54 protein-coding genes, 1 rRNA gene and 1 other RNA gene are annotated in these 54,874 nt (G+C 58.5%); 12 read left to right on the top strand and 44 right to left on the bottom strand.

The features are described from left to right. Window positions 1-185 precede the first annotated feature (185 nt). Both QPL98_RS17005 and QPL98_RS17000 read right to left on the bottom strand, forming a co-directional pair. Window positions 186-596 carry a peptidoglycan-binding domain-containing protein gene (locus QPL98_RS17005; RefSeq protein WP_022991974.1) on the bottom strand — a complete coding sequence of 137 codons (411 nt, stop codon included), beginning with the start codon at window positions 594-596 and terminating at the stop codon, window positions 186-188. A gap of 107 nt (window positions 597-703) precedes the next feature. Further along, complete coding sequence (locus QPL98_RS17000; RefSeq protein WP_303293662.1) at window positions 704-1,795, bottom strand: AI-2E family transporter; 1,092 nt, start codon at window positions 1,793-1,795, stop codon at window positions 704-706. A gap of 130 nt (window positions 1,796-1,925) precedes the next feature. Between QPL98_RS17000 and QPL98_RS16995 the strand changes: the two genes are divergently transcribed. The 3 genes from QPL98_RS16995 (at window position 1,926) to QPL98_RS16985 (ending at window position 3,645) form a co-directional block, all read left to right on the top strand. Then, the gene (locus QPL98_RS16995; protein ID WP_014420653.1) at window positions 1,926-2,276 is read left to right on the top strand and encodes a hypothetical protein; all 351 of its coding nucleotides are present in this window, start codon (window positions 1,926-1,928) and stop codon (window positions 2,274-2,276) included. Between the two features lie 98 nt (window positions 2,277-2,374). Further along, window positions 2,375-2,623: a hypothetical protein gene (locus QPL98_RS16990; protein WP_011785886.1), complete on the top strand. Its 249-nt coding sequence runs from the start codon at window positions 2,375-2,377 to the stop codon at window positions 2,621-2,623. Window positions 2,624-2,745: 122 nt separating this feature from the next. Next, window positions 2,746-3,645: a haloalkane dehalogenase gene (locus QPL98_RS16985; RefSeq protein WP_014420652.1), complete on the top strand. Its 900-nt coding sequence runs from the start codon at window positions 2,746-2,748 to the stop codon at window positions 3,643-3,645. An 18-nt stretch (window positions 3,646-3,663) separates the two neighbouring features. On the opposite strand, the gene QPL98_RS16980 is transcribed toward QPL98_RS16985, so the two are convergent. Further along, window positions 3,664-4,452 carry an acyl-CoA thioesterase II gene (locus QPL98_RS16980; protein WP_303293661.1) on the bottom strand — a complete coding sequence of 263 codons (789 nt, stop codon included), beginning with the start codon at window positions 4,450-4,452 and terminating at the stop codon, window positions 3,664-3,666. Window positions 4,453-4,650: 198 nt separating this feature from the next. On the opposite strand from QPL98_RS16980, the gene QPL98_RS16975 reads away from it, so the two are divergent. Further along, complete coding sequence (locus QPL98_RS16975) at window positions 4,651-6,177, top strand: DEAD/DEAH box helicase (protein ID WP_303293660.1); 1,527 nt, start codon at window positions 4,651-4,653, stop codon at window positions 6,175-6,177. Between the two features lie 19 nt (window positions 6,178-6,196). On the opposite strand, the gene QPL98_RS16970 is transcribed toward QPL98_RS16975, so the two are convergent. From QPL98_RS16970 to QPL98_RS16955, 4 genes are read right to left on the bottom strand one after another with little or no spacing between them, the layout of a single operon-like run. Beyond that, on the bottom strand, window positions 6,197-6,712 hold the full coding sequence (locus QPL98_RS16970) for a dihydrofolate reductase (protein ID WP_014420650.1): 516 nt from the start codon (window positions 6,710-6,712) through the stop codon (window positions 6,197-6,199). Between the two features lie 14 nt (window positions 6,713-6,726). Further along, window positions 6,727-7,566, bottom strand: a complete 840-nt coding sequence (locus QPL98_RS16965) for a thymidylate synthase (RefSeq protein ID WP_303293659.1) — start codon at window positions 7,564-7,566, stop codon at window positions 6,727-6,729. Beyond that, window positions 7,563-8,351: a prolipoprotein diacylglyceryl transferase gene (gene lgt, locus QPL98_RS16960; RefSeq protein WP_011785892.1), complete on the bottom strand. Its 789-nt coding sequence runs from the start codon at window positions 8,349-8,351 to the stop codon at window positions 7,563-7,565. The genes QPL98_RS16965 and lgt overlap by 4 nt, the downstream gene beginning before the upstream one ends. Window positions 8,352-8,361: 10 nt before the next feature. Continuing rightward, entirely contained in the window at window positions 8,362-9,159 is a 798-nt protein-coding gene (locus QPL98_RS16955) for a sulfite exporter TauE/SafE family protein (protein WP_011785893.1), read from the bottom strand. Window positions 9,160-9,251: 92 nt separating this feature from the next. Here QPL98_RS16955 and QPL98_RS16950 point away from each other — a divergent pair, with 92 nt between their 5' ends. The 4 genes from QPL98_RS16950 (at window position 9,252) to dxs (ending at window position 13,291) form a co-directional block, all read left to right on the top strand. Further along, window positions 9,252-10,025, top strand: a complete 774-nt coding sequence (locus QPL98_RS16950; RefSeq protein ID WP_014420647.1) for an NRDE family protein — start codon at window positions 9,252-9,254, stop codon at window positions 10,023-10,025. 58 nt (window positions 10,026-10,083) lie between these two features. Beyond that, window positions 10,084-10,341 carry an exodeoxyribonuclease VII small subunit gene (locus QPL98_RS16945; protein ID WP_011785895.1) on the top strand — a complete coding sequence of 86 codons (258 nt, stop codon included), beginning with the start codon at window positions 10,084-10,086 and terminating at the stop codon, window positions 10,339-10,341. Beyond that, on the top strand, window positions 10,341-11,237 hold the full coding sequence (gene ispA, locus QPL98_RS16940; protein WP_303293658.1) for a (2E,6E)-farnesyl diphosphate synthase: 897 nt from the start codon (window positions 10,341-10,343) through the stop codon (window positions 11,235-11,237). Before QPL98_RS16945 ends, ispA begins: the two co-directional genes overlap by 1 nt. 122 nt (window positions 11,238-11,359) lie before the next feature. Then, complete coding sequence (dxs, locus tag QPL98_RS16935) at window positions 11,360-13,291, top strand: 1-deoxy-D-xylulose-5-phosphate synthase (RefSeq protein WP_199452106.1); 1,932 nt, start codon at window positions 11,360-11,362, stop codon at window positions 13,289-13,291. Window positions 13,292-13,334: 43 nt separating this feature from the next. On the opposite strand, the gene ribA is transcribed toward dxs, so the two are convergent. From ribA to QPL98_RS16905, 6 genes are all read right to left on the bottom strand, one after another. Then, window positions 13,335-13,946, bottom strand: coding sequence for a GTP cyclohydrolase II (gene ribA / locus QPL98_RS16930; protein WP_014420644.1), 612 nt, complete (start codon window positions 13,944-13,946; stop codon window positions 13,335-13,337). A 132-nt stretch (window positions 13,947-14,078) separates the two neighbouring features. Then, window positions 14,079-14,561, bottom strand: coding sequence for a cyclic pyranopterin monophosphate synthase MoaC (gene moaC / locus QPL98_RS16925; protein WP_199452105.1), 483 nt, complete (start codon window positions 14,559-14,561; stop codon window positions 14,079-14,081). A gap of 87 nt (window positions 14,562-14,648) precedes the next feature. After that, a complete protein-coding gene (locus QPL98_RS16920) occupies window positions 14,649-15,638 on the bottom strand; it encodes a Nudix family hydrolase (RefSeq protein WP_199452104.1) in 990 nt (329 codons plus the stop codon). Further along, window positions 15,619-16,836, bottom strand: a complete 1,218-nt coding sequence (gene argJ, locus QPL98_RS16915) for a bifunctional glutamate N-acetyltransferase/amino-acid acetyltransferase ArgJ (protein WP_199452103.1) — start codon at window positions 16,834-16,836, stop codon at window positions 15,619-15,621. The genes QPL98_RS16920 and argJ overlap by 20 nt, the downstream gene beginning before the upstream one ends. Before the next feature lie 101 nt (window positions 16,837-16,937). Further along, window positions 16,938-19,676 (bottom strand): preprotein translocase subunit SecA, encoded by a 2,739-nt coding sequence (gene secA / locus QPL98_RS16910; RefSeq protein ID WP_199452102.1) that lies wholly within the window; start codon window positions 19,674-19,676, stop codon window positions 16,938-16,940. Window positions 19,677-19,765: 89 nt separating this feature from the next. Beyond that, window positions 19,766-20,722, bottom strand: coding sequence for a M23 family metallopeptidase (locus QPL98_RS16905; protein ID WP_153740860.1), 957 nt, complete (start codon window positions 20,720-20,722; stop codon window positions 19,766-19,768). A gap of 213 nt (window positions 20,723-20,935) precedes the next feature. Here QPL98_RS16905 and QPL98_RS16900 point away from each other — a divergent pair, with 213 nt between their 5' ends. Continuing rightward, a complete protein-coding gene (locus QPL98_RS16900; protein ID WP_153740859.1) occupies window positions 20,936-21,385 on the top strand; it encodes a DUF721 domain-containing protein in 450 nt (149 codons plus the stop codon). 11 nt (window positions 21,386-21,396) lie between these two features. On the opposite strand, the gene lpxC is transcribed toward QPL98_RS16900, so the two are convergent. The 18 genes from lpxC to rsmI form a co-directional block, all read right to left on the bottom strand. Next, window positions 21,397-22,311, bottom strand: coding sequence for a UDP-3-O-acyl-N-acetylglucosamine deacetylase (gene lpxC, locus QPL98_RS16895; RefSeq protein WP_011785905.1), 915 nt, complete (start codon window positions 22,309-22,311; stop codon window positions 21,397-21,399). Between the two features lie 210 nt (window positions 22,312-22,521). Next, window positions 22,522-23,679 (bottom strand): cell division protein FtsZ, encoded by a 1,158-nt coding sequence (ftsZ, locus tag QPL98_RS16890; RefSeq protein WP_011785906.1) that lies wholly within the window; start codon window positions 23,677-23,679, stop codon window positions 22,522-22,524. Between the two features lie 100 nt (window positions 23,680-23,779). Continuing rightward, complete coding sequence (gene ftsA, locus QPL98_RS16885) at window positions 23,780-25,015, bottom strand: cell division protein FtsA (RefSeq protein ID WP_011785907.1); 1,236 nt, start codon at window positions 25,013-25,015, stop codon at window positions 23,780-23,782. A 36-nt stretch (window positions 25,016-25,051) separates the two neighbouring features. Next, a complete protein-coding gene (locus tag QPL98_RS16880; protein ID WP_011785908.1) occupies window positions 25,052-25,891 on the bottom strand; it encodes a cell division protein FtsQ/DivIB in 840 nt (279 codons plus the stop codon). Next, on the bottom strand, window positions 25,884-26,861 hold the full coding sequence (locus QPL98_RS16875; RefSeq protein ID WP_014420638.1) for a D-alanine--D-alanine ligase: 978 nt from the start codon (window positions 26,859-26,861) through the stop codon (window positions 25,884-25,886). Before QPL98_RS16875 ends, QPL98_RS16880 begins: the two co-directional genes overlap by 8 nt. Beyond that, window positions 26,854-28,299, bottom strand: coding sequence for a UDP-N-acetylmuramate--L-alanine ligase (gene murC / locus QPL98_RS16870; protein WP_023008915.1), 1,446 nt, complete (start codon window positions 28,297-28,299; stop codon window positions 26,854-26,856). Before murC ends, QPL98_RS16875 begins: the two co-directional genes overlap by 8 nt. Continuing rightward, window positions 28,292-29,383, bottom strand: a complete 1,092-nt coding sequence (gene murG / locus QPL98_RS16865; protein ID WP_023008916.1) for an undecaprenyldiphospho-muramoylpentapeptide beta-N-acetylglucosaminyltransferase — start codon at window positions 29,381-29,383, stop codon at window positions 28,292-28,294. The genes murC and murG overlap by 8 nt, the downstream gene beginning before the upstream one ends. Then, entirely contained in the window at window positions 29,376-30,575 is a 1,200-nt protein-coding gene (gene ftsW / locus QPL98_RS16860) for a putative lipid II flippase FtsW (RefSeq protein ID WP_023008917.1), read from the bottom strand. The genes murG and ftsW overlap by 8 nt, the downstream gene beginning before the upstream one ends. Further along, on the bottom strand, window positions 30,575-31,915 hold the full coding sequence (gene murD, locus QPL98_RS16855) for a UDP-N-acetylmuramoyl-L-alanine--D-glutamate ligase (protein WP_303293657.1): 1,341 nt from the start codon (window positions 31,913-31,915) through the stop codon (window positions 30,575-30,577). Before murD ends, ftsW begins: the two co-directional genes overlap by 1 nt. A gap of 15 nt (window positions 31,916-31,930) precedes the next feature. Continuing rightward, window positions 31,931-33,016, bottom strand: coding sequence for a phospho-N-acetylmuramoyl-pentapeptide-transferase (gene mraY, locus QPL98_RS16850; protein WP_014420633.1), 1,086 nt, complete (start codon window positions 33,014-33,016; stop codon window positions 31,931-31,933). After that, window positions 33,001-34,398, bottom strand: a complete 1,398-nt coding sequence (murF, locus tag QPL98_RS16845; protein ID WP_303293656.1) for a UDP-N-acetylmuramoyl-tripeptide--D-alanyl-D-alanine ligase — start codon at window positions 34,396-34,398, stop codon at window positions 33,001-33,003. Before murF ends, mraY begins: the two co-directional genes overlap by 16 nt. After that, window positions 34,395-35,879 carry a UDP-N-acetylmuramoyl-L-alanyl-D-glutamate--2,6-diaminopimelate ligase gene (locus tag QPL98_RS16840; protein ID WP_153740853.1) on the bottom strand — a complete coding sequence of 495 codons (1,485 nt, stop codon included), beginning with the start codon at window positions 35,877-35,879 and terminating at the stop codon, window positions 34,395-34,397. The genes murF and QPL98_RS16840 overlap by 4 nt, the downstream gene beginning before the upstream one ends. Before the next feature lie 3 nt (window positions 35,880-35,882). After that, window positions 35,883-37,625, bottom strand: coding sequence for a penicillin-binding protein 2 (locus tag QPL98_RS16835; RefSeq protein WP_199452096.1), 1,743 nt, complete (start codon window positions 37,623-37,625; stop codon window positions 35,883-35,885). A 30-nt stretch (window positions 37,626-37,655) separates the two neighbouring features. Next, a complete protein-coding gene (gene ftsL, locus QPL98_RS16830; protein WP_014420629.1) occupies window positions 37,656-38,060 on the bottom strand; it encodes a cell division protein FtsL in 405 nt (134 codons plus the stop codon). 26 nt (window positions 38,061-38,086) lie between these two features. Further along, on the bottom strand, window positions 38,087-39,046 hold the full coding sequence (rsmH, locus tag QPL98_RS16825; protein WP_183580826.1) for a 16S rRNA (cytosine(1402)-N(4))-methyltransferase RsmH: 960 nt from the start codon (window positions 39,044-39,046) through the stop codon (window positions 38,087-38,089). Next, window positions 39,043-39,495 carry a division/cell wall cluster transcriptional repressor MraZ gene (mraZ, locus tag QPL98_RS16820; RefSeq protein ID WP_022991988.1) on the bottom strand — a complete coding sequence of 151 codons (453 nt, stop codon included), beginning with the start codon at window positions 39,493-39,495 and terminating at the stop codon, window positions 39,043-39,045. The genes rsmH and mraZ overlap by 4 nt, the downstream gene beginning before the upstream one ends. A 310-nt stretch (window positions 39,496-39,805) precedes the next feature. Next, an RNA gene (gene rnpB, locus QPL98_RS16815) (RNase P RNA component class A) lies at window positions 39,806-40,156 on the bottom strand. Between the two features lie 38 nt (window positions 40,157-40,194). Beyond that, a complete protein-coding gene (rsmI, locus tag QPL98_RS16810) occupies window positions 40,195-41,058 on the bottom strand; it encodes a 16S rRNA (cytidine(1402)-2'-O)-methyltransferase (RefSeq protein ID WP_199452095.1) in 864 nt (287 codons plus the stop codon). Window positions 41,059-41,202: 144 nt separating this feature from the next. Between rsmI and QPL98_RS16805 the strand changes: the two genes are divergently transcribed. The 3 genes from QPL98_RS16805 to QPL98_RS16795 are packed head-to-tail and all read left to right on the top strand — an operon-like array spanning window position 41,203 to window position 44,034. Then, complete coding sequence (locus tag QPL98_RS16805; protein ID WP_199452094.1) at window positions 41,203-43,056, top strand: penicillin-binding protein activator; 1,854 nt, start codon at window positions 41,203-41,205, stop codon at window positions 43,054-43,056. Between the two features lie 6 nt (window positions 43,057-43,062). Beyond that, window positions 43,063-43,434: a YraN family protein gene (locus QPL98_RS16800; protein ID WP_153740848.1), complete on the top strand. Its 372-nt coding sequence runs from the start codon at window positions 43,063-43,065 to the stop codon at window positions 43,432-43,434. A 9-nt stretch (window positions 43,435-43,443) separates the two neighbouring features. Next, window positions 43,444-44,034: an SIS domain-containing protein gene (locus QPL98_RS16795; RefSeq protein WP_011785924.1), complete on the top strand. Its 591-nt coding sequence runs from the start codon at window positions 43,444-43,446 to the stop codon at window positions 44,032-44,034. Window positions 44,035-44,063: 29 nt separating this feature from the next. Here QPL98_RS16795 and QPL98_RS16790 read toward each other — a convergent pair whose 3' ends face one another. From QPL98_RS16790 to rrf, 13 genes are all read right to left on the bottom strand, one after another. Beyond that, entirely contained in the window at window positions 44,064-44,489 is a 426-nt protein-coding gene (locus QPL98_RS16790) for a ClpXP protease specificity-enhancing factor (RefSeq protein ID WP_014420624.1), read from the bottom strand. 36 nt (window positions 44,490-44,525) lie between these two features. After that, window positions 44,526-45,155: a glutathione S-transferase N-terminal domain-containing protein gene (locus QPL98_RS16785; RefSeq protein WP_153740847.1), complete on the bottom strand. Its 630-nt coding sequence runs from the start codon at window positions 45,153-45,155 to the stop codon at window positions 44,526-44,528. Window positions 45,156-45,259: 104 nt separating this feature from the next. Continuing rightward, window positions 45,260-46,015 (bottom strand): cytochrome c1, encoded by a 756-nt coding sequence (locus tag QPL98_RS16780; protein WP_153740846.1) that lies wholly within the window; start codon window positions 46,013-46,015, stop codon window positions 45,260-45,262. Beyond that, window positions 46,015-47,247 (bottom strand): cytochrome bc complex cytochrome b subunit, encoded by a 1,233-nt coding sequence (locus QPL98_RS16775; RefSeq protein ID WP_014420622.1) that lies wholly within the window; start codon window positions 47,245-47,247, stop codon window positions 46,015-46,017. The genes QPL98_RS16780 and QPL98_RS16775 overlap by 1 nt, the downstream gene beginning before the upstream one ends. After that, a complete protein-coding gene (gene petA / locus QPL98_RS16770) occupies window positions 47,247-47,840 on the bottom strand; it encodes a ubiquinol-cytochrome c reductase iron-sulfur subunit (protein ID WP_014420621.1) in 594 nt (197 codons plus the stop codon). The genes QPL98_RS16775 and petA overlap by 1 nt, the downstream gene beginning before the upstream one ends. Window positions 47,841-48,078: 238 nt before the next feature. Continuing rightward, window positions 48,079-48,471 carry a 30S ribosomal protein S9 gene (gene rpsI / locus QPL98_RS16765; protein WP_011785930.1) on the bottom strand — a complete coding sequence of 131 codons (393 nt, stop codon included), beginning with the start codon at window positions 48,469-48,471 and terminating at the stop codon, window positions 48,079-48,081. A gap of 12 nt (window positions 48,472-48,483) precedes the next feature. Further along, the gene (gene rplM, locus QPL98_RS16760; protein WP_011785931.1) at window positions 48,484-48,912 is read right to left on the bottom strand and encodes a 50S ribosomal protein L13; all 429 of its coding nucleotides are present in this window, start codon (window positions 48,910-48,912) and stop codon (window positions 48,484-48,486) included. 202 nt (window positions 48,913-49,114) lie between these two features. Then, a complete protein-coding gene (locus tag QPL98_RS16755) occupies window positions 49,115-49,906 on the bottom strand; it encodes a TatD family hydrolase (protein WP_153740845.1) in 792 nt (263 codons plus the stop codon). Window positions 49,907-49,929: 23 nt separating this feature from the next. Continuing rightward, window positions 49,930-51,510, bottom strand: a complete 1,581-nt coding sequence (gene prfC, locus QPL98_RS16750) for a peptide chain release factor 3 (protein WP_022991995.1) — start codon at window positions 51,508-51,510, stop codon at window positions 49,930-49,932. A 61-nt stretch (window positions 51,511-51,571) separates the two neighbouring features. Further along, a complete protein-coding gene (rimI, locus tag QPL98_RS16745) occupies window positions 51,572-52,054 on the bottom strand; it encodes a ribosomal protein S18-alanine N-acetyltransferase (RefSeq protein ID WP_303293655.1) in 483 nt (160 codons plus the stop codon). Beyond that, window positions 52,051-52,869: a hypothetical protein gene (locus QPL98_RS16740; protein ID WP_278350333.1), complete on the bottom strand. Its 819-nt coding sequence runs from the start codon at window positions 52,867-52,869 to the stop codon at window positions 52,051-52,053. The genes rimI and QPL98_RS16740 overlap by 4 nt, the downstream gene beginning before the upstream one ends. Window positions 52,870-52,899: 30 nt before the next feature. Then, complete coding sequence (locus tag QPL98_RS16735; RefSeq protein ID WP_303293654.1) at window positions 52,900-54,450, bottom strand: 2-isopropylmalate synthase; 1,551 nt, start codon at window positions 54,448-54,450, stop codon at window positions 52,900-52,902. 303 nt (window positions 54,451-54,753) lie between these two features. Further along, window positions 54,754-54,868: ribosomal RNA gene (gene rrf / locus QPL98_RS16730) — 5S ribosomal RNA — on the bottom strand. Window positions 54,869-54,874: the final 6 nt, after the last annotated feature.

The raw sequence follows: 54,874 nt of genomic DNA, 5'->3' as shown, positions 1-54,874 counted from the left end.
GGCCTACCACCGCCAATTTAAAGGCCAGGGAATAATCTCGCTGACTCCTCCGCCTCTTCGTGTTCATAACACCCTCCACAATTTCCAGTGAGAAGGTGTAAACCTTATTCAGGACGGGTCATGGACCACAAAAAAGCCCGCAAAGTGTTTGCCTTGCGGGCTTTTTTTTATCCGGGGACTGGCGTTTACCAGAGCGACCAGCCACCATCTTCGTCTTCTTCGATGGTGTCTTCGGCAGAAGACTCGGTCTCAGCCGGAGCCGGTTCTGCGGGTGCCGCCTGCGCAGTTGCCGCCGGTGCAGACTGGCCTGCATCAGCGGCCGCCTGCTGCACGGTGATCAGCCCCAGAGCCCGCTCGGTTTCCTCATTCAGAATACCGGTTGCCTCAAGGCCGTTGTCTTTCTGGAAACGGGTCAGTTCGGCCCGGGTCTTGTCATCCATGCTCGGGCTGACATTGGTGATGTCGTAACCGGCACCGTAAAGCGCGTGCTTGAGCGCGACCACTTCGTTGGCCTGGGCAACGGGTGCCAGGCCCAGCAGGGCGACCGTTCCGACCGCCAGCGCCGTCCTGCCGATGTGACGGGTGACTGTTTTCATGGTTCTCACCTGATCTACTCCTGGATATCTCTGTGACATCTGCTGTTCTGTTTTTATAGTGTGGCGCCTTCCTCTACGTATCAGCGCTCCATAGACCATAACATAATTTAATCTTCGCGGGCCGGACCATTCTCGGGATTTGACGGATCGGCATAGTGATACTGGCCAAATTCACGGATAAAAATGCCCCAGAACGCCATGAAAAGCGCCGCCACCAGCGGACCCATGACAAAACCATTGATGCCGAACATAACAATGCCGCCCAGGGTGGACAAAAGCACGAGATAGTCCGGCATTTTGGTGTCCCGCCCTACCAGCACCGGCCGGAGCAGGTTATCCGCCAGACCAATCACCACCACCCCATAGGCGGTCAGAATGATGGCTGGCACGATATCCCCCACGGCAGCCAGATAGATGGCCGCCGGCACCCAGACAATCGCAGCCCCGACGGCTGGCAGCAATGAGACGATGGCCATGACCACCCCCCACAGCAAGGCTCCGGTAATGCCCAGTATCCAGAAGATTACGCCACCGAGCGCACCCTGAATGATGGCGATCAGCAGGTTACCCTTGACCGTGGCACGGGTGACTTCCGCGAATTTGGCAAACAACAGGCGCTCGCGCTCATCGCCCAGCGGCAAGGCGCGAATCATCAATTCTATCAGTTTCTGGCCATCACGGATCAGGAAAAAGGCCAGGTAAACCATCAGAGCCAGCCCCAGAAAGAACTGAAAGGTGTTCTGCCCGATGCCCAGGGCCTGCTTGGCCAGAAACTGGCTCCCCCCAAGAAAGGCATTAACGGCGCGGTCCCTCAGATCCGCAAAGTTGATGTCAAACTGGGCCAGAAAGGCCTGGATGGCAGGAAACGACTGGTTAACCTGATCAATGTATTCCCCCGGCCGGATCTCTCCGGCCTGGATCTTCTGGTAGATCCCCATACCTTCCGCGATCAGCGCCGCGCCCAGTACCAGCACCGGAATCACCACGATCACCATACACACGAACAGTGTAATCAGGGCGTTTAGTGTCGGCCGGTCGCCAAGTCTGCGTACCAGCAACTGCTGCACCGGATGGAAAATAAGAGCAATGGCCACCGCCCAGAAGATCGGGCCAAAGAACGGCTTCATCAACAGAATGAACGCAAGCGACACACCGAGCAGCATCGCCAGAAAAGTCCGTGTTTCAAGTTTTGCGTACATAGTTAAACAATTCCTGTCCAGAACATGCCCATCGGGGCCGATAGGGAAAGCAGACTACCACGATAGCGTGGCCAATGTAGCGGGGTTCGCGTTATAGTGGTTGGTTATCGATCAGCCAACAATACAGGTTATGTGGTTGGAAGCAGACAACTTTACCGTGGAGAGCGCGCTGGAGGCCGCACTGGAACTGCAGAAAGTGCTGGCAGCCCGAACCCATCGTCGCAAGGTGATGGGCCAGGAGGTACTCGTGCCCGGCCAGTTGGGCGAGGCTCTGCACCTGCCCAGAACCATCAGCCGCCTGAGTGGCAAGCAGCAACGATTGCGGGATCGCGGCCTGGAGGATTTCCAGGAGCTCTGGCCCACGCTGTCTGAATACACTCGCCAACGGGTTCTGGACGGACTTGGCTGGTACGACCCCAAGCAACTCGACTGGGAGGACAAGCGCTCCAACCGCCGGCCGTTGGTCGATCCTGACGCCTGATACGTATAACTGCGGAAGCCGAAGTGCGGGGCCAAGGCCCGGACTGACTTTGAAATGTCACACTTCGCCCTTACTGTGATCTGATCAGGAGGATAACTATGACAGACAATAACCATTACACTGCCATCCTGGCCCAGGGGAGCGCCGTGCCCACCCTGTTATGCGGGCATTGCCATTCCATTCTCTCCCGCGCCAGAATTTTCCGTAACCAGGGCGACGCCCATCAAGCCATTGAGTGCAACACCATCGGCCTGTGCTCCGCGGACGATTGCGGCGCGGTGAACTGCTGCGACGAGGCTCTGGCCCAGGTGGAAAACCCCGAACGCCTGTTTGACATCGCATCCTGATTCAAACTGGCAACGCTCTGTTACGCAACTCAAACACACAAAATTCCCATCTGATTTATCCTGACCTTCGACGATTGTCGTACCGATAATCACGCAACCACTCAGTCAGGACAGTCGATGGCATGCGTATTCTGAGAACCGACGAAGCCCGCTTCGCAGGCCTCCCGGATTACCCTTTTTCAGCACACTATCTGGATGTTGAGCCAGGTCTTCGGATGCACTATGTGGACGAAGGGCCAGCCCACGCAGACCCAGTGGTGATGCTTCACGGGGAGCCATCCTGGTCCTATCTCTACCGGCACATGATTCCGCTTGTCGCCGAAGCGGGCCACCGGGTTCTGGCGCCCGATCTGATTGGTTTTGGCAAGTCAGACAAACCCGCCGATGTCAGCGACTACAGTTATGACAGCCACATGCGCTGGCTGACCCACTGGCTTGAAACACTGGACCTGACCAACGTCACGCTGGTGTGTCAGAACTGGGGCTCACTGCTGGGATTAAGGCTGGCGGCAGAGCATCACCGCCGGTTCAGCCGGATCATTGTCGGCAACGGCATGCTGCCAACGGGGGACACCCGGGTACCGGCCGTCTTCAGACTCTGGAAGGCGTTTGCCAGCCATAGCCCCTGGTTTCCGATAGGCCGGATTGTCCAGCTTGGTACCGAACGGTCACTCAGCCCGGCCGAAATAGCCGCCTACGAGGCGCCCTTCCCGACACCGGATTACAAAGCCGGTGCCCGGGCGTTCCCGGCACTGGTGCCAACCTCACCCAACGACCCGGCCAGCGCCGCCAACCGGGAGGCCTGGCGCGTGCTGGAAAAATGGCGCAAACCCTTTATCACCTGCTTCAGCAGCGGCGACCCGATTACCCGGGGTGGCGACCGTTATATGCAGCGGCGAATCCCCGGAGCCTTCGGCCAGCCCCATATCACCCTCAACGGCGGACATTTCCTGCAGGAAGATTCCCCCCGACAGTTTGCCCGGGTCATTCTGGACGCGCTCAAAGCCGAGATGGCGGCCTGATAACCAGCCTCGCCCGACTCAACCGAAGACTGTAACCGTCTGCCGGCTCAGGGCTACCAGTTCACCGGCCGGGGTCCAGATACCAGCATGAGTGTGACCATATCCGGCGCCAGCCTGGTCGATGGTTGCCCGGTACAGCAGCCAGTCATCCGGCTTCATGGCAGGCCGGGGATGGACAATCTCCAGCGCCCAGCTCAGGGAACTGGCTGGGGCCGGCCCCTTGAGATGCGGCAACAGCGCCGGTGGCCAGGCATCAACCAGAGCAACAATGTGGGCGTCGGTCATAGTCTCTGGGGCTTCCCGGAACTTCATCCAGCCCCCCATTTCGCGCCCGCCCTTACCGGAGAATGGCATATGGCCAAACGCCCAGCGCATTTCGATATGCCGGGTAAACTCCGGCGTCACTTTCGGGATATACGGAAGTGACTGACATTGCTCTGCCGCAACCGCTTCCGGTGCCGACGTCGGTGCCACCCGGACAGCAGACTCACGGTCGCCCCCGAAACTGGCAAGACAGACAAGGCGTGGCTCGCCATTCTGAACGATCCGTCCCTGGACCTGGGATACTGCCTTTCCTTCACGCAGAACTTCGGCCTCAACACGGGCCGGCACATCCGCCTCTACGGGGCCGACAAAAGACACCTGAAGGGCCCGCATGGCGCGATCATCCGCCACCTTTGATGCCATCACCTCAAACACCAGGGCCGCTACCAGGCCGCCGAACGTTGCACGTCCCTGGCCCCAGTCTGACGGTATCACCACTTCGCCGTTATTCCGGACATCACCGAGAAGGTCATCGAACGTCATTTGTTTTAGATCCTGTTCATTAGCCTGCAAACCGGTAAGACTGCACCACTTACCGAAGCCTGACAATAGGCCGGCCCCGGCAACTACCTATCGATTGCCTGGCAATAGTCGTATAAAAACCACCCCAAACAGACTATAATGCGCCAAAATCATGCATTGCCTGTGCAGTGCGATACCCTCCGAATACCGAGTACATTCATGTCAGAATTGTCTTTTGCCGAACTGGGGCTGGATCCAGCAGTACTGGAAGCCGTCTCCGCCGTTGGCTATGAAACCCCGTCGCCCATCCAGGCGCAATCCATCCCTGCTCTGCTGGCCGGCAACCATCTGTTGGGCGTTGCCCAGACAGGTACCGGCAAGACCGCAGCCTTTGCCCTGCCATTGCTGAGCCGGATTGATGCGAACGTGGCCGAGCCACAGATTCTGGTACTGGCCCCTACCCGGGAGCTGGCGATTCAGGTCGCGGAAGCGTTTACCACCTACGCCAGCAAGTTCCGCAATTTTCATGTTCTGCCAATTTACGGTGGCCAGGATTTCTCACCACAGATTCGCGGCCTGAAGCGTGGCGCCCAGGTTATTGTGGGCACACCTGGCCGCATGCTCGACCATCTGCGCAAGGGCACCCTGAAGCTGGACGGCCTGAAGGCACTGGTACTGGACGAAGCCGACGAAATGCTGCGCATGGGCTTCATTGATGACGTGGAAGCCATCCTGGCGAAGACGCCGGACACCTGCCAGCGCGCGCTCTTCTCGGCCACCATGCCGCCACAGATCAAGAAGGTTGCGCAGACTTACCTGAAAAACGCTACCGAAGTAAGAATCGAGAGCGAAACCCGCACGGTGGAACGCATAGCTCAGTTTGTGCTGCCGCTCTACGCCGAGCGCAAGCTGGATGCGCTGACCCGCATTCTGGAAGTTGAGCCATTTGACGCCTCGATCATTTTCGTGCGCACCAAGGCCGAAACCACCATGCTGGCAGAGAAGCTGTCCGCACGCGGCCACGCTGTGGCGCCCCTGAGCGGCGACCTGAACCAGCGTCAGCGCGAACAGACCGTTGAAGATCTCAAGCGTGGCAAAAAAGATATCATCATTGCCACCGATGTCGCCGCCCGTGGTCTGGACGTGCCCCGGATTACTCACGTTATCAACTACGATGTGCCCTACGACACCGAGGCCTACATCCACCGGGTTGGCCGTACCGGCCGTGCCGGTCGCACCGGCAAGGCTATCCTGCTGGTGACTCCGCGTGAGCGCAGCTGGCTGCGCACTCTGGAGCGGGCCACCAACTCCCCGATGGAACCGTACCAGCTGCCGTCACCTGCCGCCCTGCAGAAAATGCGGGTAGAACAGTTTGAGGCGCAGCTGCTGGGCTTCACCGACGATCCTCGCGCCGCCAAGGCCATCGCCCTGTTGGACGAGATCGCCGAACGTAACGACATGGACATGGCCGCCATCGCTGGCGCCATGGCCTGCCTGCTGGAAGCCTCCCAGCCGGATTCTCTGCCACTGGAACAGCCGGAAGCACTGCCCGAGATTTCCGCCGCGCCTCGCCGGGATCGCAAAGGCCCGCCTCCGGGCAAAGGCGGCTTCCGCAAAGGCGGCCCTGGCAAGAAGTTCAGCAAGGATGGCAAACCCGGCTTCCGCAAGAGCGGGCCGAAAGGTGGCAAGCCCGCCGGCAAGGGCGGCAAACCTGCAGGAAAAGGCCCCAAGCGCGCGCCGCGCTGAGGCCTGATTGGCTAGCCGGTCATTCTGACCGGCTACGCTGGTATACGACAAAGCTGTAGTCGTAAGGATTGTTGTCAGACGCAGAAAAATCTTCGCGCCCGATCTCTTCCCACTCGTCCCAGTTCACTTCCGGAAAGAAGGCATCTCCGTCCACCTCTGCGTGCACCTGAGTGATGTATATCCGGTCAACCATTGGCAGCGCTTCAGCATAGATCTGGCCTCCGCCAATAATCATCACCTCATCACCACCTTCAAGCTCCGCCTGGGCCTCCGCTTTCACCAACGCTTCGTTCAGCGACGCTGCGGCAACGGTTCCGGCTGGCGCCTGCCATTCCGGATTTCTGGAAATCACCACGTTCATCCGCCCGGGTAAGGGCCGGCCGATGGAGTCCCAGGTCTTTCTGCCCATGATAATGGGCTTGCCCATGGTGGCCTGCTTGAAGTAGCGCAGATCACCGGGCAGATACCAGGGCAGCTTGTTATTCCGGCCGATCACCCGGTTTCGGGCCATAGCTACGATGAGGGCCTTGCGCATAACGGGTTCCTTGGTCAAATCGCTATAGGGGCTTTGATCACGGGGTACGGGTCGTAACCTTCGAACTCGAAATCTTCCAGCTCGTAGTCGAAGATGGATTCCGGTTTACGCTTGATGACCAGCTTCGGCAACGCGCGGGGCTCACGCCTGAGCTGTTCGAATACGATGTCGTCCGTCAGGTGATTCCGGTACAAGTGGCAATCACCAAACGTGTGCACGAACTCGCCCACCCCCAGATCACACTGCTGCGCAATCATATGGGTCAACAAGGCATAGGACGCAATATTGAAGGGCACACCCAGGAAAAGATCGGCGCTGCGCTGATAGAGCTGGCAAGACAACTTGCCGTCGGCGACATAGAACTGAAACAGACAGTGGCAAGGCGCCAGGGCCATGCGCCCCTCCCGCACGTTATCCTGCGGGCTGATGGACTCGTCCGGCAGCTCAGCCGGATTCCAGGCGGAGACAATCAGGCGTCGGGAGTTGGGCTTGGTGCGAATCTGCTCGATCACCTCGCTGATCTGGTCAATCACGCGGCCGTCGTGGCATTGCCAGCTGCGCCACTGCTTGCCGTAGATCGGCCCCAGATCGCCGTTTTCCAGCGCCCACTCATTCCAGATGCTGACTTTGCGTTCCGCCAGCCAGGTGTTGTCGGTGGAGCCCTTGAGGAACCACAGCAGCTCATAAATGATGCTGCACAGGTGGACCTTCTTGGTCGTCACCAGCGGGAAACCGTCCTGCAGATTGAAACGCATCTGGCGGCCGAACACCGAGCGGGTGCCCACGCCGGTGCGATCACCTTTGTCGAATCCGTTATCGACAACATCCTGCATCAGATCGAGATAGGCTTTCATTGGACGTTTCTCCGATAAGCAAGGAACATCAGGGCGGCGCCGGCGGCAATCATCGGTGCAGAGAGCACCTGCCCCATCGTCAGCCAGTCAAAGGCCAGGTAACCCAACTGTGGATCTGGCTGGCGAACGAACTCCACCAGGAAACGGAAGATGCCATAGCACACCAGAAACAGGCCGGACACTGCCATTTTCGGGCGGGGCCTTGAGGAGAACCACCAGAGAATCACGAACAGGAGTACGCCTTCCAGCGCGAACTGATATAACTGCGACGGGTGCCTGGCAAGGCTGTCTGGCGCCTGCGGAAAGACCATGCCCCAGGCTACGTCTGTCGGTTTTCCCCAGAGTTCGCCGTTTATGAAATTTCCGATTCGCCCGGCACCCAGCCCAACCGGGACCAAGGGCGCGACAAAATCGGCAATTTTCCAGAACCCGGCTCCGGTTTTTCGGCCATACCACCACATGGCCAGCATTACCCCCAGCAACCCGCCATGGAAAGACATACCGCCTTCCCAGACCCGGAGCAACCAGAGCGGGTCCGCTATAAAGGCATCGAAGTTGTAAAACACTACATAGCCAAAGCGGCCACCGAGGATCACACCCAGGGCCATATAGAACAGCAGATCACCCACCTGCTCTTCCTGCAGTGGCGACCAGGGCTTGCGGGACCGAAGACGGCCCAGCCACCAGCCGGCGGCAAACCCGACCAGATAGGTCAGGCCATACCAGTGAATTTTCAACGGCCCAAGGGCGATCGCCACCGGGTCAAACTGTGGATGTTGCAGCATGAATGCTCTCTCAGCTCAGAAGAAACCGTAAACCAACCAGAACCAGCATAATGGCAAAGATGCGCTTGAGCAGACGCCCATCCAGACGATGGGCCAGCCCGGCGCCGATTCGTGCAAAGAACACACTGGTGGCAACCACACCCACCAACGCCGGCAGGTAGATAAAACCAAGACTCAGCTCGGGCAGATCGGGATCCTGCCAGCCGGTCCAGACATTGGCCAGGGCGCCCGCAATTGCAATCGGGAAGCCGCAAGCAGCCGAAGTCGCCACCGCCTGCTGCATTTTGACGTTGCACCAGCTCAAATAGGGTACGGTCAGAGTGCCACCACCAATACCGAAGATGGCCGATGCCCAGCCAATGATACCGCCGGCTGCCCCGAGCCCTGTGGTGCCCGGAACATCCCGCCCCGGCTTCGGATTGACCTCAAGAATCATCTTCAGTGCCACCAGAATGACGAACACCCCGATAATGGTTTCCAGCACCGGGCCACTCAGCATCGCAGCTGTCCAGGCACCAAGCACAGCACCAACCACAATACCAAAAGTCATGGGGCGAAACAGATCCCAGCGTACTGCGCCATGCTGGTGGTGGGTACGTATGGAACTGATGGAGGTAAAGACAATGGTAGCCAGAGACGTCCCCACAGCAAGATGGGCTGCAATCTCCGGGCTGATCCCCTGCAGCCCGAAACTGAAGATCAGTACCGGCACAATCACCAGACCGCCACCAATGCCAAACAGACCGGCCATGGTGCCCGCCAGTGCGCCCAATAAAAGATACAGTACGATGATGCCTATCATGCTCATGGTTACAGACCACCCCGGCTCAGATCAGGCTGGTATGATACGCAGGAATGCCAGCAACTTCAGCCCACGCATCCAAGGAATTCCGTTCACCCATGTGCCTAATTGCTTTTGCCATCGGCCAGAACCCCCGCTTTCCCCTGGTGGTTGCTGCCAACCGGGATGAATTCTTCCGCCGTCCCACGGCCGCCATGGACTGGTGGCAGGCCGACAGCGGTCAGCATCTGCTGGCCGGGAGAGACCTGGCTTCTGGCGGCACCTGGCTGGCCATCAGCGCGAACGGTCAGGTTGCCGCTGTCACCAATGTGCGGGAGGGTAGCCCGGAAACCGGTCGCTCCAGCCGCGGCGAGCTGCCCGTTCGTGCCCTGGCTGAACCCGCCAGCGTATTGGGCGCTGCTCTGAACAGCGAACCCGATCGGTACGCCGGATTTAACCTGGTGTCTCTGACAGAACGCGGCGGCTGGTATTACAGCAACCGCGACGCGCACCCGGGGCGCCAACTCTTCCGAGGCAGCTTTGGTCTTAGCAATCATCTTTTACAGACACCCTGGCCGAAACTGCTGCGCCTGAGAAAGGCCTTTGCCACCGTGGTTGAAGCTGCGAGCCACCGTACCGAGGACTTGCACAACCAACTCCTGCCTTTGCTTCAGGACACCAGCCCGGCGCCCGACGCCATGCTTCCCGATACTGGCGTAGGCATTGAGACCGAACGATTTCTATCGTCACCGTTCATTGTCGGCAGTGACTACGGCACACGGGCCACTACCATCGTCACACTGGACGCACAGGGCGAAGTCAGGGTGACAGAACAATCCTGGGGACCCAATGCCCAGGCCCTGGAAAAACGGCAGTTCAGCTGGCAGCGATAGCAAACCGACTCTGTTATAATCCGCGCAATTTCCGAAACACCCGACCGGAGGTCGCCCCATGGCCGGCGAGAACACCAGCAGCGCTTCCATAGCCGACTTTGAGAAATCCCTGAACGAACTGGAACAACTGGTTCGTGACCTGGAACAGGGCGAACTGTCCCTGGAACAATCACTGGCGGCTTTCGAGCGCGGCGTCAAGCTGACACGGGAGTGCCAGAGTGCCCTGAAATCCGCCGAACAGCGGGTCGAGCAGCTGGTGCAGAACAGTGACGGCACACTGGAAACCCGGCCTTTCTCAGCAGACGACGAGCAGTGATGGACCATCGCATCCGCCAGGCGGAGGCCTATCTGGACCAGTGCCGCCAACAGGTTGATCGGGAGCTGGACCGCTGCCTTGCCCGCCACGCCACCTCAGAACGGCTCCAGGAAACCATGCGTTACAGCGTTCTGGGCGGCGGCAAACGAGTGCGTCCGGCCCTGTGCATGGCTGCCGCCCGAGCCATGGGCAGCGACGAAAGCACGGCCCTGGCGCCAGCCTGCGCTCTGGAACTGATTCACGCCTATTCCCTGGTCCACGATGACTTGCCGGCCATGGACGATGACGATCTCCGCAGGGGCCGACCGACCGCTCACATTGCCTTTGACGAGGCTTCGGCCATTCTGGCCGGGGACGCGTTGCAAACACTGGCATTTGCGTTGCTGTCCGATGCGCCGGCGTTGTCAGATCGACAACGCGTGACCATGATCTCGGAGCTGGCCCGGGCCAGCGGTCATCAAGGCATGGTTGGCGGTCAGGCCATTGATCTGGAATCCGTTGGGCGACAGCTGAGCGTGGCGCAACTGGAAGCCATGCACCGGCACAAAACCGGCGCCCTGATCGAAGCCAGTGTTCGCCTGGGCGCACTAACCTCTGAAACCGTGACCGAGTGCCAGTTGAGCAACCTGACGGATTACGCCAGCGCACTGGGGCTCGCGTTTCAGGTGCAGGACGATCTTCTGGACATCGAGGGCGACACCGAGATTATCGGCAAGCGCCAGGGCTCCGATGTGGCCAAGGCGAAACCCACGTATCCGGCATTACTAGGTATCGACGGGGCACGCCAGCACCTGGCCCGGCTTCTTGATGAAGCCCTGGTCGCACTGGAGAGCTTCGGCCCGGAAGCCGACACCCTCAGGGCCATGGCTGACTACGTGGTGGCGCGCAGCCACTGAACCATTTACAAGGCCAAAGCATCACCATTTTGTAACAACTGGCCCGGGATGTATGAAACCGGGTCGCCTGTTCCCTTATAATGCCAGCCATAGAACTCACATTCCGATAAAGACCCGAGCTGATGCAGGACACATACATTTTCAGGGAAATCCCGTCGCAGCGGCCCAATACGCCGTTGCTCGACCGGATAGACGTGCCATCCCAGCTGCGTGAGCTGCCAGCGGAGGACTTGCCCCGGCTGGCCAGGGAATTGCGAGCGTTCTTGCTGTGGTCAGTTGGCCAGACCGGTGGTCATTTCGGCGCAGGTCTTGGTGTGCTTGAGCTGACGGTGGCCCTGCACTACGTGTTCAATACCCCCGAAGATCGGCTGGTATGGGACGTCGGCCACCAGGCCTACCCCCACAAGATCCTGACCGGTCGCAAGGAACAAATGGGCAGCATTCGCCGCAAAGGTGGCCTGGCCGGCTTCCCGAAGCGGGCAGAGAGCGAGTACGACACCTTTGGCGTAGGCCATTCCAGCACATCCATCAGCGCGGCATTGGGTATGGCGATCGCCGCCCGGATGCAGAACACCGGCCGCAAGAGCATTGCCGTTATCGGGGATGGCGCCATGACCGCGGGCATGGCTTTTGAAGCCCTGAACCATGCCGGCCACCTTCATGCCGACATGCTGGTGGTACTGAACGACAACGACATGTCGATTTCACGCAACGTCGGCGGGCTTTCCAACTATTTCGCCAAACTGCTCTCCAGCCGTACCTACAATCAGGTTCGCGACAGCAGCAAGAAGGTGCTTAAAGGCACACCTCACCTGATGGCCCTGGCAAAGAAAACCGAAGAACATTTCAAGGGCATGATTGCGCCCGGCACACTGTTTGAGGAGCTGGGATTCAACTATATTGGCCCCATCGACGGTCACGACCTGCCCCTGCTGGTGGAAACCCTGGAGAACATCCGGGAACTGGAAGGCCCGCAGTTCCTGCACGTGGTCACCACCAAAGGCAAAGGCTTTGCGCCTGCCGAAGCGGACCCGATTGGCTACCATGCCATCAACAAGATCGAACCGGTGCCCGCCAGCAAGCCGGAACCGGTGAAGCCGAAACCAGCCAGCCCGAAATACGCCAACATCTTCGGGCAGTGGCTTTGCGATGCCGCCGAGCAGGACAGCCGGGTAGCCGGCATTACCCCCGCCATGTGTGAAGGCTCGGATCTGCTGGCATTTTCAGAGCGCTTCCCGGACCGCTATTTTGATGTCGCCATTGCCGAGCAGCACGCGGTCACCCTGGCGGCTGGCCTGGCCTGCGATGGCGCCAAGCCGGTCGTGGCCATTTACTCAACCTTCCTGCAGCGGGCCTATGACCAGCTGGTGCATGATGTCGCCATCCAGAATCTGGATGTCCTGTTTGCCATTGATCGTGCGGGTCTGGTCGGCGAAGATGGCCCCACCCATGCCGGCGCCTTCGACATCAGCTATCTGCGCTGCATTCCCAACATGCTGGTGATGACTCCGTCGGACGAAAACGAGACCCGGCAGCTGCTTCACACCGGCCTTGAATACTGCGGCCCGGCCGCCGTTCGCTACCCCCGGGGTACCGGGCCCGGTGCCGAAATCCAGCAGCAACTCACCCCGCTGCCCATCGGCAAGGGCCGGCGCGTGCGCGACGGTAGCCGTATCGCCATCCTCAACTTCGGCACCCTGCTGGCGCCGGGGCTGGAGGCTGCGGAAGCCCTGGGCGCCACGGTCGCCGACATGCGCTTCGTCAAGCCTCTGGATGAGGCTCTGGTACTGGAACTGGCGGAAACCCACGACTTGCTGGTCACACTGGAAGAAAACGTTGTTGCCGGTGGCGCCGGCAGCGCGGTGACGGAATTCCTGAATGCCCGCCAGGTCTCCATGCCGGTGTTACAACTGGGGCTACCGGATGCGTTCGTTGAGCACGGTCAGCACAAGGAATTACTGCGGGACTGTGGGCTGGATGCAGACGGTATTCGTCGCAGCATTGCCCGTCGAATGGAGCAGCTCGGATACCCGACAGTGGTGGCTGCTAAATAACTCGGGAAGGAAGGCGGATCAGCACTGATCCGCCAGAGATCCATCAGACCGGGTCGTCGTCCTGGTGGGTTTCCAGCCAGTGCCCCAGCTTGCTCTGCTTGGTGTTCAGGTAGTGCTCGTTGTGCGGGTTGCGGCCCACATGCAAAGGCACGCGCTCGGCAATGTTGATGCCGTAAGATTCCAGCGCCTTCACCTTTCGCGGGTTGTTGGTCATCAAGCGCAGGCTTTTGATGCCCAGGTGTTCAAGCATGTCCTTGCACATGCTGTAATCCCGGAGATCTGCACCAAAGCCCAGGCGCTCATTGGCTTCCACGGTGTCGGCGCCCTGATCCTGCAGACGATAAGCCCTGATCTTGTTCAGCAACCCGATACCACGGCCTTCCTGACGCAGGTACATCAGAATACCCCGACCCTCCCGGGCGATACTGCGCAACGCTTCTTCCAGCTGGTAACCACAGTCACAACGCATGCTGTACAGGGCGTCGCCAGTTAAACATTCGGAGTGGGTTCGTGCCAGCAGTGGTTCTGCGCTATCAATGTCCCCCAACGTCAGCGCCACATGCTCCTTCCCGGTGTCCGGCTCCTCAAAGCCGTGCATATCAAACACACCAAAGGGGGTGGGCAAACGGCAGGTTTCAATGTAACGAACAGCCACTGTGTTTCCTCGTGGTTCGGACAAATTGGGTGGGCATTCTATCATGCGGCTGCTTGCCTGGCGTAGTGTCGACACGGTTCCCCTCCGGTTTATGCGGTACCCGAAAGGTTACGGTCGTTGCCGGGCTTCAGATCATTGGCCTTTGGCCTGCCAGTGGCCGGAGCGGCCGCCTTTCTTTTCCAGCAGACGCAGATTATCGATCACCATACCTTTGTCGACCGCCTTACACATATCGTAAATGGTCAGGGCGGCCACACTCGCGGCCGTCAGCGCTTCCATTTCAACACCGGTCTGACCGGCCAGTTTGCACCGGGTCTCGATCGCCACGGAGGCGCCATCATCGCCAGCCCTCAGTTCGACTTTCACGGAGGTCAGGTTAAGCGCATGGCACAGGGGAATCAGGTCGTGGGTTCGTTTCGCAGCCATGATGCCTGCTATCCTGGCCGTCGCCAGCACATCCCCCTTGGGGTGCTCACCTTCCAGGATCATTCTCAGGGTTTCCGGAGCCATCCGGACACAGGCCTCGGCTCTGGCCTCGCGTTCCGTCACCGCTTTGTCGGTGACATCCACCATTCGGGCTTCGCCCTTGTCATCCAGATGGGTCAGTTTTGTCACAGAAAACTCCGATTGATCTGTTGAAGAGGTTACTTTGGCATGGCCCGGGCCTGGTTGGAATCCGTAATCGCCCCGGGCCACAGATGGCTACCACCAGAAACCGATACCAGCCACGCCCTGGCCACCAAGCGCGCGGGCCCGGGACTGGTGCTCAGGTCCAAGACCTCCGATACCGTAAACCGGCACATTTGCCGTTGCGGCCAACGCCTGAAAAGCAGCCCACCCGATTCCGGGTTGCCCCGGATGGCTGGGCGTCTCCAGTACATTACCCAGGACCACGTAATCCGCCCCCAGGCGCTCTGCGTGGCGCAATTGCTCGGCACTATGACAAGATACACCCAGCCAGCAATCGTCGCTGACAGGGCGCTCTGAATGCCGCTGCGCCTCGCGCCAGGGCAGATGAACGCCTTGGGCTTCTGGCACTGCCCGACACAGGTCTGCCGCCCCATGCAGAATCAACCCGACGCCCCTTTCCCGGCACACGCCCCGAGCCGCTGCTGCCAGCTCCAGGTACGCTGCCCCGGGGAGTGTCGGAGCACGTAACACCACCAGTGAATCCGGCTGCCCCCGGTCGAGAGCGGCGCCGAGTCTGGCCAGGCCTGCCGGCGCATTCTCAATCGTTCCGGTAATCGCAAGCCGGTGGGGCAATCGCAGCGCCCTGATGATAGGCCGGTTGGCGGCGGGAAACTCTTCGTCCTTGAGCGCCTCCGGAGCCAGCCAGCTGACCGGCTGACCTTCTCTGCCCTCCGGCTCGCCCTGAGCCGAGTGGCTTGACCAGACATCAAGAAACACACACTTGTCGCCGTAGTCGTGACGTATGCCAATCAGTGGCTCCATGCTGTCCTCAGTCAGCACCAGCCCGGTCTCTTCGGCGATTTCCCGACACAGGGCCTGCTGGACAGTTTCTCCGGGCTCCACCTTGCCGCCCGGAAACTCCAGCAAGCCCCCCTGATGGGCGGTGTCCGGGCGCCGTGCAATCAGGACACGACCATCGCGAACGATCACGCCCACCGCCACATGAACGGTCTTGCGGGCAGCGGGGCGGCCGTCGGCAGTCTCAGGTACGGTATTCAGCATTGATAGTCACGTAATCATGGGAAAAATCACAGGTCCAGACCGTTTCCCGAACAGTGCCCCGCTTCAGGTCAATGGCAATGGTGATCTCTTCCTGATCCATCACCGCCTGGCCCCGAGCCTCGGAGTAATCGTCGGCGCGACCACCATTGCGCACTAGGCAGACATCGCCCAGGTAGATTTCCAGGGCGTTCAAATCCAGATTCTCCACGCCGGCACGGCCAACGGCTGCCAGGATACGCCCCCAGTTCGGGTCTGAGGCGAACAGGGCTGTTTTTACCAGCGGGGAGTGCGCCACGGTGTAGGCCACATCCAGCGCTTCTTGCTGGTTGGCTGCGCCACTGACATCGATGGTCACAAATTTGGTGGCGCCCTCTCCATCCCGGACAATGGCGTGGGCCAGTTCCAGGTACACCTCCTGCAGGGCCGCCCGCAATACCGGCAGCAGCGGGCTATCGGCGGTAATTTCAGGCCCGCCATACTGGCCGCTGGCCATCAGCATGCAGGCATCATTGGTGGAGGTGTCGCCATCAATGGTAATGCGGTTAAAAGACTTCTCGCCAAGCTCAGAAGCCAGCGTTTGCAAAACCTCCGGCGCCAGACGGGCATCGGTGGCGATAAAGCCGAGCATGGTGGCCATGTTGGGGCGAATCATACCCGCGCCCTTGCTGATTCCGGAAATGGTTACCCGGTGGCCATCCAGATCCAGCTGCCGCGAAGCGCCTTTAGGGCGGGTATCGGTGGTCATGATGCCGGATGCCGCCTCTGCCCAGCGGTCTTCCCGGGTGTCGGCCAGAGCCGCAGGCAGCGCACTGACGATCTTGGCAACCGGCAATGGCTCTCCAATCACCCCGGTAGAGAACGGCAATACCTGGCTGGCAGAAATGCCCGCCTCTTTCGCCAGCGCCTCACAGCAGGCCGCGGCGTCCGCCAGGCCCCGTTCGCCGGTACCGGCGTTGGCATTGCCGGTATTGATCAGCAGATAGCGCGGAACCTCCTGGGACAGGTGACGGCGGCTGAGCACCACTGGGGCCGCACAGAACTGGTTGCGGGTAAAAATACCCGCTACGCGGGTTTCCGGCGCCAGTTCAAACACCACGATGTCTTTTCTGCCGGGCTTCTTGATCCCCGCACTGGCAATGCCCAGCTTGATTCCCGCCACCGGGAAGAAATCGGGTAAGGTTCCGGGACCTACCGCCATGCCTGTCTCCTTGATTTTTCCTGATCTTCAAACGACAGAACCCGCAAGCGCCAGCGTACTGGCGAATTGCGGGTTCTGGTTTCCGGCTACTCGGTGGCTGGTCAGCTCACCTTTCCGCAGCACTGCTTGTACTTTTTGCCAGACCCGCAGGGGCAGGGCTCGTTTCGGCCGACCTTGCGCTCCTGGCGGACAAAGGTCTCCGGGGTGGTCTGCTGGCCCTGCTGGCCACCGTCACCCTCCCCTTCTGCCTGGGCGGCACTGGCCTGCTCGTGGCGGAGTTTGGCGCGAGCCATTTCCCGCTCCAGCTCTTCCTTGCGTCGACGTTCAATTTCCGCCATTTCTTCCTGACTCTGAACCCGCACGTGGCAGAGTACCCGGGTAACGTCACGCTTCATGGTATCGAGCATGGTTTCGAACAGGTTAAACGCCTCGCGCTTGTATTCCTGCTTCGGGTTCTTCTGGGCGTAGCCACGCAGATGGATACCCCGGCGCAGGTGATCCATGTTGGACAAGTGCTCCTTCCACAGGGTATCGAGCACCTGCAGGAACACCTGCTTCTCAAACTTGCGCATGGCCTCGGCACCGGCCACTTCTTCCTTGGCCTTGTACTCAGCCACGATGGCGTCGAGAATCTTCTGGCGAAGATTGTCTTCATACAGTTTGTTGTCGTCCTTCAGCCATTGCTGGATGGGCAGCTCAATCGCCATCTCGGACTGCAGCTGAGCCTCCAGCCCCTGCACATCCCACTGCTCGGGCATGCTTTGCGGCGGAATAAACTCACTGACCACCGAATCCACCACGTCTTCACGGATGGTATCGATCATCTCGGAAATGTCGTTGGACGCCATCACCTCGTTACGCTGCTCGTAGATGACCGTACGCTGATCGTTGGCCACATCGTCGTATTCAAGCAGCGTTTTACGCATATCGAAGTTACGGCCTTCGACCTTGCGCTGCGACTTTTCAATAGCATTGGTGACCATCCGGTGCTCGATGGCTTCACCTTTCTTCATGCCCATGGCCTGCATCAGATTCTTCACGCGCTCCGGCGCAAAGATCCGCATCAGGTTGTCTTCCAGCGACAGGAAGAATCGGGAGGAACCCGGATCGCCCTGGCGACCGGCACGACCGCGGAGCTGGTTATCAATCCGGCGGGATTCGTGGCGCTCGGTACCGATGATGTGCAGGCCGCCGGCGTCCAGTACCTGGTTGTGGCGCTCAGTCCACTCCGCCTTCATGCGAGCCACTTCCTCTTCCGAGGGATTATCCAGGGCTGCGACTTCATATTCCCAGTTACCACCGAGGACAATATCGGTACCCCGACCCGCCATGTTGGTGGCAATGGTAACCGCACCCGGCCGCCCGGCCTGGGCAATAATCAGGGCTTCGGATTCGTGCTGTTTGGCGTTCAGGATCTTATGGTCAATGCGCGCATTCTTCAACAGCATGGACAGAAGCTCGGAGGCCTCGATGGACGCGGTGCCCACCAGAATGGGCCGACCCTCTGCAGTCACATCCTTGATTTCATCAATGATGGCGTGGAATTTCTCTTCCTGGGTCAGGTACACCAGGTCGTTGTAATCAATCCGCTGGATCGGCTTGTTCGGCGGAATCACCACTACGTCCAGGCCGTAGATCTGGCGGAATTCGAAGGCTTCGGTATCGGCGGTACCGGTCATACCGGCCAGCTTGTCATAGAGACGGAAATAGTTCTGGAAGGTCGTCGAGGCCAGCGTCTGGCTTTCGGCCTGAATCTTGAGCCCTTCCTTTGCTTCAATCGCCTGATGCAGACCTTCGCTCCACCGGCGACCGGGCATGGTCCGGCCAGTGTGTTCGTCTACGATCACCACCTGACCGCCCTGGACAATGTAATCCACGTCTTTCTGGAACAGGTGATGGGCACGGAGCGCCGAGTGTACATGGTGCAGCAGGCTCAGGTTGGCAGCCGAATACAGGCTTTCGCCCTCTTTCAGCAGGCCCTGGCCAAGCAGCAGATCTTCGACCTTCTCATGGCCGGATTCCGTCAGTTCAACCTGGCGGGATTTTTCGTCAATGGTGAAGTCACCGGAGGATTCACCTTCCTCGCTGACCTCGCCCTTCTCAAGACTCGGCACCAGGGCATTGACGGCCTGATACAGTTTGGATGAATCCTCAGCGGCACCGGAAATAATGAGCGGTGTACGGGCCTCGTCGATCAGGATGGAATCCACTTCGTCGACAATGGCGAAGTTTAGACCGCGCTGAACCTTGTCCTCAATGCTGAAGGCCATGTTGTCGCGCAGGTAGTCGAAACCGAACTCGTTATTGGTGCCATAGGTGATATCGGCCTGATAGGCGGCACGTTTTTCTTCCTGTGGCTGACCAGACGCCACGACCCCCACCTGCATGCCCAGGAAGCGGTACAGTTTGCCCATCCACTCGGCATCACGCCGGGCCAGGTAATCGTTCACGGTCACTACGTGCACGCCTTTACCGGGAAGCGCATTCAGGTAGACCGCGGCGGTTGCCACCAGCGTTTTACCTTCACCGGTCTTCATTTCGGCAATTCGACCTTCGTGCAGGGTCATGCCCCCGATGAGCTGGACATCGTAGTGACGCATGCCCATCACCCGGCGGCTGGCCTCGCGCACCGTGGCAAAGACTTCCGGCAGCAGGCTGTCCAGCGCTTCGCCTTCATCAAGCCTGCGCCGGAACTCAGCAGTCTTGCCTTGCAACTCGGTGTCAGACAACGCGCCAAACTGTTCTTCAAGTTCATTGATGCGCGTGACAACTTTGCGCATCCTCTTGATTTCTCTGGCGTTCTTACTGCCGAACATCTTGGTTGCAAGCTTTGTGAACATAGACCACTGCTTCTTCAGTTAAACGGAGGAAGCCGGCATTCTAACCTTATTTGGCGACAGGACAAAAGGCGGGGTTCACGGGAATGGAATCAGCGGCTTGCGCGCTGGATGTATTTCACGGGATTTTCGGATTTACCATTACGGATAACTTCAAAATGCACATGGGGGCCGGTGGACCGGCCGGTGCTGCCCATCAGTGCAACAACCTGGCTTTTCTGCACCACATCCCCAACCTTAACCTTGATGGCCTTGGCGTGGGCATACCGGGTAACCAGGCCGTCGCCATGGTCGATTTCAACCAGATTTCCGTAGCCATAGCGCTCGTCGGCCCAGGTTACAACACCAGCCGCCACGGCAATAATGTCGCTGCCTTCCTTGCCTGCCAGATCAACACCGGCATGCCAGGTACGTTTTCCGGTAAAAGGATCCGAGCGGTATCCGTATTTGGACGAGAGCCAGCCCCAGGTGATCGGCCGCCCCTGCACATAGAGCTCATCTTCCAGCTTTTTGCGGGAAGCGACTTTATCGAGCAGGCGCAGTTGCTTTTCGCGATCGTTGATCTGCTGTTCCAACTGATTGATCATGTCCGTCAGCTCGGGAGCCGTGTAGGAATCCCCGGGTAGCACATCTTCTTCGGGGCCACCAACCGCTGCCGGCTTGTCAAAATTGAATTCATCGCTGGCGACCATGCCCGTTTCCACGAATCGCTGGCCGAGCGCATCCAGGCGCAGCAGACGACCCTGAATCTGGCCCAGCCGAAGGGTCAGTGCATCAATCTGCTGCTGCACGTTCTCACGAACCCGGGCGACTTCGTCCTTCTGATCTTGCAGCCTTTCTTTCCAGCCGGCCACAAGCTCAGACTCGGTGGGTTGCCGAGCTTCAAACTGACTGATCGCCACCTGATAGCCAGCCCATCCGGCTGCCGCCAGCGTGGCCAACACCAGAAAGACCAGGCCACACAACAGCGGCCCATTCAGCGGTATTGCCCTGGACTGACCGTGACGTTTGCCTACGAAAATTACGTTCATATCGTCTTTCGGTTTCATTGTTGAGCCGCAACCGTATCCCTGTAGTGCTGCGACCCGGAAATATTCCGAGCGGGTCTGCTATCCTTGGCAACAACTACGTACTGAATAATCGCAGCGCCCGGTAGACTCTCTCACTCGTGACAATGTAAAACGAGAGTAACAATGGCGCTACGCACAAAGCGTGCCGAAGTGTAACCAATCGTAAACAGGCTCGTCGAGAAAAAAGCGACCATGACGGAAAAAAATGATCAAAAAATGATCTTCGGCAAAGGATCGGCTGGCAACAATACGCTCAAAGAGCTGATGTCCAAAGCCGAACTGCACCTACAGGCCGAACAACTGGTACTCGCGGCCATTCCCGCAGAACTGTCCGAGGCTACCCGATTCGTCAGCTGTCGGGAGGGGGAACTGGTGCTGTCCACTAATAATGCGAGCAAAGCCACGCGACTGCGCTTCCGCCAGCACGAGATCATGTCGGCACTGAGGGAGAATGAACTGTTCCGCTACGTCTGGAAGGTCAGAATCAAGGTCAGCCCACCCAGATTCGCCAGCCGACGCAAACCGGTAAAAGAGCCGCTCAGCAAAGAAAATGCCCGGCTCCTCCAGGAGGAAGCCGGGCACACGAAGGATAAAGCTCTACGCGAGGTTCTCGAAAAACTCGCCAGCCACGTCCGGGATTAAGGCTTCCCGCCTTAACCCGCCGCCAGCACAGGTTTCATGTAAGAGATAGGTGCAGTGGCTTCATCATCGAAGGTCACTACTTCCCATGCATCTTCTTCTGCCCTGAGCTTGCGCAGCAGCTTGTTGTTCAGGTCGTGACCTGATTTGATACCACGGAACTCACCAATCAGGCTGTTGCCCAACAGATAGAGATCGCCGATGGCATCCAGTACCTTGTGCTTGACGAACTCGTCATCGTAGCGGAGACCGTCCTCATTGAGGATCTTGTAGTCGTCCACCACAATCGCATTATCCACGCTGCCACCCAGTGCCAGGTTCATCGCCCGCAGCTTTTCGATATCGCGCATGAACCCGAAGGTTCTGGCCCGGGACACTTCCTTCACAAAGGAGGTGCTGGAAAAGTCCACGGTCGCTGTCTGGGCACGGCCCTTGAAGACCGGGTGATCGAAATCAATCCCGAAGCTCACCTTGAAGCCTTCAAACGGCAGGAAGGTAGCTTTTTTGTCGCCCTCTTCCACAGTGACTTCGCGCTTGATGCGGATAAAACGCTTGGCCGCTTCCTGCTCGGAGATACCGGCAGACTGAAGCAGGAACACGAACGGCCCGGCAGAGCCATCCATGATCGGCACTTCTGCAGCGCTGAGTTCGACAAAACAGTTGTCGATGCCGAGACCAGCCATGGCGGAGAGCAGATGCTCTACCGTCGCCACACGGACACCGTCTTTTACCAGCGTCGTGGACAGCATGGTCTCACCCACATTCTCCGCACAGGCACGGATTTCGACCATCGGGTCGAGGTCCGTGCGGCGGAAGATGATCCCCGTGTCGACGGGTGCTGGCTTCAGGGTCAGGTATACCTTTTCCCCGGAATGCAGGCCAACACCGGTCGCGCGGATGGTGTTTTTGAGTGTCCGTTGTCTGATCATCGGTTCATTATTCCGTCACAAAAAGTCGATATTCTGAACAAAAAACTGCCCGGAGAATATCAGAATTCAAGACTGAGTACCATTTAACCAACATGACTTTACTTAACTTTTGCAATAGTCATGAGCTATGGCGCATCAGCTCAACTTAGGCGGAAGCTTATGCTTTCTGATTCACAGTAAAGCCAGCCCTGCCACGGTTGAAACAGATTATCAATCAGCCTGCCGGCGAAGGAATGCGGGAATATCGAGATAGTCCACGCCCTGTTCTTCGCTTTCTTTGCTCTGATCCAGCGCCACATTACCCTGGGCAACCGCACGACGACGCAACACGGCCGGGCGATCCAGCTGGTTGTAATCGGTCTTGCCATCGAGGGTACGGGTGTTGTCCACCACCTTGGTCGGCTTCTCGCGCTCGCCACCCAGGCCAGTCGCCACAACAGTAACCTTGAGCTCGTCGGTCATTTCCGGATCGATCACGGTACCGACCACCACAGTGGCTGAATCGGACGCGAATTCGCGCACAATGTCGCCCACTTCGGAGAACTCGCCCAGATTCAGGTCCATACCAGCGGTGATATTGACCAGAATACCCTTGGCACCCTGCAGGTTGATATCTTCGAGCAGCGGGCTGCGAACCGCGGCTTCTGCGGCTTCACGGGCACGATTCTCGCCGGTGGCGCGACCGGTACCCATCATCGCCATGCCCATCTCGGACATAACCGTTTTCACGTCGGCAAAGTCGACGTTGATCATACCGTTGCGGGTAATCAGGTCAGCAATGCCCTGAACCGCACCCAGCAACACATCATTGGCGGAGGCAAAGGCATCCAGCAGGCTGGTTTTCTTGCCCATGACTGCCAACAGCTTTTCATTGGGAATGGTAATCAGGGAGTCAACGCTCTCTTCCAGTTCCTTCAGACCGGCTTCAGCCACGCTCATGCGCTTGCCGCCTTCAAACTGGAATGGCTTGGTAACCACCGCAACCGTAAGGATACCCAGCTCACGGGCAACTTCAGCAACCACGGGGGCTGCTCCGGTGCCGGTACCGCCACCCATGCCGGCGGTGATGAACACCATATCGGAGCCGCTCAGAGCTTCGGCAATACGGTCGCGATCTTCCAGTGCAGACTGGCGACCGACTTCCGGATTGGCACCCGCACCCAGGCCCTTCGTGATGTTGCCACCCAGCTGAATAATCTGACGTGCGTCCAGGTCCTTCAGGGCCTGGGCATCTGTGTTGGCGCAGATAAATTCAACGCCTTCCACGTCGCTGTTGAGCATGTGACGAACGGCGTTGCCACCGCCACCGCCAACACCGACGACCTTGATAACTGCGTTCTGCTGAACATTATCAACGAGTTCAAACATTTCCCCTACTCCTTCGTGCTGTGTCCGGCCTTTCCAGGCCGGTTGCTTCAATCGTTGTGTTTTTTTCGAGAGACCTTCGTGTACTGCAACCGGAACACCGTCAGAAATGACCGGTGAACCAGGCTTTCATGCGCTCAACCAGCGAGGGAGCCTCCTCCCCCTTGAGCACCGGCGCCCGGCCAAGATCCATTTGCCGGAAGCCATGGATCAACAATCCGACGCCAGTGGCGTATATCGGGTTGTTGACCACTTCCGTCATACCGGAAACCGCCTGCGGACAGGCCAGTCTTACCGGCATGTGGAAGATTTCTTCAGCCAGCTCCACCACCCCTTCCATGGTGGACGAGCCGCCTGTAATCACGATGCCTGCCGGGATCAGATCCTCGAACCCGGACCGGCGTAACTCAGACTGCACCAGCGTGAACAGCTCCTCATAGCGGGGCTCAACGACCTCCGCCAGAGCCTGACGCGAAAGATCCCGCGGAGCCCGGTCTCCCACGCTGGGAACCTTGATGGTTTCTTCCGCACCCGCCAGTTGGGTCAGGGCGCAGGCGTACTTGATCTTGATTTCCTCGGCATTCTGGGTGGGCGTGCGCAACGCCATGGCAATGTCGTTGGTCACCTGGTCACCGGCGATCGGGATGACTGCGGTATGGCGAATTGCCCCGCCCGTGAACACGGCAATGTCGGTTGTACCACCACCGATATCCACCACACAGACGCCCAATTCTTTTTCATCCTCGGTCAGGATGGCGTGGCTGGAAGCCAGTTGTTCCAGAATGATGTCGTCCACTTCCAGCCCACAGCGCTTGACACACTTCTCGATGTTCTGGGCTGCATTCACGGCACAGGTCACCAGGTGCACCTTGGCCTCGAGCCGCACACCTGACATCCCCATCGGTTCCTTGATACCTTCCTGGTTATCGATGACGAACTCCTGAGGCAGGATGTGCAGGATTTTCTGGTCCGCCGGAATCGCCACCGCCTGGGCAGCGTCAATCACCCGGTCAATATCCGCCTGGGTGACTTCCCGGTCTCGGATCGCCACGATGCCGTGGGAATTCAGGCTCTTGATGTGGCTGCCAGCAATACCGGCGTACACCGAATGAATGCGACACCCCGCCATCAGTTCAGCCTCTTCGACTGCGCGCTGAATGGCCTGTACCGTGGTTTCAATGTTCACCACTACACCGCGCTTGAGCCCCCGGGACGGGTGTGAACCGATACCGACTACTTCGATGGTTCCATCCATCTTGCGCTTGCCGACTATCGCCACCACCTTGGAGGTTCCAATATCCAGGCCGACAATCATGTTTTCCGTTTCAACCGATGACATGTGTTTCACCAAACCCCAGGTTCGTAGTAATCGTTATCAGGATTTCGGAGCAGCCTGAGCCACGTCCGTCTTCCACTGCACCGCTACCCCGTTCGAGTAGCGGACATCTATCCGGCTGACCTCATCAACCCGCGAGGCCAGACGGTTCTCATAAACGGTGATAAAGCGTTCAAACCGTTGTTCTACCTGATCTCGCCCCAGCACCACTTCGATGCCATTGCTGAGAGTCAGGGTCCAGGCGCCACGTTGCTCCAGCGCCAGTCCGGCAAAACCCAGGCCATATCCCACCAACTGCTCGCTCATGGTCCGGGCCATACCGATCACGTCCCTGACCCGCTCATCCGGCCCAGCCAGACGAGGCAGCTTTCCGGCCACCTCCGGATTCGGCGGCGAGAACAGTTCGCCTGAACGGCTCACCAGTCGACCATCGGTCCAGTAGGCCAATGGCTTCTTTTCCCGAATATCGATTTCAAGACGGCCTGGCCAGACTCGCTTTATCGCTGCCGACGCCACCCAGGGGCGCCGTTCCAGTTCAGCCTTGATGTCAGCCAGATCGGTGGCGAAATAGCTTTTGCCAATCCAGGCGCCGGCCGCTCGCTCAATAGCCGTCTGGCTGTCGCCAACAAATTCGCCCCGCACATCCACCGCCAGGATCTGCTGATCCATGGCGGTCAGCATCCGGTCCGTTGCCCAGGGCACCATGGCGGCCAGAAGTACCACCGTTGCGCCCAGGCCGACCTGCAACCAGGGTACGGCCGACAGCACAGCTTTCAACACACCAAACCGGTCCCGCTCAGGCCCGACAGAGGTTGCCCCCCGGCGGCGTGGCGGTTCGGGCGGTACCGCCCGGCTCCGGATCAGCAACGTCTCAAGCATCGATGCCCTCCGCCAGCGTATCCCTGAGAATTCGCACCACCAGTTCTTCAAAACTGATGCCGGCCGCCTTTGCAGCCATCGGCACCAGGCTGTGGTCCGTCATACCGGGAACCGTGTTCACCTCAAGCAACCAGAACTCACCGGTCCGGTCCTGCATGATGTCGACCCGTCCCCAGGTGCGACAGCCCAGCACCCGGAAGGCATCCAGGGCCAGATGCTGCAATCTCAATTCGTCATCCGGCGCCAGACCACAGGGAATACGGTACCGGGTATCGTCCGCCAGGTACTTGGCGTCATAGTCGTAAAAGGCGTGATCGGTGCTCAGGCCAATCGCCGGTAACGCTTTGTCCTGTAGCAGGCTGACGGTAAACTCCGGCCCTTCGATCCACTGCTCTACCAGCACCAGATCATCCAGCCGGGCTGCCGCCTCATAGGCTTCAGCCAGCTCTGCCGCGCTGCTCACTTTACGGATACCGATACTCGAACCTTCGTGGGCCGGTTTCACACTCAGGGGCGCCCCCAGTGCCGTCACAATGTCCTCGGCCTCGCTCACGGAGGTCATGGCACGAAATGCCGGCGTAGGCAGCCCACAACCTTCGAACACATACTTGGTGCGCAATTTGTCCATGGCCAGTGCCGATGCCAGCACTTCACTGCCGGTATAGGGAATGCCTGCCTGCCCAAGGATCGCCTGAAGGGTCCCGTCTTCGCCACCACGGCCATGAAGGGCAATGAACACGCGATCGAAATCGGGTTCGTCCACGGTCCGCAGCAGACAGCCCCGAATGTCCCGGCCAACCGCATCAATACCCGCCGATTGCAGCGCTGCCAGCACGGCTTTGCCACTTTTCAGGGATACTTCCCGCTCGGCGGAATCGCCCCCCATGAACACAGCCACGCGCCCCAGTGCCCGAACCAGTTCGGGGGGGGCCTGATACGGCTGAATGTCGTTGTGGGTCAGATCACTCACTTGCCTTGACTCCTGCTGCTGCCAGCCTTGCTGCTACGCCACCGATATCGCCGGCCCCCTGGGTGATCAACAGATCACCATCCTGCAGGACATTGGCCAGCAGACTCTCGATTTCACGGTTATCTTCAACGAACACGGGTTCTACCTTGCCCCGCTGCCGGATGCTCCGGCACAAAGCCCGCCCGTCTGCTCCCGGAATAGCCGGCTCACCCGCGGAATACACATCCATCAGCAACAGTCCATCCACTTCGGACAATACCCGCACGAAATCCTCATATAGATCCCGTGTCCGGGTATACCGGTGTGGCTGATACAGCATCACGATCCGGCGCTGGGGCCAGGCTTCGCGGGCAGCCCGGATAACGGCCTCCACCTCGGTGGGGTGGTGGCCGTAGTCGTCCACCAGCGTCGCTGCTGCTTTCGGTGTCTGATACTCGCCATACACCTGGAACCGACGGCCAACACCGGCAAATCCAGCCAGCCCGCGGCAGATGGCCTGGTCGTCCACCCCTTCATCGGTCGCCACGGCAATCGTTGCCAGGGCGTTCAGAACGTTGTGACGACCCGGCATTTTCAGCTCCACCTGGAGATCCGGCCGACCACCAGGGCGACGCACCAGGAACCGGGTCTTCAGACCATCAGAGGTAATGTTCTCCGCCCGGTAATCAGCATCAGGATTGTCGATGCCATAAGTGATAATGGCCCGGGAAATGCGTGGAATGATCTCCTGAACGTAGTCGTCGTCCACGCACATAACCGCAACACCGTAAAACGGCAGGTTGTGCAGGAAGTCCACGAAGGTCTGCTTTAGCTTTTCGACATCCCCACCGTAGGTGTCCATGTGGTCAGCTTCAATGTTGGTGACCACAGAAATAACCGGTGTCAGATGCAGGAACGACGCATCGCTTTCGTCGGCTTCTGCCACCAGGTAACGGGAACCACCCAACTGGGCATTGGTTCCGGCGCTGTTGAGTTTGCCACCGATCACAAAGGTGGGGTCCAGTCCGGCCTCTCCCAACACGGAGGCAATCAGGCTGGTGGTTGTGGTTTTGCCGTGGGTACCGGCCACAGCGATACCATGGCGATAGCGCATGATCTCCGCCAGCATCTCGGCCCGGGGTACAATCGGTACCCGCCGTTCACGGGCAGAGACCACTTCCGGGTTGTCGCCGGCAACGGCCGAAGACACTACCACCACGTCGGCCAGATCGGTGTTTTCGGCGCGATGACCGATGTACACATCGACATCCATTGCCCGCAGGCGCGCAGTAACAGCACTGTCCCGGATATCAGAGCCAGATACGTCATAGCCCTGGTTCTTCAGGACTTCGGCGATACCGCTCATCCCGGCACCACCGATCCCGACAAAATGGATGCGGCGGATCCGGCGCATTTCCGGCACCTGATAGACCAGTGGCGGATTGGTTGCATCAGCCATTGGCGGCCTCCAGACAGTAATTCACGACTCTCTCCGTTGCATCAGGGCGGGCCAGCGAGCGGGCGGCCTTCGCCATGGTCAGAATTCGTTTTCGATCTGTTGCCAGATCTTTCAGGGTTTCCGCCAGCACCTCCGGGTTCAGCTTTGGCTGCGGAACCAGAATGGCCGCCCCGGCTTTCACCATGTGCTGGCCGTTCCGGGTCTGGTGGTCATCGACCGCGTGGGGGAATGGCACCAGCACCGCGCCAATTCCCGCCGCACAGAGCTCAGACACCGTCAGCGCTCCGGCACGGCAGATCACCAGATCAGCCCAGCCATAGGCCTCCGCCATATCGCGGATAAAGGGCTCAATGCTGGCACTGACTCCGGCTTCGTCGTAGGCCGCCCGGGCCGCCTCGAGATTCTTCTCACCGCATTGATGCCGAACATCCGGGCGATCAGCCTCCGGCATCAGCGCCAGGGCCCGGGGCAGCTGCTGATTGAACACCTGGGCTCCCAGGCTGCCACCAACAACCAACACCCGGAGCCTGCCACTTCGGCCCGCCAATCGTTGTTCGGGGGCGTCCATCGACGCCACTTCGCCCCGCACCGGATTGCCAGTACAGCGGGTAACCGTCTGGTCACCAAAACTGTCAGGAAACGCCTCAAGCACCGTTTCGGAAAAACGTGTGAGCCAACGGTTAGTCATTCCAGCGATGGCGTTCTGTTCATGAATCACCAGCGGCTTGCGCATCAGCCAGGCGGCAATACCACCCGGCCCGGTGACAAAACCGCCCATACCTACCACGCAGTCGGGGCGGATCCGGCGCAAATGGGTGTAGGCTTCGCCCAGGGCGCGCATCAACCGGAACGGTGCCAGCAGCAGCGCCAGCTTGCCTTTACCGCGCAGGCCGGAAATGTGAATGAGCGACAGCGGAATATCGGTGTCTCCAATCAGACGTTCTTCCATGCCGCCGCTGGCCCCGAGCCAGTGCACCTCGTGCCCCCGTTGCTGCAACGCGCGGGCTGTGGCCAACGCAGGAAACACATGGCCGCCGGTGCCGCCAGCCATCATCAGGAAGCGACGGCGAGGTGAATCAGTCATACACTGCTCCTCCTTTGCGTCCGCTGCTCTTTGTTTCCGATGCCACCCTGGCCCGATCCTGCCGCTCCAGCTCTACCCGGGCGATAACCGCGATACCAATGCAGGTAACCATCAGGCTGGAGCCGCCATAACTGACCAGCGGCAAGGTCAAGCCTTTGGTTGGCAGGAGCCCAGTACTCACCGCCATGTTGATGCCCGCCTGCAATCCGATCAGCAGCGTGATGCCGTAGCTGAAACAGGCGCCGAACGCCATGCCGGCTTTCTCCGCACGCCGGGCAATCACCAGGCCACTGACCACCAGCGCCGCAAACAGGCCGAGCACCACCAGCGCTCCAAGCAAACCGAACTCCTCGGCAATAATCGCGTAGATAAAGTCCGTATGGGCCTCTGGCAGGAAGAACAGTTTCTGTACCGAGTTCCCCAGGCCAACGCCCACCCACTCGCCTCGACCAAAGGCAATCAGCGACTGAGTGAGCTGATAACCACTGTCGAACTGGTCTTTCCAGGGGTCGAGATAGCTGACCACCCGCTTCAATCGATACGGTTGGGTGACCACCAGAATCGTACCCAGCGCCGCCAGTACGCCAATCAATGGCATGAACCGGCTAAGCCTCACGCCACTCAGAAAAATCATGCCGGCCGCCGCCGTCACCAGCACCACCGTTGCGCCGAAGTCGGGCTGGATAACCAGCAACACCGATGCCACGCCCAAAACTCCCAGGGGTTTCAGGAAGCCCGGCCAGGTATGGAGCAGTTCTTCCCGCCGACGGACCACATAACCGGCCAGGTAGGCTATGAGGCAGAGCTTGGCGACTTCAGACACCTGAACATTGAACAGCCCCATGGGAATCCACCGGGTAGAACCATTAACCGTGCGGCCGAGCGGCGTCAGTACCAGCACCAATACCAGAAGGCCAATGCCCAGCAGCAGCCATCCGCTGCGCTCCCACCAGGATACCGGCACGTTGACAGCAACAAGAGCCGTGGCACAGCCAAGACCGGCGAACAGGATCTGGCGAATAACGTAGTGGTAACTGTTGCCCAACGTGGCGGCCGCCATGTCCATCGACGCTGACGAAATCATCACCACACCAGTCACCAGCAAGGCCACGGAGGTAATAATCAGCACCGGCAGCGGCTGCAACTCACCCGCCATACCCTGATAATGAGGAACGCTGACGCCTGCCTGCATCACAGCCCCTCCACCAAAGCGCGGAACTGCTCGCCGCGATCGTTGTAATCCTGGAACATGTCAAAGCTGGCACAGGCTGGAGACAACAGCACCCGATCGCCCGGCTCAGCCGCCTGGCGGGCAAGGCTGACCGCCTCTTGCAGTGACGTTGCGCGATACTGCGGCACTGACACGCCTACCGCCTCGGATATCTTGCCGGCATCGCGTCCAATCAGCACCAAGGCACGACAGCATGCGGCCACCGGCTCTGCGAGCGGCTGAAAATCCGCGCCTTTGCCATCTCCGCCTGCAATCAGGATCACCTTGCCTGAATCCGGCACCAGGCTTTCAATGGCGGCTACCGTGGCACCAACATTGGTACCTTTGGAATCATTGATGTAATCCACGCCATTCAGGTTGCGGACGAATTCACAGCGATGGGGCAGCCCCCGGAAGCTGCGGGCCACCTCCAGCATCGGCTCCATGGCCAGGCCAGCCGCATGCCCCAGCGCCAGGGCGGCCATCACGTTGCTGATGTTATGCCTGCCCATCAACTGGAGTTCACTGGCCAGCAAAAGGTTATCCAGGCCCCAGGTAATCCAGGTGCCCTGGTCATCATCCCGGGTACTGAAGGTCTCCGGATTCACCCGGTTAAAGCCAAAACACAGAAACCTCAGGGTATCCCGAGCCATGGGCGTGCTCAGGGCATCGTCGAGGTTCACGATGGCATTTTTGCAGCCACGGTAGATCCGTTGTTTGGCCTGGAAATACGCCATCTTGTCCGGGTACCGGTCCATGTGATCATCGCTGACATTCAGGACAGTGGCCGCCAGAGCCCCGAGTTCTTCGGTGGTCTCCAGCTGAAAACTCGACAGCTCCAGCACATAGAGATCCGCACCCTGGTCCAGCAAATCCAGCGCGGGCGTACCGATATTACCGCCCACCTGCACATTGCGGCCCGCAGCTCGTGCCATTTCCCCTACCAGGGTTGTTACCGTGGTTTTGCCGTTAGAGCCGGTGATGGCAATAATCGGCGCGTCGGCCGCATCGGCGAATAAATCGATGTCGCCGCGAATCCGGGCGCCCCTGGCCGCCGCACCGGCAATCGCCGGCTCTGCAATACTGATTCCCGGGCTGACTATCAGCTCATTGAAACCGGCAAACAGCTCCTCATCAAACTCGCCCAGGTAAATCGGGACGTCTGGCCAACCGGCCTTCAGCTCATCCAGGCCTGGTGGCTGAAGGCGACTATCAGCCACAGCAATCTCACGCCCCTGCCCGGACAGGTAACGCACGCAGGAAAGCCCGGTCTTACCGAGCCCTACGATTAACGTGCGACGATCCGAAACAATGACACTCATAGCCGTAGCAATTTCCTATCGGATTTTCAGACTGGCCAGGCCAATCAGAACGAGAACAACAGTAATAACCCAGAACCGGACAATGACTCGTGGCTCGGGCCAGCCTTTCAATTCAAAATGATGGTGCAGCGGCGCCATCCGGAAGATCCGCCGACCCGTGAGCCGGAATGAGGCCACCTGCAGAATCACAGAAATGGTTTCCATCACGAACACGCCGCCCATGATGAACAACACAATTTCCTGCCGGACGATGACAGCCACTGTGCCCAGGGCGGCTCCCAGGGCAAGGGCACCGACATCGCCCATGAATACCTGCGCCGGGTAAGTGTTGAACCACAGGAACCCGAGCCCTGCACCCACCAGGGCTCCGCAGAAAATGATCAGCTCACCGGTTCCGGGCAGATGCGGAATCAGCAGGTAATTGGCGAACTGCGCATGGCCCGAGAGGTAAGCAAAGATGGCCAGAGCCCCCGCCACCATGACGGTTGGCATGATAGCCAGACCATCCAGGCCGTCTGTCAGATTTACCGCGTTGCTGCTACCAACAATCACGAAGTAGGTCAGCAGAATGAACAACACCGGCCCGAGGGTCAGCGAGACATTTTTCAGGAACGGCAGATAAAGCGAGGTTTCCTGGGGCAGTGAAGCAGTGACATAGAGCACGATCGCGGCCGTGGCCCCGATCACCGACTGCCAGAAGTATTTCCAGCGTGCCGGCAGGCCCCGGGGATTGCGCTCCACAACCTTACGGTAGTCATCCACCCAGCCAATGGCACCGAACAGCAGGGTAACCAGCAACACCACCCAGACATAACGATTGGTCAGATCCGCCCACAACAGAGTGGAAATGGCGATGGCCACGAGGATCAGGGCGCCGCCCATCGTCGGCGTACCGGCTTTGCTCAGGTGAGTCTGGGGGCCGTCATCACGTACGGCCTGGCCGATCTGATACTGACTCAGCTTGCGAATCATCACCGGACCGATCACCAGCGAGATCAGCAGCGCCGTAAGAATGCCCAGGATCGCCCGCAGTGTCAGGTACTGAAACACCGTCAGCGACGAAAAGTATTGCGATAGTATCTCTGTCAGCCAGAGCAGCATGGGTTCTTCACCTTTTTCTGAATTCCCTCCACCACGCGATCCATGGCGGAACTACGAGAACCTTTCACCAGGACCGTCATAGCACCACTCCGGCCCGCCACAATGGCGTCCACCGCCTGCTCATGACTCGGGAAAAACTCTGTCTCGTCACCAAATCCGGTGCCGTAGCCGTTACCTCCGGCTCCCACCACCATAACCTTCTCAATTCCACGGGCACGGGCATGTTCACCCACCTGCCGGTGCAGCTCGTTCGCCTCATCGCCCAGCTCTGCCATGGCGCCGAGCACCGCCAGCCGGGGCGCCGGGTACGACGCCAGAACGTCCAGCGCCGCTTTCATAGACGCCGGATTGGCGTTGTAACTGTCGTCAATCAGGGTCAGATCCGGGGCCGGCTTGAGCACCTGGAGACGCCCCTTCACGGCTTCTACCTGCATGAGCCCGGACTGAACCTGCTGATCTGTCGCTCCAAGTTCCCTGCAGGCCGCGAGAGCCAGCAGAGCATTGGTAATGTTGTGTTCACCGGGCAACCCCAGCACCAGATGACAGCGCCAGTTGTCTGGCCCCAACACCAGGAATTCAAACCCCTGATCAGTGGCCATGATCGCCTCCGCGCGGTAATCCGCGCCCGGGTGCCCCATCCGGGAAACCCCCAGCACCCGCCGTTGGCCCGCACGGGCATGCCATTGATCGAAGGCAGGATCGTCCCGGTTCAGCACGACGGCTCCATCTGCCGGCACGCCATCAATAATCTCGCCTTTGGCCAGAACAATATTCTGGTAACTGCCAAAACCCTCCAGGTGCGCCTGGCCTGCATTGGTCAGAATCGCAACCTGCGGTCGGGTAATTGACACCGTGTGGGCAATTTCGCCAAGACCACTGGCCCCCAGCTCAATGGCGCCGAACTGGTGATCCGGCGTCAGCCGAAACAGGGTCAGCGGAACACCAATGTGATTATTGAGATTGCCTTCAGTCACCAAGGTCGGCCCCATGCCGGCGAGAATGGCCCCGGTCATTTCACGAACCGTGGTTTTGCCACTGCTGCCGGTAATCGCCACCAGCCGGGCCGCGCTTTCGCTGCGATTGCCGCTGGCCAGATCGGCCAAGGCCTGAACCGTATCGCTAACGACCAGTTGCGGAATGGCAACGTCGGTGACCTCGGTATCCACTACCGCGGCGACGGCGCCCTGTGTCAGGGCCTGGCCAAGGAATTCATGACCATCAAACCGCTCACCGCGCAGAGCAACAAACAGCTGCCCATCTCCAACCAATCGGGTATCGGTGGAGACGCCATCAAACCAGAGTTCACCCGCATCAGTGCGCGCCCCTGCCAGGGTGGCCTGAAGCCACTCGCGAGCTTCCGCCAGCGAAAAGGCGCGCATCATGCCACACCTCCATTCAGGTTCAATAGATGGCGTACCTGCTCGGCGTCGCTGAACGGCAACTTCTGGCCCCGGATCTCCTGATAGGCTTCATGACCTTTACCTGCAATCAGCACCAGATCATCCTCATTGGCCATGCCCACTGCCTCGGCAATTGCCTGAGCGCGGTCGTGAATCACCTGCCAGCGACCAGCCTGAGTGAAACCAGCAGAAATGTCGCTGACAATCCGTTCAGGCTGCTCGGTACGAGGGTTGTCGTCGGTTACGATGACGTAATCCGCCCGCTTTTCCGCTTCTTTCGCCATTTCCGGCCGCTTGCCGGGGTCCCGGTCGCCACCGCAACCGAACACACAGATCAGCCTGCCCCGGATGTGGGGCCGCAATGCTTCAAGCGCATTGGCCAGGGCATCGGGGGTGTGAGCATAGTCCACCACCACATGTTTGCCGGTTGAGCCGGTGAATCGTTCAAGACGCCCAGGGGGCGGTGACAGCTCCCTGACAATGGACACCGCCCGCTCAACGGGTACGCCAAGCGTCAGTACGGTAGCCAGGGCCGCCAGAACATTGCTGGCGTTGAAACTCCCTAACAGGGGGACAGCAAGATCAAACTCACCCCATTGCCCATCGACCCTGGCGCGGAACCCTGAGGCCGTGGGCGTAAATTCCTTCAACCAGAGTTCCGTCTGGGCTTCATGCAGACTGTAACGAACACGGTCACACTGGCCCTCAAGCTGACCGTAAAGCTGCCGGCCAAACGGATCGTCAAAATTGATCACTGAGAAGTGCAGTTCTTCCCGCAGGAACAGCCTGGCCTTGGCCTCACCATAGGCCTCCATGGAACCGTGGTAATCCAGATGATCACGCGTGAGGTTGGTGAACACCGCACCGGTCATGGTCAGGTTATCAACCCGCCCCTGATCCAGAGCGTGCGACGACACTTCCATTACCGCAGCCCGACCACCCTCATTGCGTATGCGGTTCAATACCCGGTTCACCTGGACCACATCCGGCGTGGTATGCGTGGCCGACTCGATACTGCCCGGCATGCCATAACCCAGGGTACCCAGCAGCCCGCAGGGCGTGCCGGTTTCCCGTAACAACTGGGAGATGTATTGGGTCACCGACGTCTTGCCATTGGTGCCGGTAACCCCGATCACTCTCAGATGGCGCGACGGATGCTCGAAGAAGCGATCGGCAATTCGGCCCAGACGGGCGCGCAGACCAACCACGGGCACAATCAATGCGCCGTGGCGCTCATGGCACTGCCGCTCCTGCTCGGACTCAAGCAGAATGGCCGTGGCACCGGCGCTGATGGCCTGATCCATATAGTGCTCTGCGGGCGTTCGGGCCCCGGCCAGCGCAATAAAGGCGTCACCGGACTGCACTTTCCGGCTATCCGTCTTCAGGCCGTGGATAGTGACATCGAAGACCGATGGCACCTCAATAATGCCCTGAAGCAAGGTGCTGATGGATGTGATGCACATGGCTTACCCTCTCCCCCCGGAGGTCACTTGCGAAACGCGTGTTTCACTGACTTCCAGTTCAGGCTTCACATTCAGCAGTCGCAGCGCGTCACCCATCACCCGGGCGAATACCGGCGCGGCAACTTCTCCGCCGTAATATTCTCCGGCCTGCGGCGCATCCACGGCCACAACGGTTACAATTCTGGGGTCATCAATCGGTGCCATACCGGCAAAGATGGCCTTATATTGACTGTCTTCGTACCCGTTCGCCCCCACCAGGTGAACGGTCCCGGTTTTGCCCCCGGCCGCATACAGCCCGGGCCGGGCACGCTTGCCAGTACCACGGGCAACCGCCTGTTTTAGCATGTCTCGCACGGCCCGTGTCACCTGCTCAGACAGTACACGTTGTCCCTGCGGCCTCTGCTCCTGCCTCATCAGGCTGAGAGGGTAACGAATTCCACCATTGGCAATAACCATATACGCCTGTGCCAGTTGCAAGGCGTTAACGCTCATGCCGTAGCCATAAGACAAGGTGGACTCTTCTACCGGCCGCCATTTCGGGGGGGCCGGCAAAACACCAACGGCTTCCCCTGGGAAGCCGATACCGGTTGCCTGGCCGAGGCCCAGGCGGGCATAGAGGTTTCTCAGAGTATCGCCACCCAGATCCGTTGCGATGTTGCTCACCCCGACGTTGCTGGACTTGACAATAATCTCCGTTAGATCCAGCACCCCGTAATTGCGATGATCCCGAATGGTGAAGCGACCAAATCTCCGAAAGCCCGGGGAAGTATCAATGGTGCTGTTAACCGTGTATTCCCCGGACTCCAGAGCAGCCGCTATCGTCAGCGGCTTCATGGTTGAGCCGGGCTCGAACAGATCTGTAATCGCCTTGTTGCGCAGGTTTTCTGCGGCAAGCTGTGACCGGTCATTCGGGTTGTAGGAACCTTGATTGACCATGGCCAGCACCTCACCGGTGTCGACATCCAGCATCACCAGCGTGCCACCGCGAGCCTTGTGAGCACCGACCACCGCCTTGAGCTCCCGATAGGCCAGATACTGCAGCCGGAGATCAATACTCAGTTCCAGGTCTTTCCCGGGCCGGGCATCGCGGATAAGCATCAGATCTTTGATGACGCGCCCACGGTTATCCTTGAGCACCCGCTTCTGGCCCGGCTCACCGGTCAACCATTTGTTATAGGCTAACTCGATACCTTCCTGGCCATGCTCGTCGATATCAGTAAACCCGACCACATGAGCGGTGACTTCTCCCGCGGGGTAATAACGACGATATTCCTGCCGGGCATAGATACCACCGACACCTAGAGCCAACGCTTCACGCGCCATTGAGGGCTGCACTTTGCGTCGCAGGTAGATAAATTCGCGGCCAGCATACTGGCGCAATCGCTCCCGCAGCGCGCCCTCAGACAACCCAAGAATTCGGGCAAGCGCCGCCAGTTGCGGATCTTCGGGATCGGTTTCGGAAGGATTTGCCCACACGGTCTGAACTGGCGTACTGACGGCCAAAGGCTCGCCATGACGATCCGTCACCACGCCTCGATGGGCATCGATAGATTCAACGCGGATAGTTCTGACATCTCCCTGCTTGCGCAGGAAGTCATTATCCACCACATGAAGATCCACCAACCGCCATCCAATGCCGGCCACAACCAGCAGGAAAACGCCCAGCACAGAGCCGAAGCGCCAGGCTTTCAAGCCTGCCACCAGCTTCTGCTTCCAGCTGTTTGCGTGCGTTCCCTGACCGGACACTTCAGTTACCCCGGATGGTTATTGTTGGTTTTAGTTCGCTGCCAGCGGTGACATCAAAGGCACGAGTACAATGTCCTGCCGCCCGGGCACCACCATGTTGAAGCGCTCAGCAGCGAGTTTCTCGACCCGCCCGTGAGCGCTCAAAGCACTCTGTTCCAGCAGCAACTGACTCCACTCACGCTGATAGGCATCGCGCTGCTCCTGCAGACCCGACAACGTATTGAACAGCTCGCGGTTCTCATGGGCACTGACCACCACCCCGATGGACGACAGCGTCAGTACGGCCACCAACACCAGCGTCACCAGAACCCGGCTTTCCCGTGTTGCATCAAACACCTGACGGGACAAACGAACGGCTGTCGCAACACCCTCGCGAACCCGCTGTTTGTTTATCCTGTTGGTTTTTACTGGTTGCTCAATCGCTACCGCGCCCATGGCGTCGCGCTCCCCTGCGTTTTCGATTAATTCGCTTTACGTTCAAGCACTCGCATGACCGCGCTGCGAGCCCTGACGTTTTCAGTAATTTCCTGCTCATTGGCCTTGCTGGCTTTGCCAATCAGCTGGAACCCGGATTCTTCCTGCTCCGCCGTGACCGGTATCCCCTTCGGCAGCTTTGGCCCCCGCGCCAGATCACGCATAAAGCGCTTGACCAGACGATCCTCCAGAGAGTGAAAGCTGATCACCACCAGGCGCCCACCGGGAGCCAGGCGATCAACTGCCGCGGCCAGACCGGCTTCCAGGTCCTCGAGCTCCCGGTTTATAAAAATCCGGATAGCCTGAAAAGCCCGGGTGGCAGGGTGCTTGTGCTTCTCTTTCTTCGGCACGGCCTCCGCAACCAACTCCGCCAGCTGCCGCGTGGTTTCAATCGGCTGCTCCTGACGCCGCTCCACGACAAGACGAGCGATACGGCGAGAAAACCGCTCCTCGCCGTATCGCCAGATCACATCTGCTATTTCCCGCTCATCAGCCTCGGCCAGCCACTGGGCCGCACTCGGCTCCTGCTGCGGGTTCATTCTCATATCCAATGGACCGTCCCGCATGAACGAAAAACCGCGGGAAGCATCATCCAGTTGTGGCGAAGACACCCCAAGATCCATCAACACGCCATCAACCTGTGACCAACCTTGACGTTCAAGCGCAAGATCCAGTTCGGCGAACGAGCCGTGGTACCACTGAAACCGGGAATCCCCAGATGCCAGCTCTCTGGCGACGGCAATAGCCTCCGGATCCTTATCAATGCCCAGGAGCTGACCATCCTGACCGAGCTTGCCGAGAATCAGACGACTATGACCGCCCCGGCCAAACGTGGCGTCGACAAAACGGCCATTTTCATCTGTAACCAAATAGTCGACCGCTGCATCCAGCAGTACCGAGCGATGCTGATAGCCTTCATTGGCCTGATCGTCCTGGCGTGCGCTCATAGCGACAGCGCCTCCATTTCCGGCGGCATTTCCTCGTCGGCTGCGGAGGCATCAAGGTAAGCATTCCAGCTTTCCTCACTCCACAGCTCATACTTCTTGCCAAGCCCGACCAACATCAGCCGTTTTTCAAGATTGGCGTGATTTCTGAGGGTCTGCGGCACCAGAATCCGGCCGGACCCATCCAGCTCCATAAGGGCAGCGTTACCCAGAATGAGGCGCTGCAGGCGCTTGGCCGCCTTGTTCATGTTGGGCAGCGCCTCGATTTTCGGGCGCAGCACTTCCCATTCCGGCTCGGGGTAGAGCAACAAGCATTTCTCCTCATCGGCGTTGGCTGTCAATACAATACGGCCACCGCAAAGCTGCGCGAGCTCTTCACGCACCTTTGTCGGGATCGCCAGGCGACCCTTCGCGTCCATATTGATGGCATGACTGCCAAGAAAATTGCTCATTAACGTCTAGTCCGAGGTTTTCATTTCCACAAAATTCCACCAAAAACCACTTTTTCCCACTCCCGCACACTATAGAAACACGCAAATAACAATGCAAGCGCCGCGACAGGCACCACACACAGGAAAGTTCCTTTAACGACAAGAGGTTACAAAGCAGAAACGGAACGAAGCGTTAAAAAGACGTAAAGAAAAGGATAAAAAACAAATACCTGCAGACACCTTTAGATAGCCAACTTCAGGTTTAAGATTTTTTGGCTATAAAAGGTAACTTGTGAGAAGGATGCGGATCACATCCGAATAATCGGGAAAAGAGGCGAGCTCGCCGATAAGCCGGGTTCTGTCTTGGACAGTCATTCATCTAGGGCCTGCGTCACCACAGGCCTCAAGCAACCTACCCGAATCCAGCGCGGGCCACGCCATTGGATTCCTATTTGGTCTTGCTCCAGGTGGGGTTTACCATCGCCGTGGACTGTTGCCAGCCACGCGGTGCGCTCTTACCGCACCATTTCAACCTTACCGGCGCCCGAAAGCGCTTAGGCGGTATACTTTCTGTTGCACTTTCCGTCGGCTCACGCCGCCCAGGCGTTACCTGGCACCTTGCCCTGCGGAGCCCGGACTTTCCTCCCCCGGATCAACCGGCGGCGACTGTCTGGCGAGCTCGGCGCTGACAATACCCGCGTGCGCGCAGGCATGCAAGGCTTAATCACCCTTTAACTGCAGCGCTCGCTGATACAGTTCATTTTTTCCGATGCCGCTGACTTCCGCGACGATTTTCGCAGCCTTTTTGACCGGCATCTCTGCAACAAGCAGCTTTAACAGCTTATCGGCATCCAGATCGAGCGACGAACCGGTCACGACATCGTTACCCCGGACCATCACCACGAATTCGCCCCGACTGCCATGCGGGTCGGCCTCCAACTCCGCCAATACCTCTTTAACCGTCCCACTGTAGAAAGTTTCAAAGGTTTTGGTCAGCTCCCGACCGAGCACACACTCCCGGCCCTCGCCAAACTCATCAACCAGATCCTGCATCAGGTCCAGAATTCGATGGGGGGATTCGTAGAACACCAGAGTGGCAGTCTGTTCACGCAATTCCACGAGCGCTGAACGTCTACCCGCCCGTTTAGCCGGCAAAAAACCTGCGAAAAGAAAACGATCCGTCGGTAAACCTGCCGCCGACAATGCCGCAACCAGTGCACATGGACCGGGGATAGGGGAAACCGGAAAGCCCGCCTTTCTGGCTTCACGTACCAGGATGTACCCGGGATCGGAGATCAATGGGGTACCGGCATCGGAAATCAGTGCCACTTGCTGCCCTTCAGCAAGGGCAGAGAGGATTCTGCCGACGCGATCCCTCTCATTATGATCGTGTAGCGCCAGCAAAGGCTTGCTCAGGCCCAGGTGCTGTAACAGGCGTGAGCTGTGACGGGTGTCCTCAGCGGCGACCAGATCCGCCGCAGCGAGCACCTGCCGGACACGATCAGAAAGATCGGCCAGATTACCGATGGGCGTGGCAACAATTGAAAGCCGACCACCGACAACGCTTGCTACAGAACTGGACATAATAAACTCCACTGAAGTGAACCGCGGCGCCGCTATTTCCGGCCCATGACTGTCCCGTCATGTGAAATGCGCCGGGAGCTGGTAAACTTGCCAGCTAAAACGCGGCACCACAAGCCCAACGATTCAGAGAGTACCGAGCCCGCCATGACAAATCGCTTCCGTCACAGCCCAATTCTGGCCCTGATCACCCTCGTTCTGTTCTATCTGGGCGGCTGCGCCACCGTCAATCTCGACGAACATATGGCACAAAGCCCGGAACAGGCACTGTCACTGGCCAGCGATGAACGTGATCCGGTGGTTGGCCAACGCTATCTATTGAGGGTGGCCAGCCGATTCCAGGATCAAGGCCGCCACGAAGATGCCCGAGTCATTCTCCAGGCCCCCGTTCTGGAAAATGCTCCGGAGGACATCGCAAGACAACGCTCGCTCCTGTCCATGGCCAGTGCCAGCGAGTTACAGGACAGCCAATGGGCTGAGCAACTCGCCACAGATAGCACCCCTGAAAGCTTTCTTGCCTACCCCGCGGAGTTAATGTCCCGGGCTGCCATGCTCCAGGCCCGGACCTATGAGCTGGCCGGACAACCTTTGGACGGGGCACTGACGTTGATCCTGCTCAGCCAGACCGACTCCAGCACTTCCCCGCAGGAGGTGCACAATCGCATTTGGCAATTGCTCAAGCCCATCAATCGCTCAACCCTGCAATCCGCCTCCGACAACGCCCTCGGATTCGAGGTTCAAGGCTGGCTTGAGCTCGCTCTGCGCCTACGCACCAAAGGGGCCAGCCTGGATGATCAGGGGCGTCTGATCCGGCAATGGCAGAATAACTGGCCGGGACACCCCGCAGCACAGGTACTCCCCATGGATCTCGCCCTGCTGGCTGAACTGGCAGCAAGCCGGCCGGAGAAACTGGCATTGGCGGTTCCACTTCAAGGTGCCCTCGCCAGCGCCGGCAAAGCGATTCGCGACGGTTTCCTGGCCGCCTATTATCAGGATGAAACCACTGACCGCAGCAAAACCGATATTCGGGTCATCGACACCTCCACCGGCTCTTTTTCCGAGCTCTACGAGGAACTCTCCAATAACGACATTGATTTGATTGTTGGCCCGCTGGACAAGGAAGCACTGTCCCAGCTCGCTAACATGAACACGCTGCCGGTTCCGGCACTGGGCCTGAACTACCTTGGCCCGGATGCCCGCATTCCGGACGGCCTTTATCAGTTCGGGCTATCTGCCGAAGATGAGGCACGACAGATCGCCGACAGGCTCGATGCCGAGAACATCGAGCAGGTTCTCGTACTGATTCCCCACGGTGAATGGGGAGACCGGGTTGAAACCGCCCTGCAAACAAGGATGGACCAGCTCGGGTTGCGAGCGCTCGACGTCGAGCGCTTTTTCCCGGAAGACAACCTGCGCTCAGTGACAGCTGACCTGCTGGGCATTACCGCCTCCCGCCAGCGCGCCATTCAGGTGGAGCGAACAATTGGCCTGAATGTGGAATTTGAACCCCGCCGCCGCCAGGATGCCGAGGGCATCGTGCTGGTTGCCGCACCCACGGTTGCCCGCCAGTTCAAGCCACTGTTCGCCTTCTATTATGGCGGCGATCTGCCGGTATACTCACCTTCCATCGTGTACGAGGGTACGCCGAATCCGGGCCGGGACCGAGATATTGACCGGGTTTTCTTTACGGACATCCCCTGGGTATTGGCCGAGACGAATCCCCTGCGGGAAGAATCACGCCAGTATCTGAGTGGCACCACCGGGCAACTGGGGCGCCTTTTCGCCATGGGCGCCGACGCCTGGCAACTGAGCAAGCGCTTGCCACTTCTACGCCAGGTTGAAGATGCCGCCATTGAAGGACAAACCGGCATTCTGACCATGGATCCTGACGGCAGCATTCATCGCGAACAACGCTGGGCACAATTCCAGGGGGGAACACCCAAACTGCTTTCTCCGACCGTACCCCGGGAAGGTGAACCCGCCCCGACTGCAAACAACTGATAACCGATGGCCAGGGAAGGCTCCAGAAAACTCGGACAGCATTACGAAGGTGTCGCCGCGCGGTATCTGGAAAGCAGAGGCATCCGGATTATTGAGCGGAACGTGCACAATCGTGGCGGCGAGATCGACCTTATTGGAATGGATGCCGAAGCACTGGTGTTCTTTGAAGTTCGCTTCCGCGCTGATGGTGCGCTGGTGGACCCGATAAGCTCGGTGTCCGCGGTGAAGCAGCAACGCTTGGTGCGTGCAGCCTCATTCTACCTGCACCGCCACGGACTCTGGGACCGGGTCAGCCGGATCGATGTTATCGGCATCACACCAGGCCAGTCCAGCAAGTACCGTATACAATGGATCAAAAACGCAATTCAGGCAGACTGACCAGAAACCATGACCGACACCGAACAGAGAATCAACCAGTGGTTCGCCAGCCATATGGAGCACACAGCGCAGGCGGCAAGCACCGCTGGTCCCGCCATTGAGCAGGTAGCGCAGGCATTTGTTGACGCCCTGCTCCAGGATGGCAAGATCATTACCTGCGCCAATGGCAACGCCAACGTACTGGCCCAGTATTTCTGCACGGCATTATTGTCCCGCTTTGACCAGGACCGCCCCGCACTACCGGCAATCAACCTTGGGGCGGACGCCACCACTTATTCCGCTATCTGCCGTGACAATCGATTTAACGACACCTTCTCTCGTCAGGTCAGAGCCATTGGCAAGCCCGGCGACCTTCTGTTTGTGATCGTGGATGACGGCCACAAGGCAAACCTGATCCAGGCCATCCAGGCTGCCCACGACCGGGAAATGAGGATTGTGGTGCTGAGCGCCAGGGAAAAATCCGACATCACTTCCCTGATGCACCCTGAAGACCATGAAATCGCACTAAACGATTTGCCGCCAAGCGAGGCCACGCCCTTACTGCTGGTCATCATCAACGCCTTCTGCGACCTGATTGACCACAAGCTTTTCGGAGGCTAATAAAAAAGCCGGCATCGCCGGCTTTTTTATTACTTGACCACTTTCAGGGTTGGCCTGCCATTCGGGCGGTCTTCCGCTCGCCGTGACGACTTGGGCTCACCTCCACCCTCCGGATCGGGAGAGCCAGGCTCACTGCCAAACACCATGCCCTCGCCGTTCTCCTTGGCATAGATGGCCATAACCGCTTGCAACGGTATGAAAACCTGCATCGGCACACCACCGAAACGAGCGCTGAATTCCAGCGCACCATTGCCAATCACCAGTCCGCGCACGGCGCCGGGGCTGATATTGAGCACAATCTGGCCGTTGGCAACGTGCTCAGTAGGCACCTGAACACCCTGAATGCCGGCATCCACCACGATATACGGGGTACAGTCGTTATCGAGGATCCATTCGTTCAACGCACGGACCAGATAGGGACGACTGGATGTCATGGCGATAGTCATGTCAGACACTGCTTAACTCCTGCCCTGAAATACGGGCGCTGACAATCAGCTGCGAATATCTTCTTCCAGATCCGAAAGGCTTGCCTTGAAGCCTTCTCTGGCAAAGATGCTCTCCATGTACTTCTGCAAAGGCTTGGCCTGCTTTTCATTCAGCTCAATGCCCAGAGCCGGCAAACGCCACAGGATCGGCGCAATGCAGCAGTCCACGATGGTGAACTCTTCCGACAGGAAGAACGGCATTTCGGCAAACAGAGGTGCTGTGGCCAGAAGGCTTTCCTTGAGCTCCTTGCGAGCCGCATCGCTGGCCTTGGCACCTGGCTGCGCCAGAATCTGATCAACCAGTCCGCACCAGTCTTTCTGAATCCGGTGAATCATCAGGCGGCTGTTAGCCCGGGCAACGGGGTATACCGGCAGCAGCGGCGGATGAGGAAAACGCTCATCCAGATACTCCATCATGATATTGGGCTCGTACAGAACCAGGTCCCGGTCTACCAGGGTTGGCAGGGCGTTGTACGGATTCAGATCCGCCAGTTCCGCCGGCGGGTTATCCGGATCCACATCCACGATATCAACAGTGACACCTTTCTCAGCCAGGACAATACGCACCCGATGACTGTAGTGGCTTGCGGGATCCGAGAAAAAAGTCATTGATGACCGCTTGGTCACAACGCCCATATAGCTACCTCACGATTCTAAAAATCGAAACAATGCAAAACGCAAAAATCCAGCGAGCCTTAAAGACTCGCTGGAATCAAGGACACGGGATTATACCCTAAATCTTAGTGTACGTCTTTCCAGTACTCGCGGTTGAGCAGGTACGCGAAGACAAAGAAGATCGCCACAAAGATCAGCACGAAGATACCGAGACGCTCGCGCTCCACCTTGACCGGGTCGCCCATGTAGGACATGAAGTTGGTCAGATCCCACATGGCCCGATCAAACTCCGCACCGGACATCGAGCCTTCCGTTGCGTAATCCGGGCAAGCGTCTGCGTTATTGACGTTACCACTCAACGGCTCAACAGACGCCCCGACACCAATGTTCGGCTTCACGGCGCACAGACCCTGCATCTCGACCAGAATGTGAGGCATACCAACGTTATCGAACACCACGTTGTTTACGCCCAGTGGCCGGGAATCGTCCTTGTAGAAGCCCCGCAGGTATGAATATACCCAGGACTCACCACGCAGACGGGTTTCCAGCGTAAGATCGGGTGGCGGCGCACCGAACCAGCCGGCCGCCATATCCTTGTTCATGGAGTTCTTCATGAGCTCACCGATCTTGGCACCAGTAAAGATCAGGTTTTCCTCGTAAAGCTCGACAGGGATCTCCAGATCATCCGAAACACGCTTGTAGCGAGCATACTCCATGGAGTGACACCCCATGCAGTAGTTGGTAAACAAGGCAGCACCGCGCTGCAGCGACGCCTTGTCCGTATGATCCGGCTCCATATGATCAAGAGGAACCGCGGCACCAGCCGCCAGGCCAAGCGCTGGCAGGAGTGCGATGAAAAGACCAACAATCAGCTTTTTCATTATCCTGTCACCCTCTCTGGAACTGGCTTGGTGTTCTCCATGCGCGTGTAGAACGGCATCAGAATGAAGTAGAGGAAGTACAACACTGTCAGAATCTGAGCGACAGTCGTGCGACCTTCTGTTGCGGGAACCAGTCCAAGGTAGCCAAGGATTACGAAGCTCACCGCAAAGATTGCCAGGGCAATCTTGCTCAACCAGCCCTTGTAGCGGATTGAGCGGACAGGACTTCTGTCAAGCCACGGCAACACGAACAGAATCGCAATCGCACCACCCATGACCACAACACCCCAGAACTTCGCCGGCAGCCCCATAAAGTCTACCGTCACCGCCCGCAACATCGCGTAAAACGGCGTGAAGTACCAGACAGGCGCAATGTGCGCTGGTGTCTTCAGGGCGTTGGCCGGTTCAAAGTTCGGCTTTTCCAGGAACAGACCGCCCATCTCCGGGAAGAAGAAGACAACGATGAAGAAGATGAAGAAAAACACACCCACGCCCAGCAGATCGTGAACGGTGTAATACGGGTGGAACGGAATACCGTCTTTCGGAATACCGTTTTCATCCTTGTTCTTCTTGATGTCGATGCCGTCGGGGTTGTTAGAACCCACTTCGTGCAGCGCCAGGATGTGAAGAACAACCAGACCCAGCAGAACGATTGGCAGAGCAACCACGTGCAGGGCAAAGAAACGGTTCAGCGTGATACCGGAGATCAGATAGTCACCGCGAATCCACAGAGACAGATCTTCACCGATGACCGGAATCGCACCAAACAGGTTAACGATTACCTGGGCACCCCAGTATGACATCTGGCCCCAGGGCAGCAGGTAGCCCATGAAGGCTTCTGCCATCAGCACCAGGTAGATCAGCATACCGAAAATCCAGATCAATTCCCGCGGCTTCTGGTAGGAACCGTACATGAGACCACGGAACATGTGCAGATACACCACAACGAAGAACGCAGATGCGCCGGTCGAGTGCAGGTATCGCAGCAGCCAACCCCACTCCACATCACGCATGATGTATTCCACCGAGGCAAACGCCCCCTCGGCAGACGGGTTGTAGCTCATAGTCAGCCAGATACCGGTCACTAGCTGGTTGACCAGCACCAGCATTGCCAGTGAACCGAAGAAATACCAGACGTTAAAGTTCTTCGGCGCGTAATACTTGGCCAGGTGCTTGTTCCAGGCCTCAACGATTGGCAGACGCTCGTCTACCCAGTTAATCAGCTTTTGCATCACGCGGCCTCCGGATCAAGACCAATGGTCATGGTCACATCATCGTCAAACCGGTACGGCGGAACCTCAAGGTTCAGCGGCGCGGGTTGAGCCTCATAAACCCGACCGGCCATGTCATAGCGGGAACCGTGACACGGGCAGAACAACCCACCAAGCCAGTTTTCACCCAGATCAGCCGGCGCAACCTCTGGCCGGTAGGAGGGCACGCAGCCCAGATGGGTACAGAGCCCCACATAGACACCGAACTCTGGCTTGATCGCGCGCAAGGGCCCCTGGATATACGAAGGCTGCTGAGGCGCCTCCGACATCGGGTCCTTCACTGCGTCATTGAGCTTCTCGATATTCGCCAGCATTTCTTCCGTTCTGCGGATAATCCAAACAGGCTTACCTCGCCACTCAACGGTGATTTGCTGACCCGGTTCGATTTTGCTGATATTGACGGTTACCGGTGCACCGGCCGCTTCCGCTTTCGCACTGGGGTTCCAGGACGCTACGAAAGGAACGGCTGCACCGACGACGCCGACACCACCTACCACGGACGTAGCACCGATCAGAAACCGGCGCCGGCCTTGGCTCACGTCGCCATTACTCATTATGGTTTTCTCCCATCAGGCGAGGCACAGACGCGGAAAAACCGGCACTGCGCTTCGAAAAGGACTTCACAACCCAAAAATATAAACGCTGAAATGGTAATGAAATTACCCCCCGCTTACAAGCCGGAAAGGTCGGCAGGCGAGCCTATCCCTGCGCCAGATCAAAAATATTTCCGGAGTACAGATATAAAAAAACCCGGCCACAAGACCGGGTTTTTCCAAATCGACTGAACGTCGATTAACGCTTGGAGTACTGCGGACGCTTACGCGCTTTGCGCAGACCCACTTTCTTACGCTCAACCTTACGGGCATCACGGGTTACGTAACCCGCTTTGCGCAGTGCCGGACGCAGAGTTTCGTCGTAGTCCATCAGAGCGCGAGTCAGGCCGTGGCGAATGGCGCCAGCCTGGCCACTGATGCCGCCACCCTTTACGGTAATGGCGATATCGAAACGATCTTCGGATTCGGCAACCACCAGCGGCTGACGAACAATCATGCGCAGGGTTTCACGACCGAAGAAATCTTCGATAGTGCGACCGTTGATGGAGATGTTACCGCTACCCGGCTTGATAAAGACGCGAGCCGTGGATGATTTGCGGCGACCAGTACCGTAATTTTGTGCTACAGACATATTCGCCTTCCGTTAGATGTCGAGTTCTTTGGGCTGCTGGGCGGCATGAGCATGCTCAGCGCCTGCGTACACTTTCAGCTTCTTGAACATGGCGCGGCCAAGCGGGCCCTTCGGAAGCATGCCTTTTACGGCCTTCTGAATGACTTGCTCGGGAGCCTTGTCAACCAGCTTCTCGAAATTGATGGATTTGATTCCACCCGGAAAGCCGGTATGGCTGTAATACATTTTAGCCGATGCCTTTTTGCCGGTAACCTTCACCTGGCTGGCATTGATAACAATGATGTAGTCACCAGTGTCCACGTGAGGGGTATACTCAGGCTTATGCTTGCCCCGCAGACGAAGGGCGATTTCGGTTGACAGACGACCCAGCGTCTTGCCGGCTGCGTCTACAACGTACCAGTCACGTTTTACTGTTTCTGGTTTCGCACTCAGAGTCTTCATTGATTCCGCCTTGAACGCTATATAAGAAACGTTAAAAACCACCACCGGTACATGCAAGGCATCCGGAGGAGGTTCATACCTGTATGTTGCGCTGCCATCATTCGGGGCTGAGATAATGACATCGCCTTGAAAAGCCAGGGCGCGAAGTATACTCGAACCCCTGGTGAATGCCAACCCCGACCTATGCTGTTTCGTTAATCCCCTATGGGCGTGGAACCAGAGTTAGCGGATCTTTCCGGTAGAGCTTCGCGGTATTGGCCAACAGTATTTCAGCCAGCGACTCCCGGGGCTCACTCCGCAGTTCCGCCAGGGCCTCGAAAATCTCCGGCAAGTGGACAGGTGAGTTCTGCCCTTTCGCCACTCCGGCCGGCGCCATATCCGGCGCATCGGTTTCCAGGACCAGCGCATCCGCCGGTAACCGGGCAATGGTATCCCGGGTTTTCCGGGCCCGATCGTGGGTAATCACGCCGCCCACGCCAATGTAACAACCCAGATCAACCAGCTTTTGCGCCTGCTGATAACTGCCCGAGAAGCCGTGAAGCAATGCCCGCCCGTTCCATCCGGCGCGTTTCAGACTACTGTGCACCAGATCATGGCTCTTGACGGAGTGAATCACCAGCGCCAGACCGAGCCGCTGGGCAATATCAATCTGGGCCTCGAACCAGGGTTCCTGCTCAGACAGATCGCCTTTGAGGGCGTCCAGACCACACTCTCCAAGGCCAACACTGGCTTGGGGCGCGGAAGACAGCAACCTTTCAAGCTCGGCGAGATCGCCAGCGCCGTGCTCCTGAATAAACCAGGGGTGAATACCCAGACAGTACCAGAGACCCTTCTCTGCATCTGCCATGCTCGCCACACGCTGCCAGTCCTGCCGCCGGACCCCCGGAATCACGATCGCGCGAACTCCAAGGCTGGCCGCCTGTGCCAACACCGCCTCCCGATGCCCGTCAAAAAACGGGAAATCAAAATGGCAATGAGCATCTACCAACTGCATGGCGGCCTCCTCCCGGAGCCGAATCAGTGCTCCCGGGTCTTGTGGAACTGGATATCCGGATAACGCTCCTGAGCAAGATTCAGGTTCACCATGGTCGGCGCGATGTACGCAAGGCGATCTGCGCCATCCAGTGCGACGTTGTCCTGATTCTTACGCTGGAATTCGTCCAGTTTACGCTCATCGGAACAGGTTACCCAACGGGCAGTTGCCACGTTGATGGGCTCGTAAACCGCTTCCACCTTGTATTCACTTTTCAGGCGGGCGACAACTACATCAAACTGCAGCACACCCACCGCCCCGACGATCAGATCGTTGTTCTTCAGCGGACGGAAGACCTGAACTGCACCCTCCTCGGAAAGCTGGATCAGGCCCTTCTGTAATTGCTTGGCTTTCAGCGGATCTTTCAATCGAATGCGCCGGAACAGCTCTGGGGCGAAGTTCGGGATACCGGTAAACTTCATGTCCTCGCCCGCGGTAAAGGTATCACCCAACTGAATGGTGCCGTGGTTATGCAGGCCAATGATGTCACCGGCAAACGCTTCTTCCGCATGTTCACGGTCACCAGCCATGAAGGTGAGCGCATCAGAGAACCGAACATCTTTACCGATACGGACGTGCCGAGCTTTCATGCCTTGATTGTAACTACCTGACACGATCCTCAGGAAAGCGATACGGTCCCGGTGCTGTGGATCCATGTTTGCCTGAATCTTGAAGACAAAGCCGGAAAAGCCATCCTCGGTCGGGGTCACCTGGCGCACATCCGTGGCCCGGGGCTGAGGGGCCGGCGCCCAATCCACCAGACCATCAAGCATGTGATCAACACCGAAGTTGCCAAGCGCTGTTCCGAAAAACACCGGGGTCAGCTCACCAGCCAGGAAAGCCTCCTGGTCAAATTCATGGGAAGCCCCTTTGACCAGCTCAATCTCATCACGAAGGTCGGAAGCGTAATTGCCGATGGCCTCATCCAGCTCCGGGTTGTCCAGACCTTTGACAACACGTTTTTCCTGAATGGTATGCCCCTGGCCTGACTGATAAAGAATCACTTCGTCCCGCAGCAGGTGATAAACCCCCTTGAACCCCTTGCCCATACCAATGGGCCAGGTAATCGGCGCACAGGCAATCTTCAGTACGTCTTCCACTTCGTCCATCAACTCGATGGGGTCCCTGGTATCCCGGTCCAGCTTGTTCATAAAGGTAAGGATCGGGGTGTCACGCAGGCGGGTCACCTCCATCAGCTTGATGGTGCGCTCCTCAACCCCTTTGGCACTGTCAATCACCATCAGGCAGGAATCGACGGCGGTCAGTGTCCGGTAGGTATCCTCGGAGAAATCTTCGTGACCCGGTGTATCCAGCAGGTTGACCAGCTTTCCACCATAGGGAAACTGCATCACCGACGTGGTGACGGAAATACCCCGTTCTTTTTCCATCTCCATCCAGTCTGACTTGGCGTGCTGTCCGGATTTTTTGCCCTTGACGGTTCCCGCCTTCTGCAGGGCCTGGCCGAACAACAGCACCTTCTCTGTGATGGTGGTCTTACCGGCATCCGGGTGCGAGATGATCGCAAAGGTGCGGCGCTTGGCCACTTCCTGGGAAAGGTTAGGCATAAACTCTGGTGACCTGAATCGAGATGGATGAAAGCCGAGCATTATACGGCCTATACCGTCCTCAGGTGAACCGCAGCGCCATGACCAGGGCATCTTCCCGTGCAGCGCCATCGGGATAATAGCCGGCCCTTCTGCCGATTTCAGAGAAACCCTCACTCAGATAGAGCTGGGTGGCGGCATCATTGCTAACCCGCACTTCCAGAATCAGTTGTTCCATACCATCCGCCACCGCAACGGCAATCAGATGCCGTAGCAGCCAGCGCCCGACACCCTGACCACGCACACGGGGACTGACGCAGATATTCAGCAGATGGGCTTCGTCGACCATATAGGCCACAACCGCATAGCCAATCAGCTCATCGCCACGCTCAGCGGCCCAGAGCCTGTAATTCGGCTTAAAACAGTCAAGAAAAGTCGATTTCGGCCACGGATGGGAGTGTCCCTGACACTCCAGCTCCATGACCGCCGCCAGGTCTGCCTCGACCAGAGGGCGTACCCGGACATCCTGGTTGTGCACGTCGAAAAAAGGCTGTGATGCTTTCATCGGCCAGGTACGAGAACCCGAATCGATTGCCAGAGCAGCCGCTTCTGGGAGGGGTCTGATGCCAGTGATGCGAGCGTGCCGGAAAACGCAATCTCCGGCACCCGCCCCAGGCCACGCTCGATCAACCGTGCCTGAGTTTCGTCGCCAAGCCCCAGCGTTATTAGCGTTTCTGTCGGGGCGTCGCCAGCAAAAGCAGAGGCTATGACTGAGACAAGATCGCTTTCACTGTTGAGCGTCACTTTCAGGTTATTGAACAAGGGCCAGCGCACTACACTGCATTGAGACACCCCGGTCTCTCCAATGCTTCGCAATATGTTACGAGCCAGATTTTCCTGCAAGGCAAAACTGGCGTCCTCGGCAATATGGCACAAGAGCATGAACCGGGAGCCTTTCCAGGCAGTCAGACACACCCGGTGCACTGGCTCCCGCTGCTGCACTTCTACTGGCTCCGAGGCCGGCAGGGAAGCCTCTGGCTCCATGTCTGGAGTTTCAGACCGAGGCTCGGTGGCCGGTGGAGCTTTCACTGGGTCCGCGGCCTGTTGCCCAGCGCTGTCCGCCTTCTGCACGGATTCAGGCTTGTTGCCCATCAGGCTCTGGAGCTGAGCAATGCGCTGCCGCCCCTGGTCCCCTGACAGCGGCTCAGATTTGCGCCCAATCTGAGGCACCTCCGACGCGGGCTGGAATTGCGGCTCGTCATCCACTCCGAAATCAAAGTCGGGGCTTGGCGCCGCGCCAGGCAAACTCTCGCGGGCATACCACATCCGAATGCCTGCCGCCGCCAGATAGAACTGCCGCTCCGCCTCATTCCCTATCACGAATCCCTCCATGGCAATCCTTCGGGCGCTTTAAACATCAGCCACCTGGGGATGTTGGCGAATACCGCCACTGGAAATCAGGTTCAGAGCCTCAATGTAGGCCTTCGCCGACGCAATAATGATGTCGGTATCTGATCCAACGCCGTTCACAATACGGCCGCCCCGCTCAAGACGAACGGTGACTTCCCCCTGAGCATCAGTGCCGCTGGTAATATTGTTGACCGAATACAGCTGCAGGTTACACCCGGAATCCACCAGAGATTCAATGGCCTTGAAAGTTGCGTCTACAGGACCGCTGCCCTCAGCCTCTACCGTGTGTTCCTTACCGTCCACGGTCATGGTCAGATGCGCCTTGGGCACAACGCCGGTTTCAGAACAGACCTGCATGCAGACCAGACCGAAGCGGCCTTCTTCTTCCTTTTGCTTGGTATCGCTGGCAATCGCCTGCAGATCCTCATCAAAGATCTCATGTTTGAGGTCGGCCAGCGCCTTGAAGCGCGTGAAAGCCTCATTCAGCTCCCCTTCGGTTTCAAACTGGATACCGAGCTCCAGCAGTCTCGTACGGAAGGCATTGCGGCCGGAATGCTTACCTAAAACCAGGCTATTGGTATGCCAGCCTACGTCCTGTGCCCGCATGATCTCGTAGGTTTCGCGATGTTTGAGCACGCCATCCTGATGGATGCCGGACTCATGGGCAAAAGCATTGGCACCGACGATCGCCTTGTTGGGTTGAACAGGAAACCCGGTAATGGTGGACACCAGACGTGATGCCGGGACGATATGCTGGGTGTCTATGCGGGTATCAATATTGAAGAGATCCTGGCGGGTACGAACCGCCATGACTATTTCTTCCAGCGCTGCGTTACCTGCCCGTTCGCCCAGACCGTTGATAGTACATTCGACCTGACGGGCACCTTGGGTAACCGCAGCCAGCGAGTTGGCTACCGCAAGCCCCAGGTCGTTATGGCAATGGACTGAAAAAACAGCCTTGTCGGCATTCGGAATACGGTTCAGTAACTGACGGATGGTCTCACCAAACTGTTCAGGAATGGCATAGCCCACGGTATCAGGGATGTTGATGGTACGGGCGCCGGCATCGATAGCGGCTTCAATGATGCGACAAAGAAAATCCAGCTCTGACCGCCCGGCGTCTTCACAGGAGAACTCGACGTCATCAACGTGGCTACGCGCCCGCTTGACAGCGCGCACGGCTTGCTCGACCACCTCATCTGGCTCCATCTGAAGTTTATGCTTCATATGGATGGGCGAGGTGGCAATAAAGGTATGGATACGGGAGCGTTCGGCAGGGCGGATCGCTTCAGCAGCCCTGTCGATATCCTTGTCCAACGCACGAGCCAGACTGCAGACAGTGGATTCTTTGATGTTCTCGGCAATGGCCTTGACTGCATCAAAGTCGCCCTGGCTGGCAATGGCAAACCCCGCCTCGATAACGTCTACGCGAAGCTTCTCGAGCGCCTTGGCAATGCGGAGTTTTTCCGCCTTGTTCATGGTGGCGCCCGGACTTTGCTCGCCGTCGCGCAGAGTGGTATCGAAAATGACCAGGTGTTCACTAGCGGCCATTGCTGGGCTCCCATTAGAAACGTTGCTTTGATTTTCGGTGAAGTATATCACTTCTCCGGAACCAGAAATAAAAAACCCCCGGCAGCGAAGCTGTCGGGGGTTTTAGGCATTAGGCGCCTGACGATGACCTACATTGCTCGCGCTGGCGCGCTCGGCCCTTTGGGCCCGCCGTCGCTGCGCTCCCGCGTCCTGCGCTTGCCGTTGGCAAGCTGGTCACATGGAGCCTGGGTAGTGCACAGCAGGGCCTCGATCCAAAATAAAAAAGCCCCAGCATCAAGGATGCTGGGGCTTGTTTATTTAGGAGCCTGACGATGACCTACTCTCACATGGGCAACGCCACACTACCATCGGCGCAGGTCTGTTTCACTTCTGAGTTCGGGATGGGATCAGGTGGTTCCAGACCGCTATGGTCGTCAGGCAAAAC

The organism is Marinobacter sp. ST-43 (assembly GCF_030541085.1).
GTDB lineage: Bacteria > Pseudomonadota > Gammaproteobacteria > Pseudomonadales > Oleiphilaceae > Marinobacter > Marinobacter nauticus.
This window is presented reverse-complemented; position numbering and strand designations above follow the sequence as displayed.

Coding starts and splice junctions, on each gene's coding strand:
- prfC (WP_022991995.1), bottom strand. CDS start 51,510: ATGCCTAACCTTTCCCAGGAAGTGGCCAAGCGCCGCACCTTTGCGATC.
- murD (WP_303293657.1), bottom strand. CDS start 31,915: ATGAGTGTCATTGTTTCGGATCGTCGCACGTTAATCGTAGGGCTCGGT.
- murC (WP_023008915.1), bottom strand. CDS start 28,299: ATGGCTGATGCAACCAATCCGCCACTGGTCTATCAGGTGCCGGAAATG.
- QPL98_RS16980 (WP_303293661.1), bottom strand. CDS start 4,452: ATGACGTTCGATGACCTTCTCGGTGATGTCCGGAATAACGGCGAAGTG.
- QPL98_RS16995 (WP_014420653.1), top strand. CDS start 1,926: ATGTGGTTGGAAGCAGACAACTTTACCGTGGAGAGCGCGCTGGAGGCC.
- QPL98_RS16920 (WP_199452104.1), bottom strand. CDS start 15,638: ATGCTGAATACCGTACCTGAGACTGCCGACGGCCGCCCCGCTGCCCGC.
- QPL98_RS16990 (WP_011785886.1), top strand. CDS start 2,375: ATGACAGACAATAACCATTACACTGCCATCCTGGCCCAGGGGAGCGCC.
- QPL98_RS16785 (WP_153740847.1), bottom strand. CDS start 45,155: ATGGGCGTTGTGACCAAGCGGTCATCAATGACTTTTTTCTCGGATCCC.
- mraZ (WP_022991988.1), bottom strand. CDS start 39,495: ATGAGCAATTTTCTTGGCAGTCATGCCATCAATATGGACGCGAAGGGT.
- QPL98_RS16965 (WP_303293659.1), bottom strand. CDS start 7,566: ATGAAAGCCTATCTCGATCTGATGCAGGATGTTGTCGATAACGGATTC.
- dxs (WP_199452106.1), top strand. CDS start 11,360: ATGCAGGACACATACATTTTCAGGGAAATCCCGTCGCAGCGGCCCAAT.
- murG (WP_023008916.1), bottom strand. CDS start 29,383: ATGACTGATTCACCTCGCCGTCGCTTCCTGATGATGGCTGGCGGCACC.
- murF (WP_303293656.1), bottom strand. CDS start 34,398: ATGATGCGCGCCTTTTCGCTGGCGGAAGCTCGCGAGTGGCTTCAGGCC.
- secA (WP_199452102.1), bottom strand. CDS start 19,676: ATGTTCACAAAGCTTGCAACCAAGATGTTCGGCAGTAAGAACGCCAGA.
- QPL98_RS16775 (WP_014420622.1), bottom strand. CDS start 47,247: ATGCAAAAGCTGATTAACTGGGTAGACGAGCGTCTGCCAATCGTTGAG.
- rpsI (WP_011785930.1), bottom strand. CDS start 48,471: ATGTCTGTAGCACAAAATTACGGTACTGGTCGCCGCAAATCATCCACG.
- QPL98_RS16795 (WP_011785924.1), top strand. CDS start 43,444: ATGACCGACACCGAACAGAGAATCAACCAGTGGTTCGCCAGCCATATG.
- QPL98_RS16945 (WP_011785895.1), top strand. CDS start 10,084: ATGGCCGGCGAGAACACCAGCAGCGCTTCCATAGCCGACTTTGAGAAA.
- argJ (WP_199452103.1), bottom strand. CDS start 16,836: ATGGCGGTAGGTCCCGGAACCTTACCCGATTTCTTCCCGGTGGCGGGA.
- QPL98_RS16800 (WP_153740848.1), top strand. CDS start 43,063: ATGGCCAGGGAAGGCTCCAGAAAACTCGGACAGCATTACGAAGGTGTC.
- rimI (WP_303293655.1), bottom strand. CDS start 52,054: ATGAAAGCATCACAGCCTTTTTTCGACGTGCACAACCAGGATGTCCGG.
- QPL98_RS16880 (WP_011785908.1), bottom strand. CDS start 25,891: ATGCTTGAGACGTTGCTGATCCGGAGCCGGGCGGTACCGCCCGAACCG.
- QPL98_RS16735 (WP_303293654.1), bottom strand. CDS start 54,450: ATGGCCGCTAGTGAACACCTGGTCATTTTCGATACCACTCTGCGCGAC.
- mraY (WP_014420633.1), bottom strand. CDS start 33,016: ATGCTGCTCTGGCTGACAGAGATACTATCGCAATACTTTTCGTCGCTG.
- QPL98_RS16985 (WP_014420652.1), top strand. CDS start 2,746: ATGCGTATTCTGAGAACCGACGAAGCCCGCTTCGCAGGCCTCCCGGAT.
- QPL98_RS16955 (WP_011785893.1), bottom strand. CDS start 9,159: ATGAGCATGATAGGCATCATCGTACTGTATCTTTTATTGGGCGCACTG.
- ftsL (WP_014420629.1), bottom strand. CDS start 38,060: ATGGGCGCGGTAGCGATTGAGCAACCAGTAAAAACCAACAGGATAAAC.
- lgt (WP_011785892.1), bottom strand. CDS start 8,351: ATGCTGCAACATCCACAGTTTGACCCGGTGGCGATCGCCCTTGGGCCG.
- petA (WP_014420621.1), bottom strand. CDS start 47,840: ATGAGTAATGGCGACGTGAGCCAAGGCCGGCGCCGGTTTCTGATCGGT.
- ftsW (WP_023008917.1), bottom strand. CDS start 30,575: ATGCAGGCAGGCGTCAGCGTTCCTCATTATCAGGGTATGGCGGGTGAG.
- ftsA (WP_011785907.1), bottom strand. CDS start 25,015: ATGTCATCGGTTGAAACGGAAAACATGATTGTCGGCCTGGATATTGGA.
- QPL98_RS16900 (WP_153740859.1), top strand. CDS start 20,936: ATGACGGAAAAAAATGATCAAAAAATGATCTTCGGCAAAGGATCGGCT.
- QPL98_RS16755 (WP_153740845.1), bottom strand. CDS start 49,906: ATGCAGTTGGTAGATGCTCATTGCCATTTTGATTTCCCGTTTTTTGAC.
- QPL98_RS16975 (WP_303293660.1), top strand. CDS start 4,651: ATGTCAGAATTGTCTTTTGCCGAACTGGGGCTGGATCCAGCAGTACTG.
- rplM (WP_011785931.1), bottom strand. CDS start 48,912: ATGAAGACTCTGAGTGCGAAACCAGAAACAGTAAAACGTGACTGGTAC.
- QPL98_RS16780 (WP_153740846.1), bottom strand. CDS start 46,015: ATGAAAAAGCTGATTGTTGGTCTTTTCATCGCACTCCTGCCAGCGCTT.
- QPL98_RS16805 (WP_199452094.1), top strand. CDS start 41,203: ATGACAAATCGCTTCCGTCACAGCCCAATTCTGGCCCTGATCACCCTC.
- QPL98_RS17000 (WP_303293662.1), bottom strand. CDS start 1,795: ATGTACGCAAAACTTGAAACACGGACTTTTCTGGCGATGCTGCTCGGT.
- QPL98_RS16970 (WP_014420650.1), bottom strand. CDS start 6,712: ATGCGCAAGGCCCTCATCGTAGCTATGGCCCGAAACCGGGTGATCGGC.
- rsmI (WP_199452095.1), bottom strand. CDS start 41,058: ATGTCCAGTTCTGTAGCAAGCGTTGTCGGTGGTCGGCTTTCAATTGTT.
- ispA (WP_303293658.1), top strand. CDS start 10,341: ATGGACCATCGCATCCGCCAGGCGGAGGCCTATCTGGACCAGTGCCGC.
- QPL98_RS17005 (WP_022991974.1), bottom strand. CDS start 596: ATGAAAACAGTCACCCGTCACATCGGCAGGACGGCGCTGGCGGTCGGA.
- QPL98_RS16840 (WP_153740853.1), bottom strand. CDS start 35,879: ATGTGCATCACATCCATCAGCACCTTGCTTCAGGGCATTATTGAGGTG.
- QPL98_RS16905 (WP_153740860.1), bottom strand. CDS start 20,722: ATGAAACCGAAAGACGATATGAACGTAATTTTCGTAGGCAAACGTCAC.
- ftsZ (WP_011785906.1), bottom strand. CDS start 23,679: ATGTTTGAACTCGTTGATAATGTTCAGCAGAACGCAGTTATCAAGGTC.
- QPL98_RS16950 (WP_014420647.1), top strand. CDS start 9,252: ATGTGCCTAATTGCTTTTGCCATCGGCCAGAACCCCCGCTTTCCCCTG.
- rsmH (WP_183580826.1), bottom strand. CDS start 39,046: ATGAGCGCACGCCAGGACGATCAGGCCAATGAAGGCTATCAGCATCGC.
- lpxC (WP_011785905.1), bottom strand. CDS start 22,311: ATGATCAGACAACGGACACTCAAAAACACCATCCGCGCGACCGGTGTT.